The sequence below is a fragment of the Streptomyces sp. NPDC001100 genome (assembly GCF_053598575.1).
Genome location: NZ_JBSFKO010000034.1, coordinates 65,538 through 116,340 on the forward strand (window position 1 = coordinate 65,538; position 50,803 = coordinate 116,340).

Sequence of the window (50,803 nt, forward strand, 5' to 3'; positions counted from 1 at the left end):
CGCCGAGGTGTGTCACTTCCGATACGGCGACCGCCGAGGTGTGTCACTTCCGATACGGCGACCGCCGAGGGTCGATCACTCCGGCAGCGGCCGGATGTCCGGCGCGACCTGCGAGCCGGGCGAGACCCGCACGATGGTGATGAGGCGGTCCGTCAACTGAAGCGTCCCGATCGACGGGTCGTCGTAACCGAGCACCCGGTGCCCGCGTACGACGCTCACCACCAGGTCGTCCGTCTCCCGCGGTGGCTTGCCCACCTCGGCCTTTATGACGGGCCGCTCGGTCATGTCGAGCCCGCTGCCCTGCTGGATGAGGTCCTCCATGACCATGCCGGCGGCGGGGCTGAGCACGGACAGGCCGAGGAGGCGGCCGGCCGCACTGGCGCTGGTGATGACGGCGTCGGCGCCGGACTGCTTGAGCAGCGGCGCGTTCTCCTCCTCGCGCACGGCGGCCACGATCTTCGCGCCGCGGTTGAGCTGCCGGGCCGTGAGGGTCACCAGCACGGCCGTGTCGTCGCGCTGGGTCGCGATGATGATCTGCCGCGCCTTGTGCACCTCGGCGCGCTTCAGGACCTCGCTGCGGGTGGCGTCCCCGACGACCCCGACGTACCCGTCACTGCTCGCGGCCTCGATCGCCTTCGCACTGGGGTCGACCACGACGACCTGTTCCTTCTTCAGCCCCGTCGCGCACACGGTCTGGATCGCCGACCGCCCCTTCGTGCCGAAGCCGACGACGACGGTGTGATCCCGCAACGCGGACCTCCAGCGGTTCAGACGCCATTCCTCCCGGGTGCGTTCGGTGAGGACTTCCAGGGTGGTGCCGACCAGGACGATCAGGAACAGCACGCGCAGGGGCGTGACGACGAGAATGTTGGTGAGCCGGGCGCTGTCGCTGACCGGGGTGATGTCGCCGTAGCCGGTGGTCGAGAGGGTGACCGTGGCGTAGTACAGCGCGTCGAGGAAGTCGACCGAGCCGTCCGAGTTGTCGTTGTAGCCGTCATGGTCGGCATAGACGATCAGCGCGGTCGCGACCAGCAGGAACAGGGCGATGGACAGCCGCTTGGCGACCTGTTGGAAGGGGTGCTCGACCACTTTCTTCGGGAGTTTCACCCGATGGGTCACGAGATGTTCGTCCGCTTGGCGGGCGATCGCATCATGGCCCGACTGTTTCACGTGAAACACACCCCGATTCCGGCGGCCGCCCAGGGCAGATCGATGAGTTCCACCCGCTGCCCCTGCCGCGCTCCGCCCGGCGGTACGACCGCGAGCGCGTCGGCCGCCGCGATCCCCCGCAGCATCGCCGGGCCGTTGAAGTGCAGCGGGATCGCGGAGTCGCCGCGCAGGACCGCGGGGATGAGCCGGGTGTCGTACGGGTGCCCGTGCACCGCATCCTGGAGGGGCAGCGCGTACGGCTCCGGGGCGGGGTGGGCCGACAGGGTCCGCAGCAGCGGTTCGGCCAGGGTGAGCAGGCCGGAGATCGCGGCGAGCGGGTTTCCGGGCAGGCCCACGAGGTGCTGGTCGTCCTTGATGCGGGCCAGCAACATGGGATGGCCGGGGCGCACCTTCACACCGTCCACGAGGAGTTCGGCACCGAGCCGGCTCAGGGTGGGGTGGACGTGGTCGAGCGGGCCGGAGGCGGTGCCGCCGGTGGTGAGGATGAGGTCCCCGGTGCTGGCCGAGATCGCCTTGTGCAGGGCCTTCTCGTCGTCGCGGAGCCGGCGGACCGCGGTGACCTCGGCGCCGAGCGCGCGCAGCCAGGACGGCAGCATCGGGCCGAGCGCGTCCCGGATGAGCCCGTCGTGGGGCAGCCCCTCGGTGAGCAACTCGTCGCCCAGGATGAGGACTTCGACCCGGGGGCGAGGTACGGCGGTGAGCGTGTCGTAGCCCGCGGCCGCGGCGAGGCCGAGCACCGCCGGGGTCACCAGGGCCCCGCCGGGCAGGAGGTGGTCACCGCTGCGGCACTCCTGGCCGCGCGGGCGGATGTCCTGGCCGTGCCCGACATCGCGGGCCGCGTGGAGCCGGCCCTTGTCGTCGGTACGGCCGTGTTCGCTGCGGATGACGGCGGTGGCGTCGGCGGGAACCCGGGCGCCGGTCGCGATCCGCACGGCCTCGCCGTCGCTGAGCGGCTCCGACTCCGCGTGCCCGGCGAGCACCCCGTCCTCACGCACATCCCAGGGGCCGGGGCCCGCGACCGCCCAGCCGTCCATCGCGGAGGTGTCGAAGGAGGGCAGGTCGCTCAGGGCGACGAGGGGCGCGGCCAGGACCAGACCGAGGGCGGAGTCGAGGGGCACGGAGACGGGGGCACGGTGGCCGCCGGACCGTACGGCGCGCGCGGCGATGGCACGGGCCTCGGGCCACGGGGTGGCCTTGTGCCGCCGGGTGTCCGGTTCGCGGGATGCTGCGGGAGTGTGAGACGTGCCCCGTGGTGCGGGCGGGGGCTCGGCGTGGCCGCCCGTTCCGGCTTCGTTCACGAGGGCGAGTACCTCCTCGACATCGAGGTCCTCGCCGTCCTGGGTGTGCTCGCCGGTGTGCGTGTGCGTACCGCGCGCGGTCATCCGGCGGCGTCCGGACCGGGAGCGTCGGACGGGGTCTCCGGCTTGGCGTCGGCCCCGGACCCGGTCCCGGGAGCGTCCTCGTCCGCCCAGCGCAGCGCGAGGGCGGTGGCCTTACGGGCGGCCTCGGCTACGGCCTCGGGGCCGCCCTTGCCCTGCTGCGCCGCCGCGTAGCCGACCAGGAAGGTGGTCAGTGGGGCGGCGGGCCTGGCCACTCCGTGGGCTGCGTCGCGGGCGAGGTCGAGCAGGATGCCGGTGTCGACGTCCAGGTCGATGCCCAGTTCGTCCTTGACTGCGGAAATCCATTCATCCAACACGTGCTCATGCTCCCTGATGCGTGCCCTGGCGATGGCGAGGTCGTCCCAGGTGTCGCAGTCGAAGGACGCGACGGGGTCGGGGACGCGGGTGAGATCGAGTGCGGCGGTGAGCCGGCGCAGGGGCAGCCCGGTGAGGCCGCCGTGCTCCTCCGTGAGTGCGGTCAGCTCGCGGCGGAGGGCCTGCGCGCGGTACGCGGCCACCAGGGGCTGGTCGCGTCCGTCGGCGTCGGTGAGCAGCGCGCCCTCGGTGCCGCCGGTCCGCAGGGCGGTCAACAGCCGCCGTACGGTTGCCGGTTGGAGGAACGGCAGGTCGGCGGAGAGGACCACGACCGTGTCGGCCGTGGTGTGGCGCAGACCGGCGTCGAGCGCGGCGACCGGGCCCGCGCCGGGCGGGTCCTCGCGCGCCCAGCGCACCGGCCGGGAGGTGGACCGGGGGGCGGCGACCACGACGGTGGTCCGGGCGTGGGCGCAGGCGGTGAACACCCGGTCGAGCAGGGCCCGGCCGCCGACGCGCAGCCCGGGTTTGTCGGCACCGCCGAGCCGCCGGGCACCACCACCGGCGAGCACGACGGCGTCGTACACGCCGGGCACGGTGTCGGTGGGCTCGTCCGCGGTCACCCCTCGAGTATGCGTGCCGCCCTGATCACAGGGAACGTGTGCGGGCTTCCGTGATCACAGGTTGCGCAGCAGCACCGTCGGCTGTTCCACACAGTCCGCCACATACCGCAGGAAACCGCCCGCCGTGCCGCCGTCGCAGACCCGGTGGTCGAAGGTGAGCGAGAGCTGGACGACCTGGCGCACCGCCAACTCGCCCTCGTGCACCCACGGCTTGGGGACGATCCGGCCGACCCCGAGCATGGCCGCCTCCGGGTGGTTGATGATCGGCGTGGAGCCGTCGACTCCGAAGACCCCGTAGTTGTTGAGCGTGAAGGTCCCGCCGGTGAGGTCCCCGGGGGTCAGCGTCCCGGCCCGGGCCGCCTCGGTGAGCCGGGCGAACTCCACGCTCAGCGCCTCCGCGTTGCGCGCCCCCGCGTCCCGTACGACGGGTACGACGAGCCCGCGTTCGGTCTGCGCGGCGAACCCGAGGTGCACCCGGTCGAACCGGACGACCTCTCTCGCCTCCGTGTCCACGCTGGAGTTGAGCTCGGGGAACCGGGCCAGCGCGGCCGTGCAGATCCGGGCGAGGAGGGCGAGTACGGAGATCTTGGGTCCGGCTACGGCGTTCATGGCCGCGCGGGTACTCATCAGCTCGGTCGCGTCGGCGTCCACCCAGCAGGTCGCGTCGGGGATCTCGTGGCGACTGCGGGAGAGCTTGTCGGCCACGGCTCCGCGTATGCCGCGGAGGGGGATGCGGGTGACTCCGCCGGAGGCGGCGCCAGGGGTGGTGTTCGTGGCCGGGGGGAGCGTGGTCGAAGGGACGGTGGCCGGGGGCAGAAGTGTCGCTTCCTGCGCGATCGCCTCCTGGGCCGCCGCCGCGCGGAGCGCCTTCTCGACGTCCGCCCGCAGGATCAGCCCGTCCCGCCCGGAACCCGTCAACTCCCGCAGTTCCAGGCCGTTCTCGCGGGCGAGCCGTCGTACGAGGGGCGAGATCACGGGTACGGGACCGTCGCTACGGCTGTCGGTCCCGGCGGCGGGGGCGGGGGCCGCTGCGGGGGCGGGGGCGTCGGCGACCGAGGTCACGACGTCCGCCGCCATCCGCCGCACCCTGCGTCGCCGTGCGGGAGGCGCACCGGTGCCGTAGCCCACCAGCACGTTCCCCGAGCCCTCGGTCTCCGAGTCGGTGTCGGCGGTCGGTGCGCCCACCGCGACCGTCAACAGCGGGGCGCCGACGGGCAGTTCGGTGCCCTCCTCGCCGTAGCGGGCGGTGACGACGCCGCCGTAGGGGCAGGGGACCTCGACCATCGCCTTGGCCGTCTCGACCTCGACGACCGGCTGGTCGACGGTGACGACGTCGCCGACCTGGACCAGCCAGCGCACGATCTCCGCCTCGGTGAGGCCCTCGCCGAGGTCGGGGAGCTTGAACTCCAGTACCTGTGCCATCAGTTGTCGGCCTCCCATTGCAGCCGTCCCACGGCGTCCAGGATCCGGTCGACGCCGGGCAGGTGGTGCCTCTCCAGCATCGGCGGCGGGTACGGGATGTCGAACCCGGCGACGCGCAGCACCGGTGCCTCCAGGTGGTGGAAGCAGCGCTCCGTGACGCGGGCCGCGATCTCGCCGCCCGGGCCGCCGTAGCCGCCCGACTCGTGCACGACCAGGGCGCGGCCGGTGCGCCGTACGGACGCGCAGACCGTCTCGTCGTCGAAGGGCACCAGGGAGCGCAGGTCGACGACTTCGAGGTCCCAGCCCTCGGCCCGGGCCGCCTCGGCGGCTTCGAGGCAGACGGGCAGGGACGGGCCGTAGGTGATGAGGGTCGCGCTGCTGCCCGGGCGGCGGACCACGGCGCGGCCTATCGGTTCAACGGGTGAGGGCTCGTCGGGGTTCCAGGTGTCCTTCGACCAGTACAGGCGCTTGGGCTCCAGGAAGACGACCGGGTCGTCGGAGGCGATCGCGGCGCGCAGCAGGCCGTAGGCGTCGGCGACCGTCGCGGGGGTGACGACGTGCAGGCCCGGGGTCGCCATGTAGTAGGCCTCGGAGGAGTCGCTGTGGTGCTCGACGCCGCCGATGCCGCCCCCGTAGGGGATGCGGACGGTGATGGGGAGGGGCATGGCGCCGCGGGTGCGGTTGCGCATGCGGGAGACATGGCTGATCAGCTGCTCGAAGGCCGGGTAGGCGAACGCGTCGAACTGCATCTCCACGACCGGGCGCAGGCCGTACATGGCCATGCCGACGGCCGTGCCGAGGATGCCGGCCTCGGCGAGGGGGGTGTCGGTGCAGCGGTCCTCGCCGAACTCCTTGGCGAGGCCGTCGGTGACGCGGAAGACGCCGCCGAGGGTGCCGACGTCCTCGCCCATGACGTGCACGGTGGGGTCGGCCGCCATGGCGTCGCGGAGCGCGCGGGTGAGGGCGTGCGCCATGGTGGCCGGTTTGAGGGCGACGGTGGTCATGAGTGCGTCCCCTCCCGCTCGGCCGCGAGCTCCGCCGCCAACTGGTCGCGCTGTTCGCGGAGTTGGGGGGTTGGTTCGGCGTACACATCGGCGAACAGGTCCATGGGGTCGAGCACCGGGTCCTGGTTCATGTGCGCGCGCAGCTCGGCCGCCATCGCGTCGGCGGCGTCACGGGCGGCCCGGATGCCGGCCTCGTCGATGAGCCCGCGTTCGGTCAGTTCGTGCTCCAGGAGGGCGATCGGGTCGTGCGCGCGCCAGGCCTCGACCTCGGTCTCGCCGCGGTAGCGGGTCGCGTCGTCGGCGTTGGTGTGGGCCTCGATGCGGTACGTGATCGCCTCGACGAGCGTGGGACCGCCGCCCTCGCGTGCGCGCCGTACGGCGTCGCCGAGGACCTCGTGCACGGCGACCGCGTCGTTGCCGTCGACCAGGCGGCCGGGCATGCCGTAGCCGACGGCCTTGTGGGCCAGCGAAGGGGCGGCGGTCTGTTTGGCGAGGGGGACGGAGATCGCGAAGCCGTTGTTCTGGACCAGGAAGACGACCGGGGCCTGCCAGACGGCGGCGAAGTTCAGCGCCTCGTGGAAGTCGCCCTCGCTGGTGCCGCCGTCGCCGACCATGGCGAGCGCGACCACGTCGTCGCCCTTGAGGCGGGCCGCGTGGGCGAGGCCCACGGCGTGCGGGAGCTGGGTGGCGAGCGGGGTGGACAGCGGGGCGATGCGGTGTTCGCGCGGGTCGTAGCCGGTGTGCCAGTCGCCGCGCAGCAGGGTGAGGGCCTGCACGGGGTCAAGGCCGCGGGCGACGGCGGCGAGGGTGTCGCGGTAGCTGGGGAAGAGCCAGTCCTGCTCCTGGAGGACCAGCGCGGCGGCGACCTCGCAGGCCTCCTGGCCGGTGGTGGAGGGGTACACGGCGAGCCGGCCCTGCTTGGTGAGGGCGGTCGCCTGCGCGTTGTACCGGCGGCCGGACACCAGCTGGGCGTACAGGCGGCGCAGCAGCTCGGGGTCGGCCCGCACGGCGGCCTCGGTGCCGAGCACGCGGTAGGGCACGGCGTCGGGCAGCAGCGGCGCGGGGTCCGTGCGCGGCTGCCAGGCGGGCGGCGGTGTGGGCTTGTACGCGCCCCGCTGCTCCATGACCGTCATGACGGCACCTCCTCGTGGGAGTGGCTCGGAGAGACGCCTCGGACGTGCGGCGCCTCCCTACCGATTGTTCGGTCGTCGGCACATTTTGGCTACAGGCGGCTTCAGGCTGTGGACAAACGGTTCTCCACAACCTGAAATGAACGCAGTACGTCCATGGTAGGGAGGCGGGGGGACATGGCACCTGAACAAATGGCCGACGGCCCGGAGGCGGGACGCGAGCTGCCGCCCCCGCGTCCGCTCGACGCCATCGATCAGGACATCCTCCAGATGCTCCAGGCGGACGGCCGCGCGTCGATAAGGTCGGTCGCCGAGCGGGTGCACGTCTCGCGCGCCAACGCCTACGCGCGGATCAACCGGCTCATCGAGGACGGTGTCATCCGCGGCTTCGGGGCCCGGGTCGACCACGAACGCGCGGGTCAGGGCACATCGGCGTACATCACCCTGAAGATCGTGCAGAACTCCTGGCGCACGGTCCGCGAGCAGCTGAGGCTGCTGCCGGGGGCCTCGCACATCGCGCTGGTGGGGGGCGACTTCGACGTCCTGCTGCTGGTGCACACTCCGGACAACCGGGCGCTGCGCGAGCTGGTGCTCACCCGGCTCCAGGCCATCCCCGAGGTGCTGAGTTCGCGCACCCTGCTGGTGTTCGAGGAGGAGGACCTGGAGCCGCAGGGCTGACCCCGCCCGGGGTCGGCGCGGGCCCCGGGTCGGCTTCGGCTCAGTGCGGGGCGCGCAGCCCGGCGAACACCAACTGGGCCACCGCGTCGGCCACTTCGCGCTCGCCCATGCCCCGTCCGTCGGGCCGGTACCACTCCACGATGGAGTTGATCATCCCGAAGACGAGCCGGGTCGCGAGCCGTACCTCCACGTCACCGCGCAGATCGCCGTCGGCCGCCGCGGCCTTGAGCAGCTCGGCCACCTGGTGGTCGAAGTCCCGGCGCCGCTCCAGCGCCCACCGCTCGGTGTCGGTGTTGCCGCGCACCCGCAGCAGCAGCGTCACGTACGGCAGCTCGGAGGTCAGCACCTCGACCATCCGCCGCACGACGTACTCCAGCCGCTCCACGGCACGCCCCGCGCGCGCGTGCTCCTCGTCGAGGATCCCGAAGAGACCGTCCAGGGCGCGGCTGACCGCGCGGCGCAGCAGCTCCTCCTTGCCGGTGACGTGGTGGTAGATCGACGACTTGGAGATGCCGGCCGCCTTGGCGAGGTGCTCCATGGAGGTGCCGTCGTAGCCGCGCTCGATGAAGACCTGGACGGCGACGGAGAGCAGGCTCTCGGGGGTGTACGTGTCGCGCTTGGCGGTGGTCATGGGGTGCCCTCCCGCTTCTCGGTGGCGTACGCGTGGCGGTAGAGCGCCAGGGACGGCGCGTACCGTCCCGACGGATCACGCAGGTGCAGGTCGTCCAGGAGGTCGTAGGCCCAGCTGCGGCCTAGCCTGCGGCTCCATTCGAACGGACCCAGGGGGTAGTTGACACCAAGTCGCATGGCGGTGTCGATGTCCTCCTCGGTGGCGACGCCCTTGGCGACGGCGTCGTGCGCCAGGTCGACGATCCGGGCGACCGTGCGGGCGACGATCATCCCGGGGGCGTCCCCGATGACGCTGACGTCCTTGCCGAGCGCCTGGAAGAGGCCGGTGGCCTCGGAGAGGGTCTGCGACGCGGTGTCCTGGGAGGCGGACAGCGCGATGCGGGTGGCCCTTCGGTAGTCGAGGGCGAGGTCGAAGTAGACGACGTCACGGAACTCGACGGAGGTCTGTCCGTCGGCGAGTGCCAGCTGTCCGCCGCCGGGCAGCACCATGCGGGTGCCGTGGTCCTCTTCCTCCTCGCGGACCACGATGCCCGCCTCGCGGATCAGCGCGACCAGGTCGGCCGCGGGGCCCATGTCGCCCTCGACGACGACGTAGGCGGGCGGCTGGGCCGGTTCAGCGGTGTGCGGCTCGGGCAGCTCGGCGTCGTCGCCGTGGTCGTACCAGCCCTGCCCGGTCTTGCGGCCGAGGCGGCCGGACTCGACCAGGCGGCGCTGGGCGAGCGAGGGCGTGAAGCGCACGTCCTGGAAGAAGGACTGCCACACGGAGTGTGTGACGGACTCGTTGACGTCCTGGCCGATGAGGTCGGTGAGTTCGAAGGCGCCCATCCTGAAGCCGCCGGACTCGCGCAGGATCGCGTCGATGGTGGCCGGGTCGGCGGCCTGTGCCTCGTAGGCGGCGAAGGCCTCGGCGTAGAAGGGCCGGGCGATGCGGTTGACGATGAAGCCGGGGGTGTCGGCGCAGGCGACGGGGGTCTTGCCCCAGGCGCGGGACATCTGGTACGCGCGCGTGGCGGACGTGACGTCGGTGGCGAACCCGGAGACGACCTCGACGAGCGGCAGCAGCGGGGCCGGGTTGAAGAAGTGCAGGCCCACGAAGCGGCCGGGGTTGCGCAGGGCGGCGCCGATGGCCGTCACCGACAGGGACGAGGTGTTGGTGGCGAGCAGACAGTCCTCGCCGACGATGTCCTCCAGGTCGCGCATCAGCTGCTGTTTGACGTCCAGCCGCTCCAGCACGGCCTCGACGACCAGGGTGCAGTCCGCGAGCTCGGCGAGGGTCTCGGCGGGCAGCAGACGGCCGTGTGCGGCGTCCCGGTCGGCCGCGGTGAACCGGTCCTTCTCGACGAGGCGGTCGAGCCGAGCGCGGATCGCTTCGGTCGCGTCCCGGGCCCGCCCCGGAACGGTGTCGTACAGCCGTACGACGTGACCCGCGGCCAGCGCGACCTGGGCGATGCCCTGGCCCATGGTGCCGGTGCCGACGACGGCCACGGGGCTGCTGAGGTCCAGTGCTGTCATGTCCGCGATCCTCCCGCACAGGGTTTTCCACAGATGCGGCGGACCCCCTTGTCCCGACCGATCGTTCGGTTACTCTAACTCTGACCGCCTGTTCCCGCCCCTGATCCTTTCCCTGTTCCCACCCAGGTCATGAGCTCGCAGACGAGTTCGTGAGAAGAGGAGTTGGTCCCGCATGGCCGCCGAACCGACCGCGCACGAGCTGATCGCCCGGCACCGGCCGACACTCGACCAGGCGCTCGAAGCGATCCGCACGCGCGCGTACTGGTCCCCTCACCCGGAACACCCCAAGGCCTACGGCGAGCACGGCAGCCTGGACGCGGCGGCGGGCAAGGCCGCCTTCGACGCCCTCCTGGGCACCCGCCTCGACCTCGGCCAGCCCGGCACCGACGACTGGGTGGGCGGCGAAGTGTCGCCGTACGGCATCGAGTTGGGCGTGACGTACCCGCACGCCGACCTCGATGTCCTGCTGCCGGCCATGCGCGCCGGACAGCGGGCCTGGCGGGACGCGGGCGCGGAGACGCGTGCCGTGGTCTCCATCGAGATCCTCAGGCGGATCAGCGACCGGACGCACGAGTTCGCCCACGCGGTCATGCACACCAGCGGCCAGGCCTTCATGATGGCGTTCCAGGCGGGCGGCCCGCACGCCCAGGACCGCGGCCTGGAGGCGGTGGCGTACGCGTACGCGGAGCAGGTCCGCACGCCCGCCGTCGCGGAGTGGACCAAGCCCCAGGGCAAGCGCGACCCGCTCGTGATGAACAAGGAGTTCACGCCGGTCCCGCGCGGGACCGCCCTGGTCATCGGCTGCAACACCTTCCCGACGTGGAACGGCTATCCGGGCCTGTTCGCCTCCCTCGCCACCGGCAATGCGGTCCTGGTGAAGCCCCACCCGCGCGCGGTACTGCCGCTCGCGCTCACCGTGCAGATCGCCCGTGAGGTGCTCACCGAGGCCGGCTTCGACCCGAACCTGGTGGCGCTCGCCGCCGAGCGCCCCGGCGAGGGCATCGCCAAGACGCTCGCCACCCGCCCCGAGATCCGGATCATCGACTACACGGGCTCGACCGGCTTCGGCGACTGGCTGGAGGCCAACGCCCGCCAGGCGCAGGTCTACACGGAGAAGGCCGGCGTCAACACGGTAGTCGTCGAGTCGACCGACGACTACAAGGGCATGCTCTCCAACCTCGCCTTCTCGCTGTCCCTGTACAGCGGCCAGATGTGCACCACCCCGCAGAACCTCCTGATCCCCCGCGACGGCATCACCACCGACCAGGGCCCCAAGTCCTACGACGAGGTCGTCGCCGACCTCGCGCGGTCCGTGGACGGCCTCCTGGGCGACGACGCCCGGGCGAACGGTCTGCTCGGCGCGCTGGTCAACCCGGACGTGAAGGCCCGCCTGGAGGCGGCTGCCGGACTGGGTGAAGTCGCCCTCGCCTCACGGGAGATCGCCAACCCGGAGTTCCCGGGCGCGGTCGTGCGGACACCGGTGATCGTGAAGCTGGACGGTGCCAAGCCGGACGACGAGGCCGCCTACATGAGCGAGTGCTTCGGGCCGGTCTCCTTCGCCGTCGCGGTCGACTCGGCGGACGACGCGGTGGAGTTGTTGCGGCGGACTGTGCGGGAGAAGGGGGCGATGACTGTCGGGGCGTACACCACGGACGAGGAGGTCGAGAAGGCCGTCGAGGAGGTCTGTCTGGAGGAGGCGGCGCAGTTGTCGCTGAACCTCACGGGCGGGGTGTTCGTCAATCAGACTGCCGCGTTCTCGGACTTCCATGGGTCTGGGGGCAACCCGGCGGCGAACGCGGCGCTGTGCGATGGGGCGTTTGTCGCCAACCGGTTCCGGGTTGTTGAGGTTCGTCGGGACGCCTAGGAGCTCGGGGGGTGCGGTTGTTCTGCGACCAGAGGTCCGTCGTGGCTTGTCGCGCAGTTCCCCGCGCCCCTAAAGGGAGGCTCCGGTGGACCAGTGGTACAAGGTCATCGCCACGCTTGTCGCGAGGTTGTAGCTGGAGACCTTGGGTTGCATCGGTAGGGACACCAAGTGGTCCGTGCGGGTGCGCAGTTCGGTGGACAGGCCGGTGCGTTCGGAGCCGAAGGCGAGGACGGCGTCGTCCGGGAGTTTGAGTCCCCGGATGTCGTCGCCCTCCGGGTCGAGGGCGAACACCGGGCCGGGCGGGAGCTCGTCCACCGTCAGGCGCTCCACGGCCGTCGCGTAGTGCAGGCCAGCTCCGGCGCGCACGACCGTGGGGTGCCAGGGGTCGAGCGTGCCGGTGGTGACCACGCCGGTCGCTCCGAAACCGGCGGCGAGCCGGATCACGGCGCCCGCGTTGCCGAGGTTGCGCGGGTTGTCGAGGACGATCACCGGCGCGCTGCGGGGGGTGTGCCCCAGCGTCCGGAGGTTGGCCGCGCGCGCGGGGCGTACCGCCAGGGCGGCCACCCCGGTGGGATGCGGGCGCGGGACGAAGGACCGGTACGTGCCCTCCGGGACCTCCGTCAGCAGCGCGTCCAGGGTGTCCCGTACGTCGGGGGCGAGGTCGGCGGCGAGCGCGAGGGCCGCCGTCCGGTCCGTGGTGACCGCCAGCGGGACCTCGGCGCCGAAGCGCAGCGCGTGCTTGAGGGCGTGGAAGCCGTCGAGCAGCACGGAGGTGTCGGCCAGCCGGTGCCAGTCGGCCGCTGCGGGGTCGGTCATGCGGTGAAGCCTACGTGGCTGTGCTCGGGGTTCTCCGGGCTGTGCGGCTCCTCCGGGTCCTCGTCCGGGACCGTACGGCCGCCCCGCGTGAACCATCGTGCCCGCGCGCGTGCCGCCCAGCCGCCGAGCCGGCGCAGGAACGACGTCGGCAGGAAGACCGCGTCCGTCGCGATCATCGCCAGGGAGAAGAACGGCAGTCCCAGGAGCACGGCGATCGCCGCGTGCTCGGTCATCATCAGGGCCAGCAGGACGTTCTTGACCCGCCGGTTGAAGAGCGTGAACGGGAAGGCGACCTGCACGACCACCGTCCCGTAGGTCACCAGCATCACCATCGTGCCGCTGGAGGACAGCACGTCCGCCAGGCCGGGCCAGGGGGAGAAGTAGTCGAGGTGGAGCGGGTAGTAGACGGCGGTGCCGTCCTGCCAGCGGGAACCCTGGATCTTGTACCAGCCGGCCGTGGCGTAGATCAGACAGGCCTCGGCCGCGATGACGAACAGGGCGCCGTTGTGGATCACGTTCGCCACGACGTCCAGCAGCACCCGGGGCTCGTACGACCTCGCGAACCGCCCGACCGCCCACCACAGGGCCTGCGCCACCCAGACGGCCCACAGGAGCGCGGGCACGAACCAGTCGCTGTCGAACCGGCCGGCCGAGGTCACCGCGACGAGCACCGCGCCCAGCACCACCCACAGGACGGGCCCCACCCGGTCGGAGGTCCGCCCCCCACGCGCGCGTGCGGCGCGGCGCGCGTCGAGGGACCAGACCTGGCCGCAACGGGTGAACACCAGGTAGAGCGACATCAGGTGCAGGACGTTGTCGCCGCCGTCGCCCATGAAGACGCTGCGGTTCTGCAGGGAAAGCACACCGACCATGAAGAGCACCGATGTCGTGCGGGTGCGCCAGCCCAGCAGGAGCAGGACGCTCGCCAGTACGGCCAGCGCGTACACCGTCTCGAACCAGAACTGGCCGTCCGACCACATCAGGGCCGTGAACGCGCCGTTGTCCGCGATCAGTCGGCGGGCGAGGTCCCAGCTCCAGGGTCCGTCGGGGCCGTAGAGCTCCTGGCGGTGGGGCAGTTCGCGCAGCAGGAACAGCAGCCAGGTCGCGGCGAAGCCGATGCGGATCACGGCGCTCTGGTACGGGCCGAGGGCCGACTCCGTGACGCGGGCGATGCCGCGCGAGACCGACGGGGCGAAAGCGCTCACCGGACACCTCCCGCGCCCTCGGCCGCCGGAACCGTCCACCAGGGCAGCGTGCGGTACTGGGGCGTGGTCGACACCTGCTCGTCACTCCACTCGGGCGGGGGCACATTGGTGGTGACGGAGCGGACCTGGACGCGCTGGACTGTGCCGCCCGCTCCGGCCGCGTCGTCCCGGTCCAGGCGCAGCACGACGATGCGACGCAGATACGTCTCCGAGAGCGTGCCGCGCACACCCATCGCGCGGTTGTCGCCGTCGTGGGTGGCGGTCAGGAAGTCCCAGGCACGGCGCAGCTCGTTCTGCTCGGTGTGGCTCGGCAGCAGATTGCCGTCGATGGCCGCGCCGTCCTCGGCCGAGAGGTCGTACCAGCCGGTCGTACGGGTCGCACCGGCCGCCGTGCGGATGTCGGCGCGCACCTGGACCTCGATGTTCTGCTGCAAGGGGTTCGGCGCGAACAGCTTCCAGTTCTGCTCGAACTCCGGGTAGATCCACTCGTCGATCGCCTTGCCGTGCTGCTTCGTCACCGTGTTCGACGGCGCGACGTGCAGGAACACCATCCCGAGGTGGACCAAGGCGGCGACCGCGACGACCGCGACCGCCAGCGCGGCGCCCACCTGGTAGCGCAGGGACAGCGCGGCGACTCCGACAGGCGGGTCCGGTGCGGGCGGGGGCGGAGGCGGGGGAAGAGGCGGGTGCGGGGGCTGCTGCGCGGGCACGTGCGGCTCCTCGGGGGCGTTAGAGCCTCCGTCGTTCGTGTCCATGCCGCCCCGTTCCCGATTCCGGTCCGTCGCACGGAACGGTACTCAGACCCGCGCTCCGGGCACAGTCCCGATCCTCACAGGCCATGCACCTTGTCATGTTGTCCGTGGGACGACCGGCCGAGCCGTTCCCTTCTTCTAGAACGTGTTCTATCTTGACGCTCCGTCAGATCAGGTCTTGCGGAAGGACGGGAACCGTGGACTTCACCTTCAGCGAGGAGCAGCAGGCGGCGGCCGAGGCGGCGGCGGGGGTGTTCGCCGACGTCGTACCGGACTCCGTGCCCAGTCCGGCGGACACCACGGGCGCCGTCGCCGAGGACTTCGACCGGGCGCTGTGGACCAGGCTCGCCGAGGCCGACCTGCTGAGCCTCCTGCTCGACGAGGAGTACGGCGGAGCCGGCCTGGACGCCATCGCCCTCTGTCTGCTGCTGCGGGAGTCCGCGAAGGTGCTGGCCAGGGTGCCGCTCCTGGAGAGCAGCGCCGCCGCGGCGGCCGTGCAGACCTTCGGGAGCAAGGAACTGAGGTCAGGCCTGCTCGCCCGGGCGGCCCGCGGCGAGCTCGTGCTGACCGTCGCCGCGCACGGGCGCACCGGCCACGACCCTGCCGAGCTCGCCGTGACCGCGCGACGGGACGGTGACCGGTGGCTGCTGGACGGAGTGCAGACGGCGGTGCCGTGGGCCTTCGGCGCGGACCTGGTCGTCGTACCGGCGCACACCGACGCCGACCGGAGCGTCCTCGCGCTGGTCGCCCCGGACCGCGACGGCGTCGTCCTCGCCGAGCAGATCTCCACCACCGGCGAGCGGCTCGCCGAACTGCGCCTGGAATCCGTGCCGGTCGCGGTGGTCGACGTCATCGACGCCGACGGCGCCTGGGAGTGGCTGCGCGACCTGCTGACCGCCGGCACCTGCGCGCTGGCCCTCGGGCTCGGCACCGCCGTCCTGCGCATGACCGCCGAATACACCGGCAGGCGCGAGCAGTTCGGGTTCCCCGTCGCGACCTTCCAGGCCGTCGCCGTGCAGGCCGCCGACCGGTACATCGACCTGCGCGCGATGGAGGCCACGCTGTGGCAGGCCGCGTGGCGGATCGCCTCGGGCGCACCGGGCGCGCTGCCCGCCGCAGCGGACCTGGCCGTGGCCAAGATCTGGGCGGCGGAGGGGGTACGACGGGTCGTGCAGACCGCGCAGCATCTGCACGGAGGGTTCGGCGCCGACACCGACTACGCCCTGCACCGGTACCACGCCTGGGCCAAGCACCTGGAGCTGTCGCTCGGCCCGGCGGCGGCACACGAGGAGGCGCTGGGGGACCTGCTGGCGGCCCATCCGCTCGCCTAGGGACTCCGAAGTCCTAGAGAACGAAGCCCGGTTCGCCCTCGTCCGTGACGACCGGGCGGCCCGCCGCGGCCCAGACCTGCATGCCACCGTCGACGTTCACGGCGTCGATGCCCTGCTGGGTCAGATAGTTGGTGACCTGGGCGGAGCGCCCGCCGGAACGGCAGATCACATGGACCCTGCCGTCCTGCGGCGCCGCCTCGGTCAACTCGCCGTACCGGGCCACGAATTCGCTGAGGGGGATGTGCAGCGCCCCCGTGGCGTGACCCGCCTGCCACTCGTCGTCCTCGCGGACGTCCAGCAGGAAGTCGCCGTCCTTGAGGTCGCCGACCTCGACCGTGGGCACACCAGCTCCGAAACTCATGGCTCGACGCTACCCGACGCCCCGCCCGACGTGTCCGGCTCCCCGAGCAGGGCCGCCAACTCGGCTTCCCGCTCGGCGACTTGGGCGAGCAGCTGGTCCGCGATCTCGTCCAGGAGCCGGTCGGGGTCGTCCGGGGCGATCCGGAGCATGGAGCCGATGGCGCCCTCCTCCAGTTCCCGGGCGACGAGGGTGAGCAGCTCCTTGCGCTGGGCGAGCCATTCGAGGCGGGCGTAGAGCTCCTCGCTGGGGCTCGGGCCGCGCTCCACCGGGGCCGGTCCCGCGGCCCACTCCTCGGCCAGCTCGCGCAGCAGCGGGGCGTCGCCCCGGCTGTAGGCGGCGTTGACCCGGGTGATGAACTCCTCGCGCCGCTTGCGCTCGTCGTCGTCCTGCGCCAGGTCGGGGTGGGCCTTGCGGACCAGCTCGCGGTAGAGCTTGCGGGCCTCCTCGCTGGGGCGCACCCGTTGCGGGGGCCGTACCGGCTGGTCCGTGAGCATCGCCGCGGCCTCCGGGAACAGGCCGTCGCCGTCCATCCAGCCGTGGAACAGCTCCTCGACCGCGGGCATCGGCATCACCCGCGCGCGGGCCTCGTCCGCCAGGCGGATGTCCTCGGGGTCGCCGCTGCGCGCGGCCTTCGCCTCGGCGATCCGCGCGTCCAGCTCGTCGAGCCGGGAGTACATCGGGCCGAGTTTCTGGTGGTGCAGCCGGGAGAAGTTCTCGACCTCGATGCGGAAGGTGTCCACCGCGATCTCGTACTCGATCAACGCCTGCTCGGCCGCCCGCACGGCCCGCTCCAGCCGCTCCTCGGGCCGGGGCGCCGCACCGTCCACCGGGCCGGTGCCGGCCTCGGCGCCCCCGGTGTCCTCGCGCACGGAACCCTCACCCGCCGCGGCTCCGGGGGCAGACGGCACCTCGGCACCCGCCTGCTCCGGCACCGGTTCTCCGACGGGCGCGGACTGGGACTGCTCAGCTTCCGGGGTCGTCACCCGACCAGCGTAGGCCACGGCCGCCCCTCGCCTCCGGACAGTCGGCCACCGCCCCCTCGGCCGACAGGTCCCGGCAGGCGACGAACAGCGTGCCCGGGCGGCTCCACCAGGACCTCACACCCCCAGCTCCGCCGCGATCCGCCCCGTCCGCACCGCCGCCACCAGTTCCGCGTGGTCCGCCTCGGTGCGGTCGGCGTAGGCGACGGCGAACGTCGCTATCGCCTCGTCCAGTTCGTCGTTCTTGCCGCAGTACCCGGCGACCAGGCGCGGGTCGGCGCTGTGGGCGTGGGCACGGGCCAGCAGGGCGCCGGTCATCCGGCCGTAGTCGTCGATCTGGTCGGCGGCGAGGGCGGCGGGGTCGACGCTGCCCTTGCGGTTGCGGAACTGCCGTACCTGGAACGGCAGTCCGTCGACCGTCGTCCAGCCCAGCAGGATGTCGCTGACGACCTGCATCCGCTTCTGCCCGAGCACCACGCGCCGGCCCTCGTGCGGGACGGCCGGGGCCTCGAACCCGGCGGTGAGCAGATGCGGCACCAGCGCCGAGGGGCGGGCCTCCTTGACCTGGAGGACGAGCGGTTCGCCGCGGTGGTCCAGCAGCAGCACGACGTACGACCGCGTGCCGACGCTGCCCGTGCCGACGACGCGGAAGGCGACGTCGTGCACCGTGTGCCGGGCGAGCAGCGGGAGGCGGTCCTCGGAGAGCGTGTCGAGATACGCCTCCAGGGACGCCGCGACCGCCGCGGCCTCCTCGTCCGGGATCCGGCGCAGCACCGGTGAGGCGTCGACGAAGCGGCGCCCGCCGTCCTCGGCGGCCTCGGTCGACTTGGCCGCGAACCGCCCGCTGGTGTTGCCCCGCGCCTTCTCGGAGACCCGCTCCAGGGTGCCGAGCAGGTCACGGGCGTCGGCGTGCGAGACCAACTCCTCGTCCGCGATGGCGTTCCACGCGTCCAGCACCGGGAGCTTCGCCAGCAGCCGCATGGTGCGGCGGTAGGAGCCCACCGCGCCGTGCGCCGCCGTACGGCAGGTGTCCTCGTCGGCGCCGGCCTCCCGGCCCGCGAGCACCAGCGAGGCGGCGAGCCGCTTGAGGTCCCACTCCCAGGGGCCGTGCACGGTCTCGTCGAAGTCGTTCAGGTCGATGACCAGGCCGCCGCGGGCATCTCCGTACAGGCCGAAGTTGGCCGCGTGGGCGTCGCCGCAGATCTGGGCGCCGATCCGGGTCATGGGGGTGCGGGCGAGGTCGTGGGCCATCAGGCCGGCCGAGCCGCGCAGGAAGGCGAAGGGGGTGGCCGCCATCCGGCCCACCCGTATCGGCGTGAGCCCGGGGATGCGGCCGCGGCCCGACTCCTCGACGGCGGTCACCGCGTCGGGGCGGGAGCCGTCCAGGTCGAGCACGGCGTGCGCACTGCGCGGGACGCTCTCCCGCAGCGCCCTGCCCTCTTCCTTGGGCGATCCCTCCACCGGCCAGGTGGCGAAGCCCCGCACCCCGGGCAGCCTGCGCCCCACACCGATTCCGGCCTCGGTCATACCGACCGCCTCCCCCGCACTTGCGCACGCACGAACATCAACTCGCGACGACCGTACAGCCGGTGGCGAAAACACGTCAGGCCCTGTGGACAACTCGGGACCTGTGGACAGCGCAGCGCCTGTGGAAAACCCACGGCGCCCGGCGGACCCCGCACGGGCCGGGCCTCGACGACCGCCCGGCGCCACGCCTCAGCAGCCCGCCGACTCCCACCCCTCGGGCAGATGCACCTTGGCCCACTCGCCGAGTTCCCGGAGCGCCGGTTCCAGCGCCTTGCCTGCCCCGGTCAGCCGGTAGGAGACGCGCAGCGGCGGGCCCTCGTCGACCTCGCGGACGAGCAGTCCGGCGGCGCCGAGCTCGGTGAGCCGGTCGGAGAGCATGCGCTCGCTGATGCCCGGGATGGCCCGGCGCAGGTCGGAGAAGTGCATGGGCTGTGCCATCAGGACGGCCACGATCGGCCCGGTCCAGCGCTTTCCGAACAGCTGGAAGACACGGGTGATGCCCTTGTCGACCTGCTTGCACAGGTCCGTGCCGTGTTCCTGCTCGACCGTCATGGCCTCAGGGTACTGCCCTCCGGAATCGTGATGAAAAAAAGTAAGTACCTGTGTTATTCATAGTCGAGTACGAAACTTCAGCTGCTGAGCAAAACAATGCTCGGCAGGTCCAGCCCCCTGGAGACCTCCATGGCCACGCTTCTGCACATCGACTCCTCCGTGTTCCCCGCCGGCGCCTCCGCCTCCCGCGCCGTCGCCGACGCCTTCCGCACGTCCTGGGAGGAACAGCACCCGGAGGGCACGGTGATCCACCGCGATCTCGCCGCGAACCCCGTCCCGCACATCACCGCCGACGCCCACACCGCCGGCTTCGCCGACCCGGCGACGCACACGCCCGAGCAGGCGGCGGCCTTCGCCGAGCGGGTGCGGCTCATAGAGGAACTGGAACAGGCGGACGCGGTGCTGATCGGCGCCCCGATGTACAACTTCGCCATCCCCTCGACCCTGAAGGCCTGGCTGGACAACGTGATCCTCATGGGCCGCACCGCCGGCACCGAGGACTCGAAGATCAAGGGCACCCCGGTCACCGTGATCGCCAGCCGCGGCGGCGCCTACGGCCCCGGCACCCCGCGCGAGGGCTTCGAGTACGTGCAGACCTATCTCCGCGCGGTCTTCGTCGACGCCCTCGGCACGGAACTGGAGTTCATCGTGCCGGAGCTCACCATGGCTCCACAGAACCCGGCGATGGCCGACCTGGTCCCCCTCTACGAGGCGTCCCGCGAGCGCGCCCTCGACGACGCGGCGGCCAAGGCGAAGGAACTGGCGGAACGACTGGCCGCCTAGAAGCTGTGATTGTCCTCACCTGAGGTGAGAACCACACAAGAAGAAGCCCCTCAGGTCTGGGACCTGAGGGGCTTCCGTCTGTGCGCGAGGGGGGAGTTGAACCCCCACGCCCTTTCGGGCACTGGAACCTGAATCCAGCGCGTCTGCCTATTCCGCCACCCGCGCATTGGGTGTGTCTTCGGGCTGTTCCCCCAGGGGGCTGGCGCCTTCCGACATGCAGAAGATTAGCACGGTGCCCGGGGTGGATTCACATCCCTTATCCGCACCCCGTGACCTGCCCCGGGGACCACCGGCGCCCCCTCCGAACACCTCGCACCTCCCGCTACGTATCAACGTGGGCCGGTTCACGTATCAACCTCGTACCGGTAGCGGCCATCTCCCCATGAGGAGGACAAGGTCCACAGTCAGGTGCGGGACACTTGTCTGCGGCCCCCTCTACGATCCTGGGCAGGAGTAGTGCAGAAGGAGTTCGACGGGCCGACAAGGGGGAACCAGCCGATTTACCGGCGCGTGGATACGATCAGTAAGCAGTACCAAGGCAGCCGGCACGGCAGTCGGTACGACAACCGGTGCGGCAACGACGGAGGAGGTGCCCCATGGGAGTCCTGAAGAAGTTCGAGCAACGCCTCGAAGGTCTGGTCAACGGCACCTTCGCCAAGGTGTTCAAGTCCGAGGTCCAGCCCGTCGAGATCGCCGGCGCGCTCCAGCGCGAGTGCGACAACAACGCGACGATCTGGAACCGCGACCGGACCGTCGTACCCAATGACTTCATCGTGGAGCTGAGCACGCCGGACTTCGAGCGGCTCAGCCCCTACTCCGGCCAGCTCGGCGACGAGCTCGCCGGCATGGTCCGCGACTACGCCAAGCAGCAGCGCTACACCTTCATGGGACCCATCAAGGTCCACCTGGAGAAGGCCGAGGACCTCGACACCGGTCTGTACCGGGTGCGCAGTCGTACGCTCGCCTCCTCCACCAACCAGCAGGCACCCGGCACCCCCGCTCCGGCGGCACCGCCGGCCGCGGGACGGCCCGGCGGCTACGGCTATCCGCCCGCCGCCCCCGCGAGCGCCCCGCCGCCCATGCCGGCCGCACCGCCGCCCGGTGGCCGCGGCTCGGCGCCGTACCTCCAGTCCGCGCCCGCCGCCCCGGCGCCCGGCGTGCGGATGCGGTACTGGGTGGAGATCAACGGCGCCCGCCATCAGATCTCCCGCGCGACGTTGGTGATGGGCCGCAGCACCGAAGCCGACGTGCGGATCGACGACCCCGGCGTATCCCGCCGGCACTGTGAGATCCGGACCGGAACGCCCTCGACGATCCAGGATCTCGGGTCCACCAACGGCATCGTGGTGGACGGGCAGCACACCACCCGCGCTACGCTCCGCGACGGCTCGCGGATCGTCGTGGGCAGCACCACCATCATTTACCGGCAAGCCGAAGGGTGAAGCGGGGGCAATGTCAGAGCTGACCCTCACGGTCATGCGGCTGGGTTTCCTGGCCGTACTGTGGCTGTTCGTGATCGTGGCCGTGCAGGTCATCCGCAGCGACCTGTTCGGAACGCGTGTCACACAGCGCGGCTCGCGACGGGAAGCCGGACGACCGCAGCAACAGGCCGCCCGGCAGGCGGCGCCTCCGCAGCAGCGCCAGCAACAGCCGAGCGGGGGCGGCCGGCGGGGCCGTAACGCCCCCACCAAACTGGTCGTCAGCGAGGGAATCCTCACCGGCACCACCGTCGCCCTCCAGGGCCAGACCATCACCCTGGGCCGGGCGCACGATTCGACGATCGTGCTGGACGACGACTACGCCTCCAGCCGGCATGCCAGGATCTACCCGGACCGCGACGGCCAGTGGATCGTCGAGGACCTCGGATCCACCAACGGCACGTACCTGGACCGGTCCCGGCTGACGACCCCCACACCGATTCCGCTGGGCGCGCCGATCCGCATCGGCAAGACCGTCATCGAGCTGCGGAAGTAGTGCCACGTCATGAATGAGCGCGAGCGGAGCGAGCACGCACCGGCGGACCGCCTGGCGGACCCCGGCGCGCTCCCGACCGGAGGGTGGGCACCGTGCGGATGTACCCGGAGCCGACGGGCGAGGTGCGCATGAGTCTGTCACTGCGCTTCGCCGCCGGATCGCACAAAGGCATGATCCGCGAGGGCAACGAGGACTCGGGCTACGCCGGTCCACGCCTCCTCGCGATCGCCGACGGCATGGGCGGCCAGGCCGCCGGTGAGGTCGCCTCCTCCGAGGTGATCTCCACCATCGTCTCGCTCGACGACGACGTGCCCGGCTCCGACATCCTCACCTCGCTCGGCACCGCCGTGCAGCGGGCCAACGACCAACTGCGGATGATGGTCGAGGAGGACCCCCAGCTGGAGGGCATGGGCACCACGCTCACCGCCCTGCTGTGGACCGGGCAGCGGCTCGGCCTCGTCCATGTCGGCGACTCCCGCGCCTACCTGCTGCGCGACGGCGTGCTGACCCAGATCACGCAGGACCACACCTGGGTGCAGCGCCTCGTCGACGAGGGCCGGATCACCGAGGAAGAGGCCACCACCCACCCGCAGCGCGCCCTCCTGATGCGCGCGCTCGGCAGCGGCGACCACGTCGAGCCGGACCTGTCGATCCGTGAAGTCCGCGCCGGCGACCGGTACTTGATCTGCTCGGACGGGCTGTCCGGAGTCGTCTCCCACCAGACGATGGAGGACACTCTCGCCAGCTACCAGGGCCCCCAGGAGACCGTGCAGGAGCTGATCCAGCTCGCGCTGCGCGGCGGCGGCCCCGACAACATCACGGTGATCATCGCCGACGTCCTGGACCTCGACACCGGCGACACCCTCGCCGCGCAGCTGTCGGACACCCCGGTCATCGTCGGCGCGGTCGCCGAGAACCAGCACCACCTCCACGACAACGGCATCATGCAGACCCCGGCCGGCCGCGCCTCCGGCCTCGGCCGCCAGGTGCCCGGACAGGGCGGCGGGGGCGGCGAGTTCGGCCCGCCCGGCTCCGGCGACACGACGGGTTACGTCCCCGCGGGCAGCTTCGGGGACTACACCGACGACGACTTCGTGAAGCCCGCCAAGGGCCGCAGGTGGCTGAAGAGATCCTTCTACACCGTGCTGACGCTGGCCGTCATCGGCGGCGGTCTCTACGGCGGCTGGCGCTGGACGCAGACGCAGTACTTCGTCGGCGCCAACGGCGAACACGTCGCGCTGTACCGGGGCATCAGCCAGGACCTCGCCTGGGTCTCGCTGTCGAAGGTGGAGAAGGACCACCCCGACATCGAACTCAAGTACCTGCCGCCCTACCAGCAGAAGCAGGTCAAGGCGACGATCGCCGAGGGTGGTCTCCGGGACGCCCAGAAGAAGATCGACGACCTGGCGGTGCAGGCCTCCGCGTGCAAGAAGCAGTCCGAGCGCGAGGCCGCCGCCGGCAAGCCCACCGGCACCACGGGAACCACCAGCACCTCCCTCACGTCCAAGGCCACGCCGTCACCTTCGGCCAAGACGTCCCCGTCCCCGACCCAGTCTGCAACTCCCAGCCCCGGTCCCAGTCTTTCGGAGGAAGAGCAGCAGGTCGTCTCGCAGTGCAGCAAGCAATAGGCAAGCCGTGAGAGGCCCCGTCACACGATGAGCAGTTCAACCAATTCGCCGACGCACCACACGTCCACGATCGGCGCCATCGGCGCACCGAGCAGACGCAACACCGAGTTGGCGCTGCTGCTGTTCGCGGTCGTCATCCCGGTCTTCGCGTACGCCAACGTGGGCCTGGCCATCGACGGCAAGGTGCCGACCGGGCTGCTGAGTTACGGCCTGGGCCTGGGCCTGCTGGCCGGCGTCGCGCACCTGGGCGTCCGCAAGTTCGCGCCGTACGCGGACCCGCTGCTGCTGCCGCTGGCCACCCTGCTCAACGGCCTCGGGCTCGTCGTCATCTGGCGGCTCGACCAGTCGAAGCTGCTCCAGTCCATCGGCCAGGCGGGCAGCGCCGCGCCCCGGCAGCTGCTGTACACCGCGCTGGGCATCGCGTTCTTCGTCGTCGTGCTGATCTTCCTCAAGGACCACCGCGTCCTTCAGCGCTACACCTACATCTCGATGTTCGCCGCCCTGGTGCTGCTCCTGCTCCCTCTGGTGCCCGGCCTCGGCGCCAACATCTACGGCGCCAAGATCTGGATCAAGATCCCCGGCCTCGGCTCCCTCCAGCCGGGCGAGTTCGCGAAGATCGTCCTCGCGATCTTCTTCGCCGGCTACCTGATGGTGAAGCGCGACGCGCTCGCGCTGGCCAGCCGCCGCTTCATGGGCCTGTACCTGCCGCGCGGCCGCGACCTCGGCCCGATCCTGGTCGTCTGGTTCATCTCGATCCTGATCCTGGTCTTCGAGACGGACCTCGGCACCTCGCTGCTGTTCTTCGGAATGTTCATCATCATGCTGTACGTCGCCACCGAGCGGACCAGCTGGATCGTCTTCGGTCTGCTGATGTCCGCGGCCGGCGCGGTCGGTGTGGCCAGCTTCGAATCGCACGTCCAGCAGCGTGTGCAGGCCTGGCTCGACCCGATGAAGGAGTACACGCTCAGCCAGCAGGGCGTGGGCGGCCACTCCGAACAGTCGATGCAGGCCCTGTGGGCCTTCGGCTCCGGCGGCACGCTCGGCACCGGTCTCGGCCAGGGCCACTCCGACCTCATCCGGTTCGCCGCCAACTCGGACTTCATCCTCGCCACCTTCGGCGAGGAACTGGGCCTGGCCGGCATCATGGCGATCCTGCTGATCTACGGCCTGATCGTGGAACGCGGTGTGCGCACCGCGCTCGCCGCCCGGGACCCGTTCGGCAAGCTGCTCGCCGTCGGCCTGTCCGGCGCCTTCGCCCTCCAGGTCTTCGTGGTGGCCGGCGGTGTCATGGGCCTCATCCCGCTGACCGGTATGACCATGCCCTTCATGGCCTACGGCGGTTCCTCCGTGCTGGCCAACTGGGCCCTGATCGGCATCCTGATCCGCATCAGCGACACCGCCCGCCGGCCGGCCCCCGCGCCCGCCCCCAGTCCCGACGCCGAGATGACCCAGGTGGTCCGCCCGTCATGAACAAGCCCCTGCGCCGGATCGCGCTCTTCTGCGGTCTGCTGGTCCTCACCCTGCTGCTGCGCGACAACTGGCTCCAGTACGTCAAGGCCGACGGTCTCAAGGACGACCCGAAGAACCGCCGGGTCACCATCGCCCGCTACTCCACCCCGCGCGGCGACATCATCGTGGACGGCAACCCGATCACCGGTTCCACCGAGACCAGCACCTCCGGGCTGAACGACCTCAAGTACAAACGCACCTACAAGAACGGCGCGATGTGGGCGCCGGTCACGGGATACGCCTCGCAGGCCTTCGGCGCCAACCAGCTGGAGTCCATCGAGGACGGCATCCTCTCCGGCACCGACGACCGGCTCTTCTTCCGCAACACCCTCGACATGATCACGGGCAAGGACAAGTCCGGCGGTGATGTCGTCACCACCCTGAACGAGGCCGCGCAGAAGGCCGCCTGGAGCGGTCTGACGAAGCAGGGCGGCAAGGGCGCGGTCGTCGCCCTCGACCCGTCCACCGGCAAGATCCTGGCGCTGGCGTCCTACCCGTCGTACGACCCTTCGACGTTCGCCGGGAACTCCACGACCACGGACGCCAAGGCCTGGCAGAAGCTGCAGAAGAAGTACGACCCGAACGACCCGATGCTCAACCGGGCGCTGCGCGAGACCTACCCGCCGGGCTCCACCTTCAAGGTGGTCACCGCGGCCGCCGCCCTGGAGAACAACCTGTACTCGTCGGCCGACACGGCGACCGACTCGCCGCTGCCCTACATCATGAAGGGCACCACGACCGAGCTGAAGAACGAGGGCAACATCCCCTGCAAGAACGCGACCCTGCGGGAGGCGCTGCGGGTCTCCTGCAACAGCGTGTTCGGCAAGATCGGCGCCGACCTCGGCAACGCCAAGATGCTGGCCGAGGCGAAGAAGTTCGGCTTCGACGCCGAGCAGTTCACGCCGGTCCGTTCCAGCGCCTCGGTCTTCTCCGACAACATGAACTCCTCGCAGACCGCGCTGTCCTCGATCGGCCAGTTCAACACCGCCGCCACCCCGCTGCAGATGGCCATGGTCGCCTCCGCGGTCGCCAACGACGGCAAGCTGATGAAGCCGTACATGGTCGACAAGCTCCAGTCGTCGAACGTCGACACCATCGCGCAGACCGAGCCGCAGGAGCTGAGCCAGCCGCTGTCGTCGAAGAACGCGCAGATCCTGCAGTCGATGATGGAGACGGTCGTCAAGGACGGCACGGGCCAGAAGGCCCAGATCGCCGGCGTCACGGTCGGTGGCAAGACCGGTACCGCCCAGCACGGCGTCGCCAACAGCGAGAACCCGTACGCCTGGTTCCTGTCCTACGCCAAGCTCCCCGACGGCAGTTCTCCGGTCGCCGTGGCCGTGGTCATCGAGGACTCCAGCGCCAACCGTGACGACATCTCCGGCGGTGGTCTCGCGGCCCCCATCGCGAAGAGCGTGATGGAGGCGGTCATCAACAGCAAGAAGTGACCCCGCTCACGTCCCCTTCACATCGGTGCACGTTGCGATACCGGTCCTGTATCGGGTGACGGGCTTGGCCAGGTCACACAGAGCCAGCCGGGTACGGTAGGCCCGGACGGCTAGCCTCCGACCGCACACCCGTGCGGGTCGGGACCGACGGAGAGGGCTGGTAGGGAACTATGGAAGAGCCGCGTCGCCTCGGCGGCCGGTACGAGCTGGGCCAGGTGCTCGGCCGTGGTGGCATGGCGGAGGTCTACCTCGCCCATGACACACGCCTCGGCCGCACGGTGGCGGTGAAGACGCTGCGCGTCGACCTTGCGCGCGACCCTTCCTTCCAGGCCCGGTTCCGCCGGGAGGCCCAGTCGGCCGCCTCGCTCAACCATCCCGCGATCGTCGCGGTCTACGACACGGGCGAGGACTACGTCGACGGGGTCTCGATCCCGTACATCGTCATGGAGTACGTCGACGGTTCCACCCTCCGGGAGCTCCTCCACAGCGGCCGCAAGCTGCTGCCGGAGCGCTCCATGGAGATGACCATCGGCATCCTCCAGGCCCTGGAGTACTCGCACCGCAACGGCATCGTGCACCGCGACATCAAGCCGGCCAACGTCATGCTGACGCGCACCGGCCAGGTCAAGGTGATGGACTTCGGCATCGCCCGCGCGATGGGCGACTCCGGCATGACGATGACGCAGACCTCCGCGGTCATCGGCACCGCCCAGTACCTCTCCCCGGAGCAGGCCAAGGGCGAGCAGGTCGACGCCCGCTCGGACCTCTACTCGACGGGCTGTCTCCTCTACGAACTGCTGACCGTACGGCCGCCGTTCGTGGGCGACTCCCCGGTCGCGGTCGCGTACCAGCACGTGCGCGAGGAGCCGCAGCCGCCGTCGGTCTTCGACCCCGAGATCACGCCCGAGATGGACGCGATCGTGCTGCGGGCCCTGGTCAAGGACCCCAACTACCGTTACCAGTCGGCCGACGAGATGCGCATGGACATCGAGGCCTGCCTCGACGGCCAGCCGGTCGCGGCGACGGCGGCGATGGGTTCGGTCGGCTACGGCGGTTACGGCGACGACCAGGCCACCACGGCGCTGCGCGCCGACGCCGGCGCCACCACGATGCTGCCCCCGATGAACCCGGACGACGGCGGCTTCGGCTACGACGACCGCCCCGACCGGCGCCGCCAGCAGAAGAAGAAGACGAACACCTCGACGATCCTGCTGGTCGTGGCGGCCGTCCTGGTGCTGGTGGGCGCGATCCTGATCGGGAAGTGGGCGTTCAGCGGCAAGGGCGGCGCGGACAAGCCGTTCGCGGCCCCGAACTTCGTCGGCCAGACCTACGACACCGCGAAGACCATGGCCGTCAACTCCGGCCTGAAACTGGCCGAGCCCACCCGCAAGGCCTGCGAGAACGCGCCGAAGGGCAGCGTCTGCAAGCAGGACCCTGAGGCGGGTGTCGACGTCAACAAGGGCGACACCATCAACCTGGTCGTCTCGACCGGAGCCCCGAAGGTGGTCGTACCGAGCGTCCTCGGCCAGAACATCGACGACGCCACCGCGACCCTTGAGGGCGACAAGTACCAGTTCAAGGTGGAGACGCAGCAGAAGGTGTCCGCCGAGGACCCGGGCACCGTCCTGGAGCAGAACCCGAAGCTCGGCGCGGAGGTGGAGAAGGGCACCACCATCACCCTTACCGTCGCCAAGGCCCAGGCGAAGTCCACGGTCCCGGACGTCAGCGGCAAGAGTTGTGACGACGCCAAGGCGCAGATGACGCAGAACAACCTCGTCGGCAACTGCACCGAGGTCGACACCAACGACCCGAACCTGGTCGGCAAGGTCGTCTCGACCGATCCCGCGATCGGCACCCAGGTCGACAAGAACTCCACGGTCAACATCCAGATCGGCAAGTCGTCGCAGGTCCAGGTCCCGAACGTCGTCACCCAGACGGTGAAGAACGCCAAGCAGATCCTGCAGCAGAACGGCTTCAACAACATCCAGTTCGCCGACGGCAGCGATCAGGGCGACAACGCGATCGTGACCGGGATCGACCCGGGCGCCGGCAACACGGTCGACCCGAGCAACACGACGATCACCCTCACCACCGTGGGCACCGGTAACAACGGCGGCAACAACGGAGGGAACAACGGGGGCTTCTTCGGCGGCTCGAACGGCTAGCCGGGCACCCGGAGTACGGACACGAGAGAGCCCCGGCACCCTGAGGTGGGTGCCGGGGCTCTCTCGTGCCGAAGTCCTAGCGCAGTTCCTTCGGCGGCGTCCGCGCACTGTCCACCTTGTCCACCCGCACCAACTCCCCCCACACCACGTACCGGTACCGGGACGTGTACACCGGCGTGCAGGTCGTCAGCGTGATGTAGTGGCCGGCCTTCTTCTTGCCGGACTCCACGGGGATCTGGGCGAGGGTCTTCACGTTGTACTTCGAGGTCTCGGGAAGGATGTCGTAGACCTTGTAGACGTACCACTTGTCCTTCGTCTCGAAGACGATCGGGTCGCCCTTCTTGAGCTTGTCGATGTTGTGGAACTTGGCGCCGTGGCCGTCGCGGTGGGCGGCGAGGGTGAAGTTGCCGGTCTTGCCGGTGGTGGGGAGGGCGGCCTTGACGGGGTCGGTGTAGTAGCCGGCGACGCCGTCGTTGAGGACGTCCGTCCCGGTGCCCTTCTCGACCAGGACCTCGCCGTTCTTCATGGCGGGCACGTGCAGGAAGCCGATCCCGTCCTTGGTGTCGAGCGCGCCGGGGCCGGTGTCCTTGTCCTTGGACCAGTTGTTACGGACCTTGTCGGCCTGCTTGTCGGCCGTGCGGTCGGCGACGACGTTCGTCCACCACAGGGAGTAGACGACGAACAGGCCGAGGATCAGGCCCGCCGTGATGAGAAGTTCGCCGAAGAGGCTGACCGCGGTCGCGATCGGGCCGGTGCCGCGGGGGCGGTCCGGCGGCGACGCGGGCGTGTCGGTCTGCTCTTCGGTGTCGTCGGTGGTCGCTGCCACGTTCATCTGCCCCTACTCGATGAGCGCATCCGGCTTGCCCTTGCTGCGCGGCCGTTCCTCGACCATCTTGCCCCAGACGATCAGCCGGTACTTGCTGGTGAACTCCGGAGTACAGGTCGTCAGCGTGATGTACCGGCCGGGTTGGGTGAAACCCGAGCCCTTCGGGATGGGGTCGATGACGCTGGTGTTGCTCGGCGACGTCACGGGCAGCGTCTTCGTCATCTTGTAGACGTAGTACGTGGTCTGGGTCTCGACGACGACCTCGTCGCCGGGCTTGAGCTGGTTGATGTACCGGAACGGTTCGCCATGGGTGTTGCGGTGCGCGGCGAGCGCGAAGTTGCCGGTCTTGGCGTCCGGCATCGCGGTCTTGAGGGCGCCCTCGCTGTAGTGCCCGACCATGCCCTTGTCGAGCACCTTCTTGTTGCTGACGCCCTGGGCGATCGGCGCGACCACGTCCAGCTTGGGGATGTGCAGGATGGCGAAGCCCTGCCCCGGTTCGAACTCCCCGGGCGCGCGCTTGCCGCTCGCCCAGTCGTTCTGGAGCTGGCTCGCCTCGCTGCCGGCCTGTGCGTGCGCCCGTACGTTCGTCCACCACAGCTGGTAGGTGACGAAGAGCAGCATCAGGACGCCGGTGGTGATGAACACCTCGCCGATCGCGCGGCTCGCGACGACCGCCGGGCCCGGCTTGTTCGCCCGCTGCCGCCGCCGCGCCTCGACCCGCGAGACGGGCGCGCCGGAACCGCCGGACGCGCCGACGGCACCGGATTCGAGCCCCTCGGCGGTCTCTTCGGCCGACCCGGCGGCCCCGTGGCGCCCGTGACGGCCCTTGGCGGCCTTTCTGCGGGCCGCGCGGCCGCCCGTGGGGGTTCCTGTGGCGGAGGAGGCGGATGAGGCGTCAGAGGCCGGTATGGACCGGCCGTGCCCACGCCGTACCGGCGGCGGGTCCGGTATCCGCAGCGCCATGGTCTCTTCGTCGATCGGACCGTACGGCACCCCGGACACGCCCTGGGCGGACGCGTCGTACCACTCCTCGAACCCGCCCGGCTCCCCGTACGGCTGCTCCCCGTACGAGGCCTCGGACTCGCGCTCGGGGCGCAGGGCGGTCACGCCGTAGCCCTACCCACCACCGGGGCGAGCCCCGCCGACCTCGCCACGGCACCCTGGTCGCCGCACTCCACCAGCCAGTTGGCCAGCATCCGGTGGCCGTGCTCGGTGAGTACCGACTCCGGGTGGAACTGGACGCCCTCGACGGGGAGTTCGCGGTGGCGCAGGCCCATGATGATGCCGTCGTGCGTCCGGGCGGTGACTTCCAGCTCGGCCGGGACCGTGCCCGGCTCTGCCGCCAGGGAGTGGTAGCGGGTCGCGGTGAAGGGCGAGGGCAGCCCGGCGAAGACGCCCCGGCCCTCGTGCTCGACGAGCGAGGTCTTGCCGTGCAGCAGTTCGGGGGCGCGGTCCACGACGCCGCCGTAGGCCACCTGCATCGACTGCATGCCGAGGCAGACGCCGAAGACGGGCACCCCGGTCGAGGCGCAGTGCCGCACCATCTCGATGCAGACGCCGGCCTCTTCGGGGGTACCGGGGCCCGGCGAGAGCAGGACGCCGTCGAAGCCGTCCTGGGCGTGCGCCGTCGACACCTCGTCGTTGCGCAGCACCTCGCACTCGGCGCCCAGCTGGTACAGGTACTGGACCAGGTTGAAGACGAAGCTGTCGTAGTTGTCGACGACGAGAATCCGTGCACTCACTGGTTGTCCACCGTCACATCGTTGAAGGGCAGCAGCGGTTCGGCCCACGGGAAGACGTACTGGAAGAGGATGTAGACCACGGCCAGGGCAAGGACGAGCGAAATGAGCGCCTTGACCCATGCGTTGCCCGGCAGATGCCGCCAGATCCAGCCGTACATGCCGTCCCTTCCGTCGCACCACGGCACCAGACTCACGCCGTACGCCACCAGACTAACGGCGCAGCGCGGCTGGTTTCCCGGCCTCCGCAGGCTGTGTGGAGTCCAGGTGTGCCCAGACGATCAGCCGATGGCTGTGCCCCCACTCCGGATCGCACGTGGTCAGCGTGAGATAGCGGCCCGAGGCCGTGTACCCGGACTTACGTGGCACAGGATCGATCACCTCAATGTCGGTGGGCACTGTTTTGTAGGGCCCTTTGTCGATCCGATACGTGAACCAGGTCGTCCCGTCGGTCAGCACCACCGCGTCACCCACGCGCAGCTTGGGGAAGTCCACGAAGGGGTTGCCGTAGGTCCGCCGGTGCCCGGCCACCGCGAAGTTCCCGACCTGCCCGAGTTGTGCGGTGCCGGTGTAGTGCCCCAGCCCCTTCTTGAGGGTGTCCACGGACGTGTCCTCAAGAACCGGCTTGTTCCACGTGAAACCAAGCCGCGGGATGTACATGATCGCGAAGGGCCTGCCGTCCTTGTAGGCGGCCGGTTTCGCCGGGGCGGTGGGCGTGGGGGCCGCCTTCGGGCGGGCGGTCTGCCGCGACCACTGGTTCTGCAGCTGGTGGATCTGGTCGCTCATCGTGTGGTCGGCCTTCACGCCGGTCCAGAAGAGCACGTAGACCACGAAGAGGACGATCAGGGTGCCCACGGTGATGCAGAGTTCGCTGACGCTCCTGACGATCACGCGCACCGGCAGCTCCCGTACGGACGCCTACTCCACTGGCTTCGCGTAGTGCAGATCCACTGTGCCCGAGTACCCGGGAAGAGTCACCGTCCCGTCGTCGGTCACTTTCCAGCCGAGCCCGTAGACGTTGACGTACACCATGTAGTTCTGGATCGCCTTGGACGCCGCCAGCGACTGCTGCAGCTTCTCCGGGTCCCCCACGGCCGTGATCTTGTACGGCGGTGAGTAGACCCGGCCCTGGAGGATCAGGGTGTTGCCCACACAGCGCACGGCGCTGGTCGCGATCAGCCGCTGGTCCATGACCTTGATGCCCTTGGCGCCGCCCTGCCACAGGGCGTTCACCACGGCCTGGAGGTCCTGCTGGTGGATGACCAGGTAGTCGGGCTGCGGCTCGGGGTAGCCGGGGAGCTTGGCGGTGGCGTTGGGCGGAGCGTCGTTGAGGGTGACGGTGACGGCCTTGCCCTTGAGTTTCTGCGCGCCCGCGCTCTGCTCCAGCTTCGTCAGCTTCTCGTTGTCTGCGCCCGTGCCGGTGTCGTCCTCCTTGCGGAGCGCGTCGACCTCGTCGCGCAGGACGCCGTTGGCGTCGTTGAGCCGGCCGTTCTTCTCACTGCGGTTCTGGATGAGGTCGGACAGCTTCAGCAGGGAGGCGTCCGTGCGGATGTTGGTGCCCTTGGCGGTGTTGAAACTGGTGAAGAAGATGAGCCCCGCGAGGGCGAAGACGGCCACCGTGAGAATCCGCACGGGACGGAAACGGCGGATACCGGCAGGACTGGTACCCGTCCCGGGGGAGTCGGCAGAATTGCTCAACGTACCCTTATCTCCTTCGGCGCCGCGGAAGCACTACGCTAACGGACGCCCGGGGGAGCACTCAGTGTCCCCTTGTACGCTGCCCCGGAGCCCGCCCCAGTTCCCTGCGCGGCCACGCAGCGCATCGACAGGAGAGACCCTCGTGCCGAAGTCACGTATCCGCAAGAAGGCCGACTACACGCCGCCGCCGGCGAAGACGGCGACCGCCATCAAGTTGAACAGCCGTGCCTGGGTCGCTCCGGTCATGCTGGCCATGTTCGTCATCGGACTGGCCTGGATCGTCGTCTTCTACGTCACCGACGGCTCCATGCCCATCGACAGCCTGGACAACTGGAACATCGTGGTGGGCTTCGGCTTCATCGCCGCCGGGTTCGGTGTCTCGACCCAGTGGAAGTAGCGGCGGAAGCTGCGGCTCCCACCCGGTGAACGCAGCTCTGCCCACGGCTTTCCACTGAGTTATCCACAGGCCAGAGAAGTATCCACAGCAGGCCTGGGGAAAAAGAACGACGATCTGTGGATAACCCACTGGGTGTTGACGCTGGTGTGACTGACACACCGGCAACCGCAAACCTGTTCGCCCCCTGCCTGACCTGCACAAACACGGGTCGGTGACAGGGGGCACAGCTGTTCTCCACGGTATGCACAAGATCCGCCACGCACTGTGGACAACGGTTTGATATCAGCTGAGCTGAGCCGTCCTGATCAGCGTCAACACCACGACGATCACGAGGACGACGGCACAGGTGCCGTACTGGATCAGGGCCCGCCGCTCACGCGGGGCGTGGACCATCGCGTAGCCGGTGATGACTCCGGCGACGAGGCCGCCGATGTGGGCCTGCCAGGCGATGTTGGCCCAGCCGAAGGTGAAGATGAGGTTGATCACCAGCAGGGCGATCACCGGCCGCATGTCGTACCGGAGCCGGCGCATCAGCACCGCGGTCGCGCCGAAGAGGCCGAAGATGGCGCCGGAGGCACCGAGCGAGGGCTGGTTCGGAGCGGCGATCAGGTAGGTGAGCGCGCTGCCCGCGAGACCCGAGACGAAGTAGAGCGCGAGATAGCGGGCGCGGCCGAGGGCCGCCTCCAGGGGGCCGCCGATCCACCACAGGCTCATCATGTTGAAGAGGATGTGGATCACGCTGGCGTGCAGGAACATCGCGGTCAGCAGCCGGTACGGCTGGCCCTCGGCGATGCCCTCGACAGAGCCGAACTGCGGGACGTACGCCTGGCCGAGGAGTTCGAGGCGCTCGGTGAAGCTGTCGCCCACCACGCGCTGAACCAGGTAGAAGGCGACGCAGAGACCGATCAGGATCTTGGTGACGAGCCGCGGGTCCGCCGCCACCGCGCCGCCGGCGATCGTGCGGGGCTGGGCGGCCGTCGGGGCGTGCCCCGTGCCGGAGCCGTCGCGCACGCACTCCGGGCACTGGAAGCCGACCGAGGCGCTGACCATGCACTCGGGGCAGATCGGGCGTTCGCAGCGGGTACAGCGAATGCCGGTCTCGCGGTCCGGGTGGCGATAGCAGCCCGGCAGGCTCTGGGCGCCCGGGGGCCGCTGTTCCTCCGGGCCCTGCGGGCTGCCTGGCGCCTGGTCCATGGGGTCCCCTCAATCCTTCGTACGCAATGCACCGCCCCGCCCATCCTTACGGATGAACGGGGCGTTTGGTTCCCGGCGGTAAGTACTGGTGTCCGCCCTGTGATCCAGGGCTAGGGCAGGGCTAGGGCCTGTCCGGCGGATCAGGTCGCAGGAAAGTGACGGCGCCTGATCAGCACCGGTGAGCGGGGTCTGGTGCGTCCAACTGCAAGGCGGAGGAGGGAGGCGACGCGGTGGGGGCACCTCCCGGCCGAAGGCTGGGGGACGTCGGCGACCGACGACAACGCCGCTGGGGGTCCCCCCACGCCTTAAAGGCAGTGGGAGAGGGCGTGCCAGACCCCGCGTCTGCGGCATGATCCGCCGGACAGGCCCTAGCGGGTCTCGACGACGACCGACTCGATGACGACGTCCTCAAGCGGGCGGTCGGTGCGCGGGTTGGTCTGCGTGGCCGCGATGGTGTCGACGACCTTCTGGCTCGCCGCGTCGGTGACCTCACCGAAGATGGTGTGCTTGCGGGTCAGCCAGGCCGTCGGGGAGACGGTGACGAAGAACTGCGAGCCGTTGGTGCCCGGACCGGCGTTGGCCATGGCGAGCAGATAGGGCTTGTCGAAGCGGAGGTCCGGGTGGAACTCGTCCTCGAACTGGTAGCCCGGGCCGCCGGTGCCGTTCCCCAGCGGGTCCCCGCCCTGGATCATGAAGCCGCTGATCACCCGGTGGAAGACCGTGCCGTCGTAGAGCTTGTCCTTGGACTTCTCGCCCGTCTCGGGGTTGGTCCACTCACGCTCACCCGTGGCGAGCTCGACGAAGTTCCGGACCGTCTTGGGCGCGTGGTTCGGCAGCAGCCGGATTTCGATGTCGCCAAGGTTGGTCTTCAGGGTGGCGTAAAGCTGCTCGGCCACGATCTGCCTTCCGTTGTCTTTCTGTGACCCCCAGATCCTCGCACGCCGACCGGGCCGAGTCGCCCGCTGGCCGCGCGCGGGGGCCTTTCCCCCCGATCCGCTTGCAGAAAACCGGCCGAGTGCCTCCGGGACAGGGGCACGCGGCGGGGATCCGTGGCATTGTCGACGACAAGCCCCCGTTCCCCCAGTTCCCCCGCATTCATCCGCTATTACCCGTGATCGTGACCCGGATGCCCGCCCTCACATGCCCCGTCGCCCTCTGGCAGGCATGATCCGTATTTGGGTGGACAGACGAAGAAACGTACGCCACCGAGGAGGAGGAACCCGTGACCCGCATCGACAGCGTGCGCTCCGCGACCGGCTCGGCGAAGGACAGCGTGCTGCACGCCGCGGAAGTGGTGGCGCCCTACGCCGACACGGCCAAGGACAAGGCCGCGTTCTACGCCCACGAGGCGCGCGTACGACTCGCGCCCAAGGTGTCCTTGGCCGCCGACCAGGCCCGTGTGCAGTACGACGCCCATCTCGCACCCCGCCTGGAACAGGCCCGCACCCATGTACCGCCGAAGGTGGACCAGGCCGCCCAGGAGGCCGCCGTCCGCACCCGCAAGGCCGCTCAGCAGGCCGCGGAGTACTCCCGGCCGCGGATCGAGCAGGCGGTCGCCGCTGCCGGTCCGGTCAAGGACGAGGCCGCCGCGCGCGGTGCGGCAGCGCTCGCCGCGCTGCGTGGCCAGGTCTCGCCCAAGGAGATCCAGAAGCTGGTCCGCAAGCACGAGCGGCGGGCGAGGGCAGGCCGGCTCGCGAAGGGGCTGGCGGTGCTGGGCATCCTGGCGGGCGGCGCTTTCGCCGCCTGGAAGTGGTGGGACAAGCAGGCCAACCCCGACTGGCTGGTCGAGCCCCCGGCCGCGACCGAGGTGCCCGAAACGGGCCATCTCTCCTCGGTGGACGGCAGCGGTCAGTCCGTGCTCGACCCCGAGGTCCAGGCGAAGCAGGCCGAGGACGAGGCCGCGGCGGACCGCGACGAGCACCACTGACATCCGACATACCGTCAACATCGCGGTGGGGCAGGAGACTTGAGGGTCTCCTGCCCCACCGCGATGTTTCACGTGGAACAGTCGCGCGAGCCGGGAAACTCCCTTGATTTACGCAAGCTGCCCGCGATGACGTTTGCAACGCCCCAGGTGAACAAGTACCGCAGGGACTCCCTTAACGGACCGCACACCCCTGATTACACGACCGCATTCAGCCAGCTCACACACGTCCCGCACATCGGCACACACGTTCCCCACACCGCGCCGAGCACCACCCCGGCGACCGGGCGGGCCCCGCCCGGCGTCGATATTTGCGCAAACAACTGCAACGACGAGCAACCGTTTATGTGACGCACGTCACCTCGCAGGCACAAACAAACACCGGCCGGACGCCACTGAGGGCGACCGGCCGGTGCGGGATGTGGAGCCTAGGGGAGTCGAACCCCTGACATCTGCCATGCAAAGACAGCGCTCTACCAACTGAGCTAAGGCCCCGCTAGAGAAGCGTCCGACCGGCACAACCGCGCGCCGGTGGGCTTCGGGGACCAGCGTACCGGGTCACCCCGGGTATCTCGCAAAAACTTGGGGCTCCCGGTGGACGACCACTCTCCGTAAGATGCTCGTCGTGGTTCGCTAGAGCGAACCACGGTTTTGGGGAAGCGATGGGGAGACGCAATGGACGCCGCACAGCAGGAAGCCACCGCCAGAGCGCGGGAGCTGCAGCGGAATTGGTACGGGGAGCCTTTGGGGGCGCTCTTCCGTAAGCTCATCGACGATCTTGGCCTCAACCAGGCTCGTCTCGCGGGGGTGTTGGGACTCTCCGCGCCGATGCTGTCCCAGCTGATGAGCGGTCAGCGGGCGAAGATCGGCAATCCCGCGGTGGTACAGCGGGTGCAGTTGCTGCAGGACCTGGCGGGACAGGTCGCGGACGGCAGCGTGAGCGCGGCCGAGGCGACCGAGCGGATGGACGAGATCAAGAAGTCCCAGGGGGGCTCGGTGCTCAGCAACACCACGACCACGACGAGCAGTTCGGGAGCGCCCACGGTCAAACGGGTGGTCCGCGAGATCCAGTCGCTGCTGCGCTCGGTGGCCGCCGCGGGCGACATCATCGACGCGGCCGACACCCTCGCCCCGAGCCACCCCGAACTGGCAGAGTTCCTCCGGGTGTACGGCGCCGGCCGTACCTCCGACGCGGTCGCGCACTACCAGTCCCACCAGAGCTGAGCACCACGGCCCGGCCGTCGATCGGGGGTTCGGCAGCCGGGCACAGGGCAACTGGCGCGAGGGGGAGTCGTATCGCTCGTCTCGGGGGAAGCAACGGAGGTAGCCGAAGGGGGAGGAGCGACGTACAGCCATGGGTGAGGTCTTCGCCGGCCGGTACGAACTGGTCGACCCGATCGGGCGCGGAGGTGTCGGCGCGGTCTGGCGTGCCTGGGACCACCGCCGGCGCCGCTATGTAGCGGCCAAGGTCCTGCAGCAGAGCGACGCGCACTCGCTGCTGCGCTTCGTGCGGGAACAGGCGCTGCGCATCGACCACCCCCATGTGCTCGCACCGGCCAGCTGGGCCGCCGACGACGACAAGGTCCTGTTCACCATGGACCTGGTGGCCGGCGGTTCGCTGGTCCACCTCATCGGGGACTACGGCCCGTTGCCCCCCGCGTTCGTCTGCACGCTGCTCGACCAGCTCCTCTCCGGTCTCGCCGCGGTGCACGCGGAGGGTGTCGTGCACCGTGACATCAAGCCCGCCAACCTGCTCCTCGAAGCCACCGGCGCGGCCCGTCCACGGCTGCGCCTGTCCGACTTCGGCATCGCGATGCGGCTGGGCGAGGCACGCCTGACGGAGACCGACCTCGTGGTGGGCACGCCGGGTTATCTCGCGCCCGAGCAGATGATGGGCGCCGAACCCGACTTCCCCGCCGACCTGTTCGCCGTAGGACTGGTGGCGCTGTATCTGCTGGAGGGGGCCAAGCCCGACTCCAAGGCGCTCATCCAGTACTTCGCCGAGCACGGGACCCCGGGGGCGCCCAAGGGCGTTCCCGAGCCGCTGTGGCAGGTCGTGGCGACGCTGCTGCAGCCCGATCCACAGGCTCGCTTCCGGACGGCCACGGGGGCGCGTAAGGCGCTCGCGGCGGCCGTGGAACTCCTGCCGGAGCCCGGCCCCGACGACGAGCTGATCGAGATCTTCGACCAAGTGGGGCCGCTGCCAACGGGGTTCGCGCCCGAGGGCCCACTGAAGCGGGCCTCCGGGGTGGACACGGGGCCGACTCCGTCGCACGGAACGGGGTTCGGGAGCGGTGCGCGTACAGGTACCGGTGCCGGTACAGGTGCGGGTGCAGCTGCGGGTACTGACGCCGCGGGCTCCGTCTTCTTCGACCCGCGGCAGGACATCTCCCGGCCGTCCGCCTCGACGCTGAGCCCGATCCCGACGCCGACGCCCACCCCGACCCCGATGTCGGACACCGGCAGCTTCCACCTGCCGCCCCCGCAGACTCCACAGCTCCCCCATGTCCTGCCCTCCCCCCAGCCGCGCGCCGAAGCCTCTACTGCTTCATACACCGCCCAGGTCCCGCTGGTTCCGCCTACCGCGCCGCCGTTTCCGCAGCACCATGGCAGGCGCGCCCGGCGTCGCCCCGGGCCGCCCGCGAAGGTGGCGATACCCGTCCTGCTGCTGGCGCTGGCCTGCTACGCCGTGGGGTTCTGGGCACTGACCCGCGTCTGACCGACCGGTGTCGGAAGGAGTACGGGACGGCTACGTCGTGGCCCGGCGCCGGGCCGCCACCGTCCACGCGGCGAGCATGGCCAACAGCACGCTGCCCGCGCCGATCCCGGCCACTGCGAGCACCTTCATCGCGGTGTCGCCTCCCCCGCCGCTCCCCGTCACGGCCGCCGCACGGTCCTGCGAGGTGACGTCGAAGACGTTCCGGGGTTCGGACTGCCCCTCGTACCCGGGCCCCGCGTGCGCCGTCCCGGCGACGCGCACCCGCAGCGTCACCGGGAACGGCCCCTGGCCGAAGTCGTCGGCCACCTGCGCGGCGAGGTGCACGACGAGGTAGTACGACCCGGCGAAGCGCATCCCGCTCTCGTGGTCGACGACGAAGTAGCGGTTGCGGTACTCGACGGGCGGCAGGGCTTCGAGGGCGGCCGATCTCACCCTGCCCTGATAGCCGACGCCCGCCTCGTCGACGGAGGCGCGCACGGGGTTGTAGAGCGCCAGGTCCAGCGCGCGGCTCACATAGCCGCTGCCGGCGTCCGAGGCGTCCAGGTCGGCGGTGACGGAGAGCTGCTGGCCCCAGTCGACCGGCACCTTGTAGAAGAGGGTCCCGCCGGGTGCGATGTCGCCCCGCCACACGCCCTGTCCCACGGTGACCGCCCCGGCGAACCCCGAGCCGCCCGCACGACTCCGGGCCTCCCCCGTGACGGGCTCGGGCGAGGCGGAGTTCCAGACCTGGGGCGCGTCGGACGTGCCCGCCCGGGCGAGCGGCGGTTCCGACACCACGGCGAGTTCCAGCCCCCAGGTGTCCGACGAGGAACCCGTCGCGTCGACACGTTCGACGAGTACGTAGTAGTGCCCGCCCCCCTTGCACAGCGCCGTGCCCGTCTCCCTCGCGGCCCAGGCGGCCACGGGGTGCGGGCTCCTGCTGGCCCCGAAGGTGGCGCTCTGGTGGGTGCAGCCGGTGCCGGCGGCGTTCTGCAGCGACACCCTGATCCCGTCGGTGGCGGCGACCGTGGTGCCGGCCGGGGGCACGGCGGTGACGGAGACGTAGACGTCGGACACGGCGTCGAGAGTGAGGCCGTAGTAGAGGACGGCGCCCTTCGGGAGGGAACTCCGGTACGTCCCGCCCGATTTCAGGCCCACGGCGCCGGTCGGCCCGGTCGCGCCGTTGACGGTCCGGTCGCCCTTGTCGTAGCCGTAGGAGCCCGGCGTCCCGGCGGCGCCGGCGGGCTGCCCGGCCAGGGCCGCGGTGGCACACAGCACGGCGAACACCACTCCGACACGTCGCACGACACCGACGGGTCGTCCGACCGCACCGACGGGTCGTACAGCCGCGCCCACGGTTCGTACGGCCGCCCGGGCAACAGGCGTACGGCCGCCGCCCCGTGCTCGCGTCCGCCACCACGCCGTACGCCGCCGCCCCATCACGCGCCACCCCTCGTCGTTGCTCCGGACGTGGCCCATCCTGCCCCGCACGCGCGCGTGGCATCCCGGCAATGCGGGCGGGCGTCCGAAACGCCCGGGTCGTGGGGGCCGTAACCGCGTTCGCGCGACGGCGCAACACAAAGCCCCGACCGCCAGGCGGTCGGGGCGTGCTCAGAACTGGATCTCGGTACTCACGAACCCGTGGGCACGGAGTCGGTCGCCTCCGTCCACAGATCCTGCTCGGCGCGATCCGCCTGGATCTGGCGGTACACGAGGAGCCCGCCGATGGCGGCCAGTGCGACCAGGAGAAGCTTCTTCACCGCGCGACCTCGTCTTTCCTTGACGTAGGGGACCTCTGTCGCCCGACTATACACACCGACCGATACCGATCGGTGACCTGCCTCCGCGGCCAACTCCCGCCCCGGACAGCGCAGTAGAAGCGGATGGAACCGCTCCGATCGGAGGGTGATCACATCTCCACGGACCGTTAATTTGGTCCCACTTCTACGCTTTCCTTGCATTTTCAGGCCTCTTGCACCCATCCGAGTGGTGTTCATAAGAACATCGACGCGCCGCGGGCGCCGGTCCCACACTTCACGGTCCCCATACACATCATGAGGAAAGTACGCAAATCGCCCAACCTGAAAGTGAGGGGCCATGACCCAGACCAAGGTCATGAAGCTGTGGACCGCCTTCGTCACCGCCTTCATCGCTCTGTGCACCGCGCTCGGACTCATCACGATCACCGCGACGGCCGCCACCGCGGCGACGCCCCAGTCCGGGGCGACCGGCACCAGCGCCATCACACAGCCGACGGCACCGACGATCTCCCCCTGGTCCTTCACCAGGTCCCTGCCCCCCACGATGAAGCAGCGCATCCGCGCCGAGGCCCACGGCAAGTCCCCCAGCTGCCGCCACCGCCCGCCGGCCGACACGGACGAGGCCATGGAGACCGCCGACTCCGCCGAACCCGCCCACACCGAGCAGACGGCACCCCTGGCGGCCCCCCTCCAGAGCTGACCCCCGTCACAAGCCACCTCACCACGCACCCACCGCCCCGACATCTCTGACACAGCGGCGAACTTGCGTACAACGCTCCAGAGAAGAACCTGAAGACCCCCGGCCCGTCGTGGCCGGGGGGTCTCACTGCTGTCGGGCGGCCGCTCCGCGCACGCCACTACTCGGCCATGTTGCCCCGGCGCTCTTGCTGGCCACCTGCTCGGCTGCTGCCATGTGTGGGGGGACGGCGCATATTCGGGGGCGGGCCAATGGGCGATCTCACGGTGAAAGCGTGGAAGCGGCACGGCAAGGACCGGCTCTACGTGAACCTGCCGGACGGGACCACTGTCGCCTGGGCGGACCGGCCTACGAAGATGGTCACGATCAAGGAACAGCGGTATCAGGGGGAGGCCCTGGCACTGCTGCGGCACCATCTCGGCAGTTCGGTGACTCTTCGCCCTGCGCCCACCGCACGCCCTGGAGAGGCTGCCCGGCACCCCGTGCTGCCCGAAGCGACCGTCGCCGACGATCTATCGGAGAACCGTCCCGGTGCGGCCCTGATCGAGGCGATCGCCGCTCGTGGTCCGTCGCCGGCCAAGCGGCTCTTGATGAGGGCGCTGAGACGCCCCTCGGAGTGGGACAGCTGGTATGTCGGGCTCGAAGGGGAGCGGCGGGTGGGCCGGGAGTTGGCACGGCTCTCCCCTCGTGGCTGGCGTGTGCTGCACGGCGTGCCCAAGGGCAACGGTGGTGACATCGACCACTTGCTGATCGGCCCCGGCGGAGTGTTCAGCATCAACACCAAGTGCCATCAGGGCGCCTCGGTCTGGGTGGGCGACACCATGGCCAAGGTCAACGGAGGTCAGCCGGCCCCTTACGCCAGGGCGAGCCGGGCGGAGGCGGCCTACGTCCAGGGCGTGTTGGAGCGGCACTGCGGCTTCCCCGTCCCGGTGGAGCCGGTCCTGGTCTTCGTCGGCGTGACCTCGCTGCACCGCACGGCGACGCAGTACACCGTACGGATCTACCAGGAGCGCGAGGTGTCCGCGCTCGGTCCCCTCACCGGCGGCCTGACGGCCACGCAGATCGAGCAGGTCTACGCCGTCGCCCGACACCGCCGCGTCTGGCTGCGGTCCTGACCCGCGGTTCAGCAGCCGTAGACGCCGAAGACCCCCAACCAACCGGTTGGGGGTCTTCGTGCTGGTGGGGCTAACAGGATTTGAACCTGTGGCCTCATCCTTATCAGGGATGCGCTCTAACCAACTGAGCTATAGCCCCGCCGCGCTGTGCGGAGTGTGTCCCGCGCGCTGACTCCTGAAGATTAGCGCACGACATGGGCAGTCCCAAAATCGATAGTCACAGGACCGCCAGGGGAGGTTTCAACCCCCGTACACCCGCGTTCTCGTCCGGCTTCTCGTCCGGCTTCTCGTCTCGACGCTCACTCGTCCTCGGCGAGCGTGAGCTCGATGCCGCCGACGAAGCCGGCGGAGAGGTTGTAGATGAACGCGCCGAGGGTCGCGAGGGCCGTGGCGAGGACGACGTCGATGACCGCGATGATCGCCGAGAAGGTCAGGACGTGCGGGAGGGACAGGAAGGACTGGAGGTCGAAGCCGTTCGACTCGTTCGAGCCGGTCGCCTCCGAGATCGTGCCGCCGACCGTCGAGAAGACCCCCATCGCGTCCATGACCATCCACAGCACCGCGGACGCCACGACCGTGCAGATGCCCAGCGCGATGGAGAGCAGGAAGCTGACCTTCATCACCGACCACGGGTCGGCCTTGGCCACCCGCAGGCGCGCCTTGCGGGTGCGGGGCGCGGTGCGCGCGCCCGTGCGCGGACGCCGTACGGCACCGCTCTGGGCGGCGGCTGGCCCCTGCGTGGGGTAGGCCTGCGGCGGGTGGTACGGCCCCGCCGCCTGCTGCGGCTGGCGCTCACCGGGGAGCGGTGAGCCCGGCAGCGGAGAGCCGTGCGGCGCACCCGCCGGCGGCGCGGGCGGTGCCGCCGGCTGGGCCGGAGGCTTCGCGCCGGCCGCGGCCGGGCCCGCCCCGGCCGACTGCTGCTGCTGCTGAGTGCCCGGACCTCGGGTGTCCGTCACAGTTCCCCCCTGGGATCCCTGGGATCCATGTGTGTCGGGCGCGTTCGAGTCGGCCTTCTTCACGTCGATCGCACGCAGTTGGGTCGTGTGCGGATCTGTCGCGTTCGCGGCGGAGCCACGGCCGCCGCCGTCCGTGTCCGTACCGGTCGATCCGGCGCCCGTGGCTCCGCTCACGATGACTCTCTCCTCGTGCTACTCGACCGAGGGTGCGTCACCCTCGTCCGTGCCGGTGGTCGCGACACCCTCGGTGGTCTCGTCGACGGCTTCGTCGCCGACGACTTCCTCCGCCTCGGATCCCGCCTCGGCGTTACGAGCGATACCGACGACGGCATCGCGCTTGCCCAGGTTGATCAGTTGGACGCCCATGGTGTCACGGCCCGTCTCCCTGACCTCGTTGACTCGCGTACGAATCACACCGCCGGACAGCGTGATGGCGAGGATCTCGTCGGACTCCTCGACCACCAGCGCGCCGACGAGAGAACCGCGGTCCTCGACGATCTTGGCAGCCTTGATACCCAGGCCGCCGCGACCCTGGACGCGGTACTCGTCAACAGCGGTCCGCTTCGCGTACCCGCCGTCTGTGGCAGTGAACACGAACGTACCGGGTCGAACAACATTCATCGAGAGAAGCTGGTCGCCCTCGCGGAAACTCATGCCCTTGACACCGGAGGTGGCACGCCCCATGGGGCGCAGGGCGTCGTCCGTGGCGGTGAACCTGATCGACTGTGCCTTCTTGCTGATCAGCAGCAGATCGTCCTCGGACGAGACGAGTTCGGCACCGATCAGTTCGTCGTCGGAACCGTCCTCCGTCTCACGGAGGTTGATCGCGATGACACCGCCGGAACGGGGCGAATCGTAATCCTTCAGAGGCGTCTTCTTGACCAAGCCGCCCTTGGTCGCGAGGACCAGGTAGGGCGCCGCTTCGTAGTCGCGGATCGCGAGGATCTCCGCGATCGCCTCGTCCGGCTGGAAGGCGAGCAGGTTCGCGACGTGCTGCCCGCGCGCGTCGCGGCCGGCGTCCGGGAGTTCGTACGCCTTCGCGCGGTAGACGCGACCCTTGTTGGTGAAGAACAGCAGCCAATGGTGCGTGGTCGACACGAAGAAGTGGTCGACGATGTCGTCTTCCTTGAGCTTCGTGCCGCGTACGCCCTTGCCGCCGCGCTTCTGGGAGCGGTAGTCGTCGGCCTTGGTGCGCTTGACGTAGCCGCCGCGCGAGATGGTGACGACGATGTCCTCCTCGGCGATGAGGTCCTCGATGGACATGTCACCGTCGAAGGGCACCAGCATCGTCTTGCGGTCGTCGCCGTACTTCTCGACGATCGCGGCGAGTTCCTCGCTGACGATGCCGCGCTGGCGGACCGGGGAGGCGAGGATCGCGTTGTACTCGGTGATCTTCGCCTGGAGTTCGTCGTGCTCCTGGATGATCTTCTGGCGCTCCAGGGCGGCCAGCCGGCGGAGCTGCATCTCCAGGATGGCGTTCGCCTGGATCTCGTCGATCGTCAGGAGCTCCATCAGGCCCGTGCGCGCGATCTCGACGGTGTCGCTGCGCCGGATCAGCGCGATGACCTCGTCGATGGCGTCCAGGGCCTTCAGGAGGCCGCGCAGGATGTGCGCCCGCTCCTCGGCCTTGCGCAGCCGGAACTTCGTGCGGCGGACGATGACCTCGATCTGGTGCGCCACCCAGTGCCGGATGAACGCGTCCAGGGAGAGGGTCCTCGGCACACCGTCGACCAGGGCCAGCATGTTGGCGCTGAAGTTCGACTGGAGGTCCGTGTGCTTGTAGAGGTTGTTCAGTACGACCTTGGCGACCGCGTCCCTCTTGAGGACGATGACGAGGCGCTGGCCGGTACGGGACGACGTCTCGTCGCGGACGTCGGCGATGCCGCCGACCTTGCCGTCCTTCACCAGGTCGGCGATCTTCTGCGCGAGGTTGTCGGGGTTGGTCTGGTACGGCAGTTCCGTGACCACCAGGCACTGGCGGTTCTGGATCTCCTCGACCTCGACGACCGCGCGCATGGTGATCGAGCCGCGGCCCGTGCGGTACGCCTCCTCGATGCCCTTGCGGCCGACGACGAGCGCGCCGGTCGGGAAGTCAGGGCCCTTGATGCGCTCGATCAGCGCGTCCAGGAGCTCCTCGTGGGAGGCCTCGGGGTTCTCCAGGCACCACTGGGCGCCCGCCGCGACCTCACGGAGGTTGTGCGGCGGGATGTTGGTGGCCATGCCGACCGCGATGCCCGCCGAGCCGTTGATCAGCAGGTTCGGGAAGCGGGCCGGCAGGACGGTCGGCTCCTGGGAGCGGCCGTCGTAGTTGTCCGTGAAGTCGACGGTCTCCTCGTCGATGTCACGGACCATCTCCATGGACAGCGGCGCCAGTTTGCACTCGGTGTAGCGCATGGCGGCGGCGGGGTCGTTGCCCGGGGAGCCGAAGTTGCCGTTGGAGTCCACCAGCGGCATCCGCATCGACCACGGCTGCGCGAGGCGGACCAGCGCGTCGTAGATCGAGGAGTCGCCGTGCGGGTGGTAGTTGCCCATGACGTCGCCGACGACGCGGGCGCACTTGTAGAAGCCCTTCTCGGGCCGGTAGCCGCCGTCGTACATGGCGTACAGGACGCGGCGGTGGACGGGCTTGAGGCCGTCGCGGACGTCGGGCAGGGCGCGCGACACGATGACGGACATCGCGTAGTCGAGATACGAGCGCTGCATCTCCGTCTCAAGCCCCACGGGCTCGACGCGCTGGGCGATGATCGCGCCCTCTTCAGGCGTGCTGGGAGTGTTCTCGTCGGCCATTGCTGGTGAAGATCCTTCCTGATGCGGTCAGCTGAGACCGACTCAGATGTCGAGGAAGCGGACGTCCTTGGCGTTGCGCTGGATGAACTGGCGGCGCGCCTCGACGTCCTCGCCCATGAGGACCGAGAACAGGTCGTCGGCCTGCGCGGCGTCGTCCAGGGTGACCTGGCCGAGGACGCGGTGCTCCTGGTCCATCGTGGTGATGCGCAGCTCCTCGGCGTTCATCTCGCCGAGACCCTTGAAGCGCTGGATCGAGTCTTCCTTGATGCGCTTGCCGTTCTGCCGGCCCAGCTCGATCAGGGCGTCGCGCTCACGGTCCGAGTACGCGTACTCGAAGTCGTCGCGGCCCCACTTGATCTTGTACAGCGGGGGGCGCGACAGGAACACGTGCCCGGCCTCGACCAGCGGCCGCATGAAGCGGAACAGGAAGGTCAGCAGCAGGGTGGAGATGTGCTGACCGTCGACGTCGGCGTCCGCCATCAGGATGATCTTGTGATACCGCAGCCTGGCGATGTCGAAGTCCTCGTGGACCCCGGTGCCGAAGGCGGAGATCAGTGCCTGGATCTCCTGGTTCTGCAGGATCTTGTCGATCCTGGCCTTCTCGACGTTGAGGATCTTGCCTCGGATCGGGAGGATCGCCTGGTACTGCGGGTTCCGGCCGGACTTGGCCGAGCCGCCGGCGGAGTCACCCTCGACGATGAAGATCTCGCACTTGGTGGGATCGTTCGACTGGCAGTCGGACAGCTTGCCCGGCAGGGACGCGGTCTCCAGCAGACCCTTGCGACGGGTGAGGTCGCGCGCCTTGCGGGCCGCCACGCGCGCGGTGGCAGCCTGGATGCCCTTGCGGATGATGTCCGAGGCCTCGTTCGGGTTGCGGTCCAGCCAGTCGTTCAGGTGCTCGTAGACCGCCTTCTGTACGAAGGTCTTCGCCTCGGTGTTGCCGAGCTTGGTCTTGGTCTGGCCCTCGAACTGCGGCTCGGCCAGCTTCACCGAGATGATCGCGGTCAGACCCTCGCGGATGTCGTCGCCCGTGAGGTTGTCGTCCTTCTCGCGGAGCAGCTTCTTGTCGCGCGCGTACTTGTTGATCAGCGACGTCAGCGCGGCACGGAAGCCCTCTTCGTGCGTACCGCCCTCATGCGTGTGGATGATGTTGGCGAAGGAGTACACACCCTCGCTGTAACCACTGTTCCACTGCATCGCGACCTCAAGGGACAGGCTCTTGTCCTTGTCCTCCGCCTCCAGGTCGATGACGGTCGGGTGCACCACGTCTCCCTTGCGGGAGTTGAGGTACGTCACGTAGTCGACGATGCCGCCCTCGTAGTGGTACGTGACGGTCTTGACCTCGTCCTTCTCGTCCGCACCCGCCTCGTCGGCACCGGCCGTGGCCTTCGCCAGCTCGCGCTCGTCAGTGAGTTTGATCGTCAAACCCTTGTTGAGGAACGCCATCTCCTGGAAGCGCCGCGACAGCGTCTCGAAGGAGTACTCGGTGGTCTCGAAGACGTCCGGGTCGGCCCAGAAGGTGACCGAGGTGCCGGTCTCGTCCGTGGCCTCGTGCTGCGCGAGCGGGGCGGTGGGGACGCCCAGCTTGTAGTCCTGCGTCCAGCGGTAGCCGTCGGTCCTGACCTCTACGGCGACCTTGCTGGAGAGCGCGTTCACTACGGAGACGCCCACTCCGTGCAGACCGCCGGAGACCGCGTAGCCGCCGCCGCCGAACTTGCCGCCCGCGTGCAGCACGGTCAGCACGACCTCGACGGCGGGCTTGCCCTCGGACGGGACGATGCCCACCGGGATGCCGCGGCCGTTGTCGATGACGCGCACGCCGCCGTCGTGCAGGATCGTGACGTCGATCGTGTCCGCGTGGCCGGCCAGCGCCTCGTCGACGGAGTTGTCGACGACCTCCTGCACCAGGTGGTGCAGGCCTCGCTCACCGGTCGAGCCGATGTACATACCGGGTCGCTTGCGGACCGCGTCCAGACCCTCGAGGACGGTGATGGCGCTGGCGTCGTACGAGGCGGTGACCTCGCCGTTCGAGGAGTGAGCCTCGCCGTCGGCGCCGGCGTCGGTGGACGGGATGTTCTCGTTGGGGTTGCCGGAATCGGCCACGAAGCGCCCTTTCTGGCACAGCACAAGCCAGGCTCCCGGCGGTTGGCCGGAGCGGCTGCGGCGTGTTGCGTTGGTAAGCCTTAGTCAGCGTTGCTCGGTGTGTGTCCCACAAGTGGGGCGGGATTGCTTCCAGTCTACCGGTAGCGCCGACAGTGATGGGGGTTTGCCGGTACCTGAGTCCTCATGTGCCGCCCTCAACCGGTCTCTCCCGACTCCCCATATGCGGAACGGGGCTCAAAGAGGCTTACAGCGGCACTCAGCGCTTCCGGGTATGAACCCTTTGCTACTCCTGGGTCAGGTCGCTGTTCGCAACCGCGTCCGGTCACCGACCCGGGCCCGCACTGTGATGTCAGTCACCCATAGGTGTCGCCGGGACCCGTGCTCCCGGGAGCCCGCAGCGGGCCGTAGCGGCGAGGCGGTCCACCAGGGTTGAGCACCTTGATCATCCGTACGGTGCCGTGTCCCAGGTCCTCGTTGAGCCTGGCCACCAGGGTGGGCGTGAGGTGCCGCAGCTGGGTCGCCCAGGCCGTGGAGTCGCACTGCACGACCAGCACCCGCTCGTCCTCGTCGTACTTCTCCGGTACGCAGTGCTTGGCCAGGTCATCGCCGACGATCTGCGGCCAGCGGCCCATCACACCGCCCACCGCGGCCGGCGTCTCCCAGCCGCGTTCGTTCAGCAGCCGGTTGATCGCAGCGCCGAGTGCCATCGGGTCGCGGCCGTCGGCGCGCGCGCCGGAGCGCAGGCCCCCGCGCCGCGCCTGCTTCTTCTGCTGCGCCGCGTCCCCACGCGCGCGTGCCTGTTCCTTCGCCGCGCGCAGCGCCACGCGCGCGAGGTCGACGCCGGAGGGTTCGGCGACCTTCTTGGGTGCGGGTTCCCCGGCCGCGGGGCGCTCGGGGCGCGGGGCGGGCTCATTCGTGCTCATACGCGCTCCACCGCCCCCTCCGCCACGCTGTACCGCGTCCCCGCCAGCACATGCGGTACGTCGTCGTCGACCGCCGCCGTCACCAGTACCTGCTCGCCGGGCGCCACCAGCTCGGCAAGCCGCTCCCGGCGGCGCGTGTCCAGCTCGGCGAACACGTCGTCGAGCACGAGCACCGGCTCATTGCCCTCGGCCCTGAGCAGGTCGTACGACGCGAGCCGCAGCGCCAGCGCGTACGACCAGGACTCCCCGTGCGAGGCGTACCCCTTGGCGGGCATCTGACCGAGTTTGAGAATCAAATCGTCCCGATGGGGTCCTACGAGGGTGACGCCTCGCTCGATCTCCTGCTTGCGCGCCTCCGCGATCGCCGCCATCAGCTGCTCGTAGAGGTCCTCGCGGGTGTGCGCCTCACCGGGCGCCGACGGCTTGTACTCCAGCGCCACCGGGCCGCCGCCGGGCGCCAGTTGCTCGTACGCCTTGTCCGCGAGGGGCTGCACCGCGGCGATCAGATCGAGCCGCTGGGCGAGCAACTCGGCGCCCACGCGCGCGAGATGCTGGTCCCACACGTCGAGCGTGGACAGGTCCATCGAGCGCCCGCCGTGCCGCCGCGCCAACGCGGCCGACTTCAGCAGGGTGTTGCGCTGCTTGAGCACCCGCTCGTAGTCGGAGCGGACGCCGGCCATGCGCGGGGAGCGGGCGGTGATCAGCTCGTCCAGGAAGCGGCGCCGCTCGCCCGGGTCGCCCTTCACCAGGGCGAGGTCCTCGGGCGCGAACAGCACGGTCCGTACGATGCCCAGCACGTCCCGGGGCCTGACCTGCGAGGACCTGTTGATGCGGGCGCGGTTGGCGCGGCCGGGGTTCAGCTCCAGCTCGACCAGCTGCTGCCGCTCGCCCTGTCGGACCTGCGCCCGGATGATCGCGCGTTCGGCGCCCACGCGGACCAGCGGGGCGTCGGAGGAGACGCGGTGGCTGCCCAGGGTGGCGAGATAGCCGATCGCCTCGACGAGGTTGGTCTTGCCCTGCCCGTTGGGGCCCACGAACGCGGTGACGCCGGGGTCGAGCGGAACGTCGACCCCGGCGTACGAGCGGAAGTCGGCCAGCGACAGATGCGTGACGTGCATGGTCGTTCACCGACCTCCCCCAGGTTGTGGATCCACGGGCCGGGGCCTGTGGATCTGTGGACTACTTGGTCTCGACGGCGTGGCCGCCGAACTGGTTGCGCAGGGCCGCGACCATC

Annotated in this window: 46 protein-coding genes and 3 tRNA genes; 16 read left to right on the forward strand and 33 right to left on the reverse strand. The window is 70.0% G+C overall.

The window, feature by feature from the left end:
- Positions 1-75: 75 nt before the first annotated feature.
- The 6 genes from ACWDEW_RS36715 to pdhA are packed head-to-tail and all read right to left on the reverse strand — an operon-like array spanning position 76 to position 7,043.
- A complete protein-coding gene (locus ACWDEW_RS36715) occupies positions 76-1,170 on the reverse strand; it encodes a potassium channel family protein (protein ID WP_450518827.1) in 1,095 nt (364 codons plus the stop codon).
- Positions 1,167-2,552, reverse strand: a complete 1,386-nt coding sequence (locus ACWDEW_RS36720) for a molybdopterin molybdotransferase MoeA (RefSeq protein WP_450518829.1) — start codon at positions 2,550-2,552, stop codon at positions 1,167-1,169. The genes ACWDEW_RS36715 and ACWDEW_RS36720 overlap by 4 nt, the downstream gene beginning before the upstream one ends.
- Positions 2,549-3,484, reverse strand: a complete 936-nt coding sequence (locus tag ACWDEW_RS36725; RefSeq protein ID WP_450518831.1) for an NTP transferase domain-containing protein — start codon at positions 3,482-3,484, stop codon at positions 2,549-2,551. Before ACWDEW_RS36725 ends, ACWDEW_RS36720 begins: the two co-directional genes overlap by 4 nt.
- A gap of 54 nt (positions 3,485-3,538) precedes the next feature.
- Positions 3,539-4,906, reverse strand: coding sequence for a dihydrolipoamide acetyltransferase family protein (locus tag ACWDEW_RS36730; protein WP_450518833.1), 1,368 nt, complete (start codon positions 4,904-4,906; stop codon positions 3,539-3,541).
- Complete coding sequence (locus tag ACWDEW_RS36735; protein ID WP_450518835.1) at positions 4,906-5,910, reverse strand: alpha-ketoacid dehydrogenase subunit beta; 1,005 nt, start codon at positions 5,908-5,910, stop codon at positions 4,906-4,908. The genes ACWDEW_RS36730 and ACWDEW_RS36735 overlap by 1 nt, the downstream gene beginning before the upstream one ends.
- Positions 5,907-7,043 (reverse strand): pyruvate dehydrogenase (acetyl-transferring) E1 component subunit alpha, encoded by a 1,137-nt coding sequence (pdhA, locus tag ACWDEW_RS36740; RefSeq protein ID WP_450518837.1) that lies wholly within the window; start codon positions 7,041-7,043, stop codon positions 5,907-5,909. Before pdhA ends, ACWDEW_RS36735 begins: the two co-directional genes overlap by 4 nt.
- Positions 7,044-7,217: 174 nt before the next feature.
- Here pdhA and ACWDEW_RS36745 point away from each other — a divergent pair, with 174 nt between their 5' ends.
- On the forward strand, positions 7,218-7,718 hold the full coding sequence (locus ACWDEW_RS36745) for an Lrp/AsnC family transcriptional regulator (RefSeq protein ID WP_427921344.1): 501 nt from the start codon (positions 7,218-7,220) through the stop codon (positions 7,716-7,718).
- 40 nt (positions 7,719-7,758) lie between these two features.
- On the opposite strand, the gene ACWDEW_RS36750 is transcribed toward ACWDEW_RS36745, so the two are convergent.
- Positions 7,759-8,349 (reverse strand): TetR/AcrR family transcriptional regulator, encoded by a 591-nt coding sequence (locus ACWDEW_RS36750; protein ID WP_450518839.1) that lies wholly within the window; start codon positions 8,347-8,349, stop codon positions 7,759-7,761.
- Positions 8,346-9,860, reverse strand: a complete 1,515-nt coding sequence (locus tag ACWDEW_RS36755) for a 3-hydroxyacyl-CoA dehydrogenase (RefSeq protein ID WP_450518841.1) — start codon at positions 9,858-9,860, stop codon at positions 8,346-8,348. Before ACWDEW_RS36755 ends, ACWDEW_RS36750 begins: the two co-directional genes overlap by 4 nt.
- A gap of 172 nt (positions 9,861-10,032) precedes the next feature.
- Between ACWDEW_RS36755 and paaN the strand changes: the two genes are divergently transcribed.
- Positions 10,033-11,724: a phenylacetic acid degradation protein PaaN gene (paaN, locus tag ACWDEW_RS36760; protein WP_450518843.1), complete on the forward strand. Its 1,692-nt coding sequence runs from the start codon at positions 10,033-10,035 to the stop codon at positions 11,722-11,724.
- A 69-nt stretch (positions 11,725-11,793) separates the two neighbouring features.
- On the opposite strand, the gene ACWDEW_RS36765 is transcribed toward paaN, so the two are convergent.
- From ACWDEW_RS36765 to ACWDEW_RS36775, 3 genes are read right to left on the reverse strand one after another with little or no spacing between them, the layout of a single operon-like run.
- The gene (locus tag ACWDEW_RS36765; RefSeq protein WP_450518845.1) at positions 11,794-12,540 is read right to left on the reverse strand and encodes a TrmH family RNA methyltransferase; all 747 of its coding nucleotides are present in this window, start codon (positions 12,538-12,540) and stop codon (positions 11,794-11,796) included.
- The gene (locus ACWDEW_RS36770; protein ID WP_450518847.1) at positions 12,537-13,745 is read right to left on the reverse strand and encodes an HTTM domain-containing protein; all 1,209 of its coding nucleotides are present in this window, start codon (positions 13,743-13,745) and stop codon (positions 12,537-12,539) included. The genes ACWDEW_RS36765 and ACWDEW_RS36770 overlap by 4 nt, the downstream gene beginning before the upstream one ends.
- A complete protein-coding gene (locus ACWDEW_RS36775; protein ID WP_450518849.1) occupies positions 13,742-14,500 on the reverse strand; it encodes a DUF5819 family protein in 759 nt (252 codons plus the stop codon). Before ACWDEW_RS36775 ends, ACWDEW_RS36770 begins: the two co-directional genes overlap by 4 nt.
- Before the next feature lie 194 nt (positions 14,501-14,694).
- Between ACWDEW_RS36775 and ACWDEW_RS36780 the strand changes: the two genes are divergently transcribed.
- On the forward strand, positions 14,695-15,828 hold the full coding sequence (locus ACWDEW_RS36780; RefSeq protein WP_450518851.1) for an acyl-CoA dehydrogenase family protein: 1,134 nt from the start codon (positions 14,695-14,697) through the stop codon (positions 15,826-15,828).
- A 13-nt stretch (positions 15,829-15,841) separates the two neighbouring features.
- Here the strand turns inward: ACWDEW_RS36780 and ACWDEW_RS36785 are convergent, their stop codons facing one another.
- The 4 genes from ACWDEW_RS36785 to ACWDEW_RS36800 all read right to left on the reverse strand — a co-directional run bounded on the left by ACWDEW_RS36785 (position 15,842) and on the right by ACWDEW_RS36800 (position 19,248).
- The gene (locus tag ACWDEW_RS36785) at positions 15,842-16,171 is read right to left on the reverse strand and encodes a rhodanese-like domain-containing protein (RefSeq protein ID WP_093627907.1); all 330 of its coding nucleotides are present in this window, start codon (positions 16,169-16,171) and stop codon (positions 15,842-15,844) included.
- 14 nt (positions 16,172-16,185) lie between these two features.
- The gene (locus ACWDEW_RS36790; RefSeq protein ID WP_450518853.1) at positions 16,186-17,172 is read right to left on the reverse strand and encodes a J domain-containing protein; all 987 of its coding nucleotides are present in this window, start codon (positions 17,170-17,172) and stop codon (positions 16,186-16,188) included.
- A 114-nt stretch (positions 17,173-17,286) separates the two neighbouring features.
- Positions 17,287-18,696: a DUF2252 domain-containing protein gene (locus ACWDEW_RS36795; RefSeq protein WP_450518855.1), complete on the reverse strand. Its 1,410-nt coding sequence runs from the start codon at positions 18,694-18,696 to the stop codon at positions 17,287-17,289.
- Between the two features lie 189 nt (positions 18,697-18,885).
- Positions 18,886-19,248, reverse strand: a complete 363-nt coding sequence (locus ACWDEW_RS36800; RefSeq protein ID WP_450518857.1) for a winged helix-turn-helix transcriptional regulator — start codon at positions 19,246-19,248, stop codon at positions 18,886-18,888.
- Between the two features lie 129 nt (positions 19,249-19,377).
- Between ACWDEW_RS36800 and ACWDEW_RS36805 the strand changes: the two genes are divergently transcribed.
- Positions 19,378-20,031 carry an FMN-dependent NADH-azoreductase gene (locus ACWDEW_RS36805; RefSeq protein WP_450518858.1) on the forward strand — a complete coding sequence of 218 codons (654 nt, stop codon included), beginning with the start codon at positions 19,378-19,380 and terminating at the stop codon, positions 20,029-20,031.
- An 81-nt stretch (positions 20,032-20,112) separates the two neighbouring features.
- Here the strand turns inward: ACWDEW_RS36805 and ACWDEW_RS36810 are convergent.
- Positions 20,113-20,196: transfer RNA gene (locus ACWDEW_RS36810), tRNA-Leu, on the reverse strand.
- Positions 20,197-20,627: 431 nt separating this feature from the next.
- On the opposite strand from ACWDEW_RS36810, the gene ACWDEW_RS36815 reads away from it, so the two are divergent.
- The 6 genes from ACWDEW_RS36815 to pknB all read left to right on the forward strand — a co-directional run bounded on the left by ACWDEW_RS36815 (position 20,628) and on the right by pknB (position 28,752).
- Positions 20,628-21,473 (forward strand): FhaA domain-containing protein, encoded by an 846-nt coding sequence (locus ACWDEW_RS36815; RefSeq protein WP_450518860.1) that lies wholly within the window; start codon positions 20,628-20,630, stop codon positions 21,471-21,473.
- A 10-nt stretch (positions 21,474-21,483) separates the two neighbouring features.
- Entirely contained in the window at positions 21,484-22,005 is a 522-nt protein-coding gene (locus ACWDEW_RS36820) for an FHA domain-containing protein FhaB/FipA (protein ID WP_019055182.1), read from the forward strand.
- Between the two features lie 98 nt (positions 22,006-22,103).
- Positions 22,104-23,633, forward strand: coding sequence for a Stp1/IreP family PP2C-type Ser/Thr phosphatase (locus ACWDEW_RS36825; RefSeq protein ID WP_450518900.1), 1,530 nt, complete (start codon positions 22,104-22,106; stop codon positions 23,631-23,633).
- Positions 23,634-23,660: 27 nt separating this feature from the next.
- Positions 23,661-25,103 (forward strand): FtsW/RodA/SpoVE family cell cycle protein, encoded by a 1,443-nt coding sequence (locus ACWDEW_RS36830; RefSeq protein WP_450518862.1) that lies wholly within the window; start codon positions 23,661-23,663, stop codon positions 25,101-25,103.
- Entirely contained in the window at positions 25,100-26,587 is a 1,488-nt protein-coding gene (locus ACWDEW_RS36835; RefSeq protein ID WP_450518864.1) for a peptidoglycan D,D-transpeptidase FtsI family protein, read from the forward strand. Before ACWDEW_RS36830 ends, ACWDEW_RS36835 begins: the two co-directional genes overlap by 4 nt.
- 170 nt (positions 26,588-26,757) lie before the next feature.
- Positions 26,758-28,752, forward strand: a complete 1,995-nt coding sequence (gene pknB, locus ACWDEW_RS36840; protein ID WP_450518866.1) for a Stk1 family PASTA domain-containing Ser/Thr kinase — start codon at positions 26,758-26,760, stop codon at positions 28,750-28,752.
- 76 nt (positions 28,753-28,828) lie between these two features.
- Here pknB and ACWDEW_RS36845 read toward each other — a convergent pair whose 3' ends face one another.
- The 6 genes from ACWDEW_RS36845 to ACWDEW_RS36870 are packed head-to-tail and all read right to left on the reverse strand — an operon-like array spanning position 28,829 to position 33,015.
- A complete protein-coding gene (locus tag ACWDEW_RS36845; protein WP_450518868.1) occupies positions 28,829-29,584 on the reverse strand; it encodes a class E sortase in 756 nt (251 codons plus the stop codon).
- Positions 29,585-29,590: 6 nt separating this feature from the next.
- Positions 29,591-30,685 (reverse strand): class E sortase, encoded by a 1,095-nt coding sequence (locus ACWDEW_RS36850; protein ID WP_450518870.1) that lies wholly within the window; start codon positions 30,683-30,685, stop codon positions 29,591-29,593.
- On the reverse strand, positions 30,682-31,320 hold the full coding sequence (locus ACWDEW_RS36855; RefSeq protein WP_019073550.1) for an aminodeoxychorismate/anthranilate synthase component II: 639 nt from the start codon (positions 31,318-31,320) through the stop codon (positions 30,682-30,684). Before ACWDEW_RS36855 ends, ACWDEW_RS36850 begins: the two co-directional genes overlap by 4 nt.
- Complete coding sequence (locus ACWDEW_RS36860) at positions 31,317-31,514, reverse strand: hypothetical protein (protein ID WP_174479444.1); 198 nt, start codon at positions 31,512-31,514, stop codon at positions 31,317-31,319. The genes ACWDEW_RS36855 and ACWDEW_RS36860 overlap by 4 nt, the downstream gene beginning before the upstream one ends.
- 16 nt (positions 31,515-31,530) lie before the next feature.
- Entirely contained in the window at positions 31,531-32,214 is a 684-nt protein-coding gene (locus tag ACWDEW_RS36865; RefSeq protein ID WP_450518872.1) for a class E sortase, read from the reverse strand.
- A gap of 21 nt (positions 32,215-32,235) precedes the next feature.
- Positions 32,236-33,015, reverse strand: a complete 780-nt coding sequence (locus ACWDEW_RS36870) for a DUF881 domain-containing protein (protein ID WP_450518874.1) — start codon at positions 33,013-33,015, stop codon at positions 32,236-32,238.
- Between the two features lie 142 nt (positions 33,016-33,157).
- Here ACWDEW_RS36870 and crgA point away from each other — a divergent pair, with 142 nt between their 5' ends.
- Positions 33,158-33,412 (forward strand): cell division protein CrgA, encoded by a 255-nt coding sequence (gene crgA / locus ACWDEW_RS36875; protein WP_019073554.1) that lies wholly within the window; start codon positions 33,158-33,160, stop codon positions 33,410-33,412.
- Between the two features lie 282 nt (positions 33,413-33,694).
- Here crgA and ACWDEW_RS36880 read toward each other — a convergent pair whose 3' ends face one another.
- Both ACWDEW_RS36880 and ACWDEW_RS36885 read right to left on the reverse strand, forming a co-directional pair.
- Complete coding sequence (locus ACWDEW_RS36880) at positions 33,695-34,606, reverse strand: rhomboid family intramembrane serine protease (RefSeq protein WP_450518876.1); 912 nt, start codon at positions 34,604-34,606, stop codon at positions 33,695-33,697.
- Between the two features lie 368 nt (positions 34,607-34,974).
- Positions 34,975-35,502 carry a peptidylprolyl isomerase gene (locus tag ACWDEW_RS36885; protein ID WP_450518878.1) on the reverse strand — a complete coding sequence of 176 codons (528 nt, stop codon included), beginning with the start codon at positions 35,500-35,502 and terminating at the stop codon, positions 34,975-34,977.
- 326 nt (positions 35,503-35,828) lie between these two features.
- Between ACWDEW_RS36885 and ACWDEW_RS36890 the strand changes: the two genes are divergently transcribed.
- Entirely contained in the window at positions 35,829-36,533 is a 705-nt protein-coding gene (locus tag ACWDEW_RS36890) for a DUF5324 family protein (protein WP_450518880.1), read from the forward strand.
- Between the two features lie 419 nt (positions 36,534-36,952).
- On the opposite strand, the gene ACWDEW_RS36895 is transcribed toward ACWDEW_RS36890, so the two are convergent.
- Positions 36,953-37,025: transfer RNA gene (locus tag ACWDEW_RS36895), tRNA-Ala, on the reverse strand.
- Between the two features lie 180 nt (positions 37,026-37,205).
- Between ACWDEW_RS36895 and ACWDEW_RS36900 the strand changes: the two genes are divergently transcribed.
- The gene (locus ACWDEW_RS36900; RefSeq protein WP_019073558.1) at positions 37,206-37,754 is read left to right on the forward strand and encodes a helix-turn-helix domain-containing protein; all 549 of its coding nucleotides are present in this window, start codon (positions 37,206-37,208) and stop codon (positions 37,752-37,754) included.
- Positions 37,755-37,884: 130 nt separating this feature from the next.
- Complete coding sequence (locus ACWDEW_RS36905; protein ID WP_450518882.1) at positions 37,885-39,249, forward strand: serine/threonine-protein kinase; 1,365 nt, start codon at positions 37,885-37,887, stop codon at positions 39,247-39,249.
- A gap of 30 nt (positions 39,250-39,279) precedes the next feature.
- Here ACWDEW_RS36905 and ACWDEW_RS36910 read toward each other — a convergent pair whose 3' ends face one another.
- Both ACWDEW_RS36910 and ACWDEW_RS36915 read right to left on the reverse strand, forming a co-directional pair.
- Positions 39,280-40,707 carry a hypothetical protein gene (locus ACWDEW_RS36910; protein WP_450518902.1) on the reverse strand — a complete coding sequence of 476 codons (1,428 nt, stop codon included), beginning with the start codon at positions 40,705-40,707 and terminating at the stop codon, positions 39,280-39,282.
- Between the two features lie 152 nt (positions 40,708-40,859).
- Positions 40,860-40,988: a DLW-39 family protein gene (locus ACWDEW_RS36915; RefSeq protein WP_003999697.1), complete on the reverse strand. Its 129-nt coding sequence runs from the start codon at positions 40,986-40,988 to the stop codon at positions 40,860-40,862.
- 337 nt (positions 40,989-41,325) lie between these two features.
- Here ACWDEW_RS36915 and ACWDEW_RS36920 point away from each other — a divergent pair, with 337 nt between their 5' ends.
- Entirely contained in the window at positions 41,326-41,688 is a 363-nt protein-coding gene (locus ACWDEW_RS36920) for a DUF6344 domain-containing protein (protein ID WP_450518884.1), read from the forward strand.
- A 248-nt stretch (positions 41,689-41,936) separates the two neighbouring features.
- Positions 41,937-42,800, forward strand: coding sequence for a nuclease-related domain-containing protein (locus ACWDEW_RS36925; RefSeq protein WP_450518886.1), 864 nt, complete (start codon positions 41,937-41,939; stop codon positions 42,798-42,800).
- Between the two features lie 62 nt (positions 42,801-42,862).
- On the opposite strand, the gene ACWDEW_RS36930 is transcribed toward ACWDEW_RS36925, so the two are convergent.
- From ACWDEW_RS36930 to recF, 6 genes are all read right to left on the reverse strand, one after another.
- Positions 42,863-42,939 (reverse strand) — tRNA-Ile (locus ACWDEW_RS36930).
- Between the two features lie 160 nt (positions 42,940-43,099).
- Positions 43,100-43,930, reverse strand: a complete 831-nt coding sequence (locus ACWDEW_RS36935) for a DUF3566 domain-containing protein (protein WP_450518888.1) — start codon at positions 43,928-43,930, stop codon at positions 43,100-43,102.
- Between the two features lie 18 nt (positions 43,931-43,948).
- A complete protein-coding gene (gyrA, locus tag ACWDEW_RS36940) occupies positions 43,949-46,543 on the reverse strand; it encodes a DNA gyrase subunit A (RefSeq protein ID WP_450518890.1) in 2,595 nt (864 codons plus the stop codon).
- A gap of 42 nt (positions 46,544-46,585) precedes the next feature.
- A complete protein-coding gene (gene gyrB, locus ACWDEW_RS36945; protein WP_450518892.1) occupies positions 46,586-48,646 on the reverse strand; it encodes a DNA topoisomerase (ATP-hydrolyzing) subunit B in 2,061 nt (686 codons plus the stop codon).
- 353 nt (positions 48,647-48,999) lie between these two features.
- Positions 49,000-49,569 carry a DUF721 domain-containing protein gene (locus tag ACWDEW_RS36950; protein ID WP_450518894.1) on the reverse strand — a complete coding sequence of 190 codons (570 nt, stop codon included), beginning with the start codon at positions 49,567-49,569 and terminating at the stop codon, positions 49,000-49,002.
- Complete coding sequence (recF, locus tag ACWDEW_RS36955) at positions 49,566-50,687, reverse strand: DNA replication/repair protein RecF (protein WP_450518896.1); 1,122 nt, start codon at positions 50,685-50,687, stop codon at positions 49,566-49,568. The genes ACWDEW_RS36950 and recF overlap by 4 nt, the downstream gene beginning before the upstream one ends.
- Between the last annotated feature and the right edge of the window lie 116 nt (positions 50,688-50,803).

Coding starts and splice junctions, on each gene's coding strand:
- ACWDEW_RS36800 (WP_450518857.1), bottom strand. CDS start 19,248: ATGACGGTCGAGCAGGAACACGGCACGGACCTGTGCAAGCAGGTCGAC.
- ACWDEW_RS36910 (WP_450518902.1), bottom strand. CDS start 40,707: ATGGGCCACGTCCGGAGCAACGACGAGGGGTGGCGCGTGATGGGGCGG.
- ACWDEW_RS36950 (WP_450518894.1), bottom strand. CDS start 49,569: ATGAGCACGAATGAGCCCGCCCCGCGCCCCGAGCGCCCCGCGGCCGGG.
- recF (WP_450518896.1), bottom strand. CDS start 50,687: ATGCACGTCACGCATCTGTCGCTGGCCGACTTCCGCTCGTACGCCGGG.
- ACWDEW_RS36805 (WP_450518858.1), top strand. CDS start 19,378: ATGGCCACGCTTCTGCACATCGACTCCTCCGTGTTCCCCGCCGGCGCC.
- ACWDEW_RS36920 (WP_450518884.1), top strand. CDS start 41,326: ATGACCCAGACCAAGGTCATGAAGCTGTGGACCGCCTTCGTCACCGCC.
- pknB (WP_450518866.1), top strand. CDS start 26,758: ATGGAAGAGCCGCGTCGCCTCGGCGGCCGGTACGAGCTGGGCCAGGTG.
- ACWDEW_RS36765 (WP_450518845.1), bottom strand. CDS start 12,540: ATGACCGACCCCGCAGCGGCCGACTGGCACCGGCTGGCCGACACCTCC.
- pdhA (WP_450518837.1), bottom strand. CDS start 7,043: ATGACGGTCATGGAGCAGCGGGGCGCGTACAAGCCCACACCGCCGCCC.
- ACWDEW_RS36880 (WP_450518876.1), bottom strand. CDS start 34,606: ATGGACCAGGCGCCAGGCAGCCCGCAGGGCCCGGAGGAACAGCGGCCC.
- ACWDEW_RS36845 (WP_450518868.1), bottom strand. CDS start 29,584: ATGAACGTGGCAGCGACCACCGACGACACCGAAGAGCAGACCGACACG.
- ACWDEW_RS36745 (WP_427921344.1), top strand. CDS start 7,218: ATGGCACCTGAACAAATGGCCGACGGCCCGGAGGCGGGACGCGAGCTG.
- ACWDEW_RS36755 (WP_450518841.1), bottom strand. CDS start 9,860: ATGACAGCACTGGACCTCAGCAGCCCCGTGGCCGTCGTCGGCACCGGC.
- ACWDEW_RS36830 (WP_450518862.1), top strand. CDS start 23,661: ATGAGCAGTTCAACCAATTCGCCGACGCACCACACGTCCACGATCGGC.
- ACWDEW_RS36925 (WP_450518886.1), top strand. CDS start 41,937: ATGGGCGATCTCACGGTGAAAGCGTGGAAGCGGCACGGCAAGGACCGG.
- ACWDEW_RS36775 (WP_450518849.1), bottom strand. CDS start 14,500: ATGGACACGAACGACGGAGGCTCTAACGCCCCCGAGGAGCCGCACGTG.
- ACWDEW_RS36735 (WP_450518835.1), bottom strand. CDS start 5,910: ATGACCACCGTCGCCCTCAAACCGGCCACCATGGCGCACGCCCTCACC.
- ACWDEW_RS36795 (WP_450518855.1), bottom strand. CDS start 18,696: ATGACCGAGGCCGGAATCGGTGTGGGGCGCAGGCTGCCCGGGGTGCGG.
- ACWDEW_RS36905 (WP_450518882.1), top strand. CDS start 37,885: ATGGGTGAGGTCTTCGCCGGCCGGTACGAACTGGTCGACCCGATCGGG.
- gyrA (WP_450518890.1), bottom strand. CDS start 46,543: ATGGCCGACGAGAACACTCCCAGCACGCCTGAAGAGGGCGCGATCATC.
- paaN (WP_450518843.1), top strand. CDS start 10,033: ATGGCCGCCGAACCGACCGCGCACGAGCTGATCGCCCGGCACCGGCCG.
- ACWDEW_RS36815 (WP_450518860.1), top strand. CDS start 20,628: ATGGGAGTCCTGAAGAAGTTCGAGCAACGCCTCGAAGGTCTGGTCAAC.
- ACWDEW_RS36835 (WP_450518864.1), top strand. CDS start 25,100: ATGAACAAGCCCCTGCGCCGGATCGCGCTCTTCTGCGGTCTGCTGGTC.
- ACWDEW_RS36730 (WP_450518833.1), bottom strand. CDS start 4,906: ATGGCACAGGTACTGGAGTTCAAGCTCCCCGACCTCGGCGAGGGCCTC.
- ACWDEW_RS36825 (WP_450518900.1), top strand. CDS start 22,104: ATGTACCCGGAGCCGACGGGCGAGGTGCGCATGAGTCTGTCACTGCGC.
- ACWDEW_RS36720 (WP_450518829.1), bottom strand. CDS start 2,552: ATGACCGCGCGCGGTACGCACACGCACACCGGCGAGCACACCCAGGAC.
- ACWDEW_RS36820 (WP_019055182.1), top strand. CDS start 21,484: ATGTCAGAGCTGACCCTCACGGTCATGCGGCTGGGTTTCCTGGCCGTA.
- ACWDEW_RS36900 (WP_019073558.1), top strand. CDS start 37,206: ATGGACGCCGCACAGCAGGAAGCCACCGCCAGAGCGCGGGAGCTGCAG.
- ACWDEW_RS36750 (WP_450518839.1), bottom strand. CDS start 8,349: ATGACCACCGCCAAGCGCGACACGTACACCCCCGAGAGCCTGCTCTCC.